Raw genomic sequence first — 57,072 nt, forward strand, 5'->3', positions numbered from 1 at the left:
GCACGAGGTGCGTGCCGACCAACCCGTTCGACGACGCGCCGCAGATCGCGAACCCACCCACTAACAGCCAGAAAGTGCCGCTGCGGACGCCGAGCGCGAGACCGCCGAACGCGGAGCGGGCCGCGCCGCCGCTGGGGCGCTCGGGGCTGGGCTCGTCGCTGCCGAAGCGGGTGAGCCCCACGTCCTCGGGCCGGTCACGCAGGAACAGCACGACGAGCGGCACGACCGCGAGAGCACAGCCGGCGACCGCCAGCGACGCGACCCGCCACCCCTGGGAGTCGGCCAGCGCGGCCACCGGCGGCAGGAAGATCAGCTGACCGGTGGCGCTGCCCGCGGTGAGCACGCCGACCACCAGGCCACGGCGGGCGACGAACCAGCGGTCGGCGACCGACGCGGCGAACACCAGCGCCATCGAGCCGGTGCCGAGCCCGACGAGCACACCCCAGCAGAGCACGAGTTGCCAGCGGGCGGTCATCCCCACGGTGGCCGCCGCACCCAGGGCGACCAGCAACAACGCCGCCGTGGTGACCCAGCGCAGGCCGAGCCGCTGGATGAGCGCGGCCGCGAACGGGGCGGTGAGGCCGAAGAGCACCAGGTTCACCGTGACGGCGAGCGAGATGTCGGCCGTCGACCAGCCGAACTCCTCCTGCAGGGGCAGGATCAGGACGCTCGGCGCGGCCCGGAACGCGGCCGCGCCGACGAGCGCGACGAACGCGACGCCGGCGACGAGCCAGGCGCGATGAAGCCGCCGCTTGGACGGCACAGCAGTGTTGACCACGCCAACCAGCTTCGGTCATGACTCGACCGTGAACCAGTGGCCCGAAGGACACCATGTGCAAGAATCCGGCCATGCCGTTCGCGGATTCGGGTCGTCACCGCGTCGCCGTGCTCGCGCTCGACGACGCGGTGCCGTTCGACGTCGGTATCCCCGGCCAGGTGCTCGGCGCGGCCGAGCGCGACGGCGAGAAGCTCTACAGCGTCCACGTGTGCTCGCCCGGGGCGGCGCCGGTGGAGACGACGGCCGGGTACGCGATCGCACCGAAGTACGGGCTCGCGGAACTCGAGACGGCGGACACCGTGCTGGTGCCCGGCATTCGTGGGCTCACCGCCGGGCACCGCGTGTTCCCCACTGAGGTTCTGGACGCGCTCCGGGCCGCCGCCGCGCGGGGCGCGCGCGTGGCGTCGATCTGCACCGGGGCTTTCGTGGTGGCCGCGACCGGGTTGCTCGACGGCAGGCGGGCCACCACGCACTGGCTCTGGGCCGACTCGTTCCGGGCCCGGTACCCGCGGGTGACGCTCGACCCGGACGTCCTGTTCATCGACGAGGGGCCGATCGCCACGTCGGCCGGCGTGGCCGCCGGGATCGACCTGTGCCTGCACCTGGTCCGGCGGGACTTCGGCAGCGAGGTGGCGAACCGGGCCGCCCGGCGGTGCGTGGCGCCGCCCTGGCGCGACGGCGGCCAGGCGCAGTACGTGGAGCGGCCGATGCCCGCGACGCCCGACGCGTCGACGAGCACGACCCGGGCCTGGGCACTGGAGCACCTGGACGAGCCGCTGGACCTGGCGACGATGGCGGCGCACGCCGGGATGAGCGTGCGGACGTTCACCCGGCGGTTCCGCCAGGAGACCGGCCAGAGCCCGGGGCCGTGGCTCAGCGCGCTGCGGGTCGACCGGGCCCGCCAGCTCCTCGAGGAGACCGATCTCCCGATCGACCGCATCGCCCACCGGGCCGGGTTCGGCACGACCGCCTCACTCCGCCAGCACTTCGCCGGCTCGGTCGGAACCTCGCCCCACGCCTACCGCCGCACGTTCCGCGCCGGGTGAGGAGTCCCCGGCCAAGGCTTCGCGGCGGCCGGCGGCGGCCACGATCGGCCGTCGCCGAGCCGGGCCCCGGGTCTAGACGGACGCGGCGGCCAGCACGGCCTTTCCGATCTCCTCGGTCGGCAGCTCGCTGCCGTTGAGGTAGAACGCGTCGACGACCGCGGAGCCGAACGTGCTGACCCTGGCCCCCCGGACCGACGCGCCCGAGTCCTCGAGCGCCGCGGTCACGTCGTGCAGCAGGCCCCGCCGGTCCTCGGCCCGCAACTCGAGCACGGTCGCGTCGGTCGAGGCGTCCGGCAGCCAGCTGACCTGCGGCGGCGCCGGGTCCCGGCCCTCGCGGGCCTCGGCCTCCCGCTTGGCAAGCGCACCGGACACGTCGTAGTCGCCGGCGACGGCCCGGCGCAGGTCGGCGGTGAGCAGCGCCGGGTCGGGCAGTCGGCCGAACCTCGGCGCGGCCCGCACCACGACGACCGGGTGACCGTCGAACGTGCCCACGTCGGCGGCGTAGACGTCGAGCCGGTGCAGTGCGCAGATGCCGGCCGTGCGGCTGATCAGGTTCCGCACGTCGGCACCGCCGACGACCGCGACCTCGTCCCCGTGGACGCTCACCGTGCACCCGGTCGGGTCCGGCAGCGGCGAGGTGGCCGCGAACACCTCCGCCGGACGCGGACGCGCCACCGGCGCCGCCCCCTGCCCGAGCAGGACGTGCACGCGCTTCACCAGGTCGTTGACCAGTCCGGCCTTCCAGCTGCTCCAGGCGGCCGGACCGGTCGCCGAGGCGTCCGACTCGGTCAGCGCGTGCAGCACGTCGAGCAGGACGCCGTCGTGCCCGACCGCGTCGGCCACCACCTCGAGCGTGGCCGGGTCGTCCAGGTCCCGCCGGGTCGCGGTGTCGGGGAGCAGCAGGTGGTAGCGCACCAGCCGGACCAGCCGGTCGCTGTCCTCCGCCGACAGCCCGAGCCGGACCGCGATGCCGCCGGCGATCCCGGCCCCGACCTCGGAGTGATCGCCCGGCAGCCCCTTGCCGATGTCGTGCAGGAGCGCGCCGATCAGCAGCAGGTCCGGACGCGCGACTCGGCGCGCCAGCGGGGCGGCCGCGACGGCGGCGGCCACCAGGTGCCGGTCGACGGTGTAGCGGTGCAGTGCGTTGCGCTGCGGCAGCGAGCGGACCCGTCCCCACTCGGGCAGCCACTTCTCGACCAGCCCGTGCCGGTCGCACGCCTCCCAGACGTTGATCGCCGGCTCGCCGGCGCCCAGCAACGCGACGAGCGCCTGCAGCGCGGTCTCGGGCCACACGTCGGGCAACGGTGGCGCCGCGGACGCGAGCCGTTCCAGCGCCGACCGGGCCGGCGGGATGTTCGCGACCGCCGACGCCGCCGCGAACCGCAGCGGCAGCACGGCGTCGAGCGCCGGGTCGACGCCTCGGGCCAGCACGACCTCGCCGTTCTGCTCGACCACGCCGTCGGCCAGCGGACGCCGGTTGACCGTGTTGCGACGCCGGATCGGCCACCGCCGCCGCTTGCTCAGCAGCCCGTCGACCTGACGCCAGGCCGTGTCACTGGCGTAGGCGACGGTGCGCGCCGCGTCCGCGACGGCGTGCAGCAGCGCGTCGGCATCGGAGTAGTTCAGGGCCGCGGCGACCGCGTCCTGCTCGGCCAGCAGCAGCCGGTCGAGCGCGCGGTCGGCCGAGCGGTGCAGCGCGTCCCGGGTGTCCAGCAGCAGCCGGTAGGCGTCGCGCACGCTGCCCCGGGGTGCGTCGACGAGCTGGGCGTAGGCCAGCGCACGGAGCGTCACCGCGTCCCGGATGCCGCCGCGGGCTTCCTTCAGATCGGGTTCGAGGAGGAACGCGAGCTCGCCGGCCGTGTGCCAGCGGGCCTCGGTGAGGTCGCGCAGTTCGCCCAGCCAGCCGGCCGGGCTGGCCCGCCAGGCGGCGCGCACCGTGGCCGCGAGCTCGTCGGCCAGCGCACGGTCCCCCGCCACGTACCTGGCATCGAGCAGGCCCAGCGCCGCTTTGACGTCGGTGCGGGCCACCGAGACCGCCTCGTCGACGGTGCGTACGGCGTGGTCGAGACCGACCGGCGAATCCCAGATCGGGTACCAGACCGACTCCGCGATCTCGGCGATCCGCGGGTGTCCGGTGTGGAGAAGGACGAGGTCGACGTCGCTGTGCGCGACGACCTCGCGGCGGCCCAGGCTGCCGACGGCGACCAGGGCCACACCCGCGACCGGCGGCAGCAAGCCGGCCAGCCAGCGGTCGAGCGTATCGGGGAGCTGGGTTCGGGACGGTGGCCCGGCGGGCCCCCACGGAGCCGGACGGCCGGCCGGGTCGTGCGACCCGGCCGGACCGTTCAGATTCCCAGCGTGCCGGTCAGAGGGCATCGAGTCCGCGCTCGCCGGTACGGACCCGGATCACCTCGTCGACCGAGGTGACCCACACTTTGCCGTCACCGATCTTGCCGGTGCGGGCGGCCGCGACCAGCGAGTCGACGACCTTGGCCGCGTCGATGTCGTCGACGAGCACCTCGATGCGAACCTTCGGCACGAAGTCGACCTGGTATTCGGCGCCACGGTAGACCTCGGTGTGGCCCTTCTGCCGCCCGTATCCCTGAACTTCGGAGACCGTGAGGCCGGCGATGCCGAGCGCGGAGAGGGCGCCCTTGACGTCCTCCAGCTTGAACGGCTTGATGACTGCGGTGACCAGCTTGGCCATCGGGCTCTACTCCTTACCGGCCGGGGCCGCTTCGCGGACGCTCTGGTCGTTGATACCAGCCGGAGCCGGACCACCGACGATGCCCGAGCGGATGCTGCTCCCCGAGACGAAGTCGTACGCGGACTCGGCGTGGACGGCCGTGTCGATGCCCGTGATCTCCGCTTCCTCATCCACCCGGAAGCCCATCGTCTTGTTGATGATGAAGCCGATGATGTACGTGAGGATGAAGGAGTAGGCCAGCACCGCGAAGGAGGCGACGAACTGCTTACCCAGCAGTCCGAGGCCGCCGCCGTAGAACAGGCCGTTGGTGTCGGCAACGACCGTGTCGGTGGCGAGCAGACCGATCAGCAGCGAGCCGGCCAGACCGCCGACCAGGTGCACGCCGACGACGTCGAGCGAGTCGTCGAAGCCGAGGCGGTACTTGAGACCGACCGCGAGGGCACAGACCGCACCGGCCAGCAGGCCGACGATCAGCGCGCCGAGCGGGTTGACCGAGCCACAGGCGGGGGTGATCGCGACCAGACCGGCGACCGCGCCCGACGCCGCACCCAGCGTGGTGGCGTGCTTGTCGCGGACCTTCTCGACGATCAGCCAGGACAGCACCGCGGCGGCGGTGGCGACCTGCGTGTTGATGAACGCGATGCCCGCGGTGTTGCTGGCGGCGACGGCCGAACCGGCGTTGAAGCCGAACCAGCCGAACCACAGCAGACCCGCACCGAGCAGCACCAGCGGGAGGTTGTGGGGCTTGAAGCTCTCCCGCGGCCAGCCCTTGCGCTTGCCGAGCACCAGCGCGAGCGCCAGGCCGGCGGCACCGGCGTTGATGTGGACCGCGGTTCCACCGGCGAAGTCCAGCGCGCCGAGCTGGTTGGCGATCCAGCCACCCTTCGTGGTGTCGCTGTCGAACGCGAACACCCAGTGGGCGACCGGGAAGTACACGAGCGTGGCCCACACGCCGGCGAACACCATCCAGGCACCGAACTTGGCCCGGTCAGCGATGGCGCCCGAGATCAGCGCGACCGTGATCACGGCGAACATCAGCTGGAAGGAGGCGAACACGGTCTCCGGCAGGGTGCCGGACACTCCGGTAAGCGTGCCCTTCAGGCCGATCTTGCCCAGGCCGCCGACCAGGCCGCCGAAGGCGTCGTCGTCGAACGCGAGGGAGTACCCGTAGAGCATCCACAGGACCGAGACGAGCCCGAGCGCACCGAAGCTCATCATCATCATGTTGAGCACGCTCTTCGCGCGGGTCATCCCGCCGTAGAAGAGCGCAAGACCCGGCGTCATGAGCAGGACGAGGGCGCTGCTGGCGAGGATCCAGGCGGTATCGCCGGAGTTGATTTCCATGCCCCTCCTTCCGAGGAACAAAGATGTGGGGGGTCGCGGCGCGGCGGGAGGGCCGGGTAACCCTTCGCCGTGCGTCCGGGTCAGCGTGCTGCGATGAAGTTTCGACGGCCGTTCAGACGAGTTTCTGGCTCGTGACGCTGTGTTTCTCCGCAGTTAACTCTTCCCCACACCGATTTCACGCCGCGGCACGCTGACCTGCAGAAATCCGTACCATCCCGGGCATGACGCCCACTGTTCCCAGGTAGAGGTCACCTCCATGAGCCAGTCGGCGTCAGCCCGCTCCCACCCACCGATCGTCCTCGTCGGGTCCGACGCTCTGGCCGCTCGCCTGGTCGAGGAACTGGCCAAGCTGGAGGACGTCGACACCGGGAGCGTGTCCAGGCGCACCCGCCGTCCGCCGGGGAACCCGTCCTCCTGGGTGACGGTCGTCGTCGGAGACCTGGACGGCCCGTTCGTGTCGCACCTGCGGCGCTCCGGCGCCACGATCCGCACCGGCTCCGGGCGCGACAAGACGGTGCTCGAGGCGGCCGGGGTCGCCACCGCGTCCGCGCTCGCGCTGCTCACCGACGACGACGTCGCGAACCTGCACGCCGCGCTGGCCGCCCGTGAGCTGCAGCCCGGGATCCGGCTGGTGATCCGGATGTTCGACGAGAAGCTCGCCGCCCGCGTCGAGGAGCTGTTCGGCCGCGACTGCACGGTGCTCTCCTCGTCGCTGATCGCCGCGCCGTCCTTCGTGGACGCCGCGCTCGGCGACGGCCAGCAGCTGATCGAGATCGGCGGCCGGACGCTCAACGCCGGCCCGCCGTCGACGATCGCCGACCACCCGGTCGTCGTCCTCGCCCGGACCGACGCGCGGACGCCCGACGGCACCGTGCTGCTGCCCGCCCGCGGCGCGCCCGACGCGGAGCTGGTGCTCGGCGAACCGGCGGTGCCGGTCCCCACCCCGGGGCGTCGCCGGCGGCGGATGCGCTGGCCCGGAGGGTTCACCCGGTGGGCCAGCGCGCGCCTGCGCTGGACGCTCGCCGGCCTGTCGGCGCTGGTCGCGGCCGGCTCGATCGTGCTGCGTCAGGACCTCGGGCTGAGCTGGCTGGACTCGTTCTACGGCATGGTGTCGACGCTGACCACCGGTGCGCCGGACGGCATCGAGCGAGCCGGCACCGCGGTGACGCTGTTCGTGGCCGGCTCGATGCTGGCCGGCGTCGTGCTGATCGCGCTGATCACCGCGTTCGCCGTCGACGACCTGCTCGGCAGCCGGCTCTCCGGCGTGCTCGGCCCGTCGGTGGGACGCACGTCGGACCACGTCGTGGTGTGCGGGCTCGGCACGGTCGGCCTGCGCATGGTGGAGCAGCTGCGTGCGGCCGACATCCCCGTCGTCGGCATCGACACCGATCCGGACGCCACGGTGGCCGCGGTCGCCCGCCGGCTGGGCGTCCCCGTGCTGCGCGGCGACGCCAGCGACGAACACACCCTGCGCGCCGCCCGCGCGCACCGGGCCCGCAGCGTCGTGGCCGCGACCGACGACGACGTGGCCAACGTGGAGGTGGGGCTCGCGGTCTGGGCGATGGACCAGAACCTGCGCATCGTCCTGCGACTGTTCGATCAGGACCTGTCCGACCGCATCACCGGCGCGCTGCCGCAGGCGGTCTCGCTGTCGGTCTCGGCGGCGGCCGCGCCGGTGTTCCTCGCCGCGATCCTCGGCCGCGAGGTGAAGGCCGCGATCGGGCACGGCCGCAACGTGCTGCTGGTCGCCGAGGTACCGGTCGGGTCCGGCAGCCCGGCCGAGGAGAAGCCGCTCGGCGAATTGGAGCAGGCCGGCCGGGTGCGGGTGTTCGGGCACGTCCGGGACCGCGCGGGCCGGCGGATCCGCACGTGGAACCCGGACCTGGACGCGGCCGTGCGGGCCGGCGACACGCTCCTGCTCGTCGCGACGCGCTCCGGCCTCGCCGACGTCCTGCTGCGCACCGGCGCCACCAGCGACGTACCCGAGGACCGGCCGGGCGTCTCGGTGGCCCGCGGCGCGCCGGCCCGGCGCCGGTTCGGACCGGTTTCGGCCCGTCTCGCCGGGCGCTGGGAGTCCGGGCGCCGGCGCTTCCCCCGGGATTGACCCGGCACCGTTGTCGTTCCGGCGACACCGAGGGGCGGATTGCCGGTGGGGCCTGCGATTCTCGGTTCAAGACGGACGAGGAGGTGCCCGATGCGCGTTATCGCTGCCCCTGGTGACACTTGGGGCATTCCTGGCCCGACGTTCCTGATCGGATACGTCGTGCTGGCCGGTGTGGTGATCTGGCTGACGATCCTGCTGCGCCGCGGTGTGGCGCGCGGTCCGGCCACCGAGAACCTGCTGCCGCAGTCGGACCCGTTCGCGCTGGCGTTGCTCGCCGGCGGCCCGCTGCTCGTCGTGCAGTCCGCGATCGCCGGGCTGCGGTCGCGGCACCTGGTCACCGCGGCATCCGGCGGCGGGGTCAAGGCCAACGGGGCCACGGCCAAAGGCCTGCACCCGGTGGAGAACGCGGTGTTCCGCACCATCACCGGTCGCAAACGCCACGTGTACCAGATCGCCGCCGACCGCCGGGTGAAGGCCACGATCGTCGACGTGCGCAAAGGCCTCCAGCGCGACGGGCTGATGCTCGACGACGTCCAGCGCACGCTCTACCGCCTGCTGGGGCTGCTCCCGGTCACGGTGATCGCTCTCGGGGCGGCGCGGTGGTGGACCGGCGTCACGAACAACCGGCCGGTCGGGTACCTCACGTTCCTGTTGATCGCGCTCGTCGTCGTCCAGATCGTGTTCGCGGTCCGGAGCGCGCCGAAGCAGTCCGGCGCCGGCAAGCGCGCTCTCCAGCAGGAGATCACGCGCAACGACCACCTCAAGCCCGAGTACAGCCCGTCCTGGGGTGCCTACGGCGCGGGTGGTGCGGCGATGGGCGTCGCGCTGTTCGGGGTGGCGTCGCTCTACGCCGCCGACCCGGCGTTCGCCGCCGAGGCCGAGCTGCGCCGCCAGGCCGCCGCGTCCTCCGGCAGCGGCGGCAGCGACAGCTCGTCGTCGTCGTGCAGCAGTTCGTCCTCGTGCAGCAGTTCGTCCTCGTGCAGCAGCGGGTCGAGCTGCGGCGGCGGTGGCGGGTGCGGCGGATGACGCCGCGCGTCGCCGGGTTGCCCGACCTCGGGGTGGGGGTCGGGTGGCGGCCGGAGATCGCCGGGGTGGTCGCGGAGATTCCGGGGCTGCGGTTCTGCGAGGTCGTCGCCGAAGGCATCCACACCCACGTGCCGCTGTCCGGCCCGCTGGCCACGCTGCGCGAACGCGGGGTGACGCTGGTTCCGCACGGGGTGCGGCTCTCGCTCGGGGGCGCCGAGCCGGTGGAGGCCGCGCGGGTGGCGCACCTCGCCGCGTGCGCCGAGCTGCTCGAGGCGCCGCTGGTCAGCGAGCACATCGCGTTCGTCCGGGCCGGTGACGTGGAGGCCGGGCACCTGTTGCCGGTGCCCCGCACCCGCGCGGCGGTGGACGCGCTGGCCGCGAACTACCGGCGCACGGTCGACGGGCTCGGCGGTGTGCCGCTGGCGCTGGAGCCGATCGCGGCGCTGTTCGACTGGCCCGACGACGAGTACGACGAGGCCGACTTCCTCACCGCCGTACTCGACCGCACCGGCGCGCTGCTGCTGCTCGACGTCGCGAACGTGTACGCGAACGCCCGGAACCGGGGCCAGGACCCGATCGCGCTGCTCGACCGGTTGCCGCTGGAGCGGGTCGCGTACGTGCACGTCGCGGGCGGGCGGGAGCACGAAGGGCTGTACCACGACACCCACACCGACGCGGTGCCGCCGCCGGTGCTCGAGTTGGTGACGGCGCTGGCGGAGCGGGCTCGGCCGGCCGGGTGGCTGTTGGAGCGCGACGGCGAGTATCCACCGGGCGAGGTCCTGCGGCGGGAGTTGGGGTTGATCGGGGCCGCGGTGGAGGCCGGTGTGGGCGCGGCTGGGGTTCGATGACCGAGGGGTGTCCGGCGGGTTCGGGTTCGGCGGGGTCGGGTGAGGTTACGGGCGCCGGGCCTTCGGGGGGCGGGGTTGTGCGCGCCGAAGATGCGGGGGTTGGTGACATGGCGACGGACGAGAGGTCTGGAGGGGTCGCGGAGTTGGCGGCTCGGCAGGCGGCTCTGGTCGCCGCCCTGGTGGCGGGCGGGACGTTGCCGCCCGGGTTCGACGCCGGGCGGGTGGATGCGGCTCGGCGGGCTCTGTTGCGTAAGCGGGCGGGTGAGGTCGCCAAGGCGTGGCCGCTGCTGGCGGGCTCACTGGGCGCGGCGTTCACACCGCGATTCGTGGATTGGGCCACCGGCCGCCCTCCTGCGGGCTCGCGTGCGGACGGCCTCGCCTTTGCCCGGTACCTCCACGGCCGCGGTGAGCTCCCGCCACTCGGGGCCCAGGAGTTGGCCACCCACGAACCACCCGCCAAACGCCGCTGGTTCCAGCGCCGCTGAGTCCGGCAGCGCGAACCACCACCCCGGCGCCGCTTGGCCCGGCCCCCGGTCCAGCGCTGGTTCCGGCGCCAGTGAGCTCGACAAAACCCTCCGCTCAGCGCCACGCGTTCCGGCGCTGGCCGACCCGACCACCCCACCCGCCGAGCGGCCATGCCGCGCATCCCGCCGGGCGCTGCTGACCTCGGCGCACTCGAGCGACTCACGAATCAGCGGATCAACGCCGCCGGTACCAAACCTCGCACCAACCACCGGTCGAGCGCCGCCGGATCCCGCGCCACTGATCCGGCCACCAACCGAGCTGCGCCGGCCCGCGGCCACCGAGACCGCCCGCCACTAACTCCGGCGCGGCCCAGCACCACAAGACCACCCCGTCGAGCGCTACTAGCTCTCACCGCGCTGAGCGCCCTGAGATCACCGGCTCCGTGTCACGAGGTTCGGCGCCGCGAAGCCGACACCGACCACCCGCCGGGCACCCGCTCATCCCAGCGCCACGGAACAGGCACCAAAGGCACCGGACCCACTGAACCACCGGCCGAGCGCCACCAGAGCCCCGCGCGGCACCGCAGAGCGCGGCACCGCAGAGCACGGCACCGCAGAGCGCGAAACCCGAAAAGATCAGCGCAAAGCGTGTTCCAGCAAGTGGCGTTCGTGATCGATCAGACGCAGATCTCGGACCGGACGCTTCAAATGGCCCTTCTGCACTATTCGCACGAACGCCGGTTCGCCGGCCTCGGCCATGCGGCGGATGCCCTCGATGTGATCGACGATTCGGGTGCGGATCGTGCGCACCAGGCGGGCCCGGTCCCGGGGGGTGAGGCCGTACGCGTCGGCGAACAGGCGCAGCCGCCGGGGGCGGTCGGGGTGGCGCCAGCCGAGGGTGCGGGAGTCCCGGTCGGAGAAGAGCGGCACCCACGTCCAGGCGGAGTAGGCCACGTCGTAGATGCGCGCGCCGGGTGAGGACAGGTCGAAGTCGATCATCGCGAGCGTGCCGTCGGGCCGCCAGACGACGTTGTGCGGCGCGGCGTCGTGGTGGCAGATGACCTCGGTGTCGGGCGGTGGCGGGCCGAACGACCGCCAGCGGGTGCCGGGCGGTGGCACGAACCCCGCCTGGGCGTCGTGGAACAGCCGCAGCATCGTTGCCACGGTGACCAGCGCCTCGTCAGTAGTCCAGTGGGGCTTGAGGGGGTATTCGCCGGTTTCGCCGTCGAGGTACGAGAGGACCTCGCGGCCCTTCTCGTCGATCCCGAACGCACGGGGCGCACCAGTGAACCCCACCGCCTCGAGGTGACGCAGCAGCGCGTGCACGGCGGGCGTCCACGGCCCGGCCGTCCGGCGGACGGTGTCACCGACCCGCACGACCGTGCTGACGCTGCCGCCCTCGAGCGGGATCTCCTGTTGGGTCACGCCGCCTCGCCGAGTAGCGCGTCGACGAACGCCGCCGGCTCGAACGGAGCCAGGTCGTCCGGGCCTTCACCGAGGCCGATGAGCTTCACCGGGATACCGAGTTCACGCTGGACGGCGATGACGATGCCACCCTTGGCGGTGCCGTCGAGCTTGGTGAGCACCACCCCGGTGACGTCGACGACCTCGGTGAACACCCGGGCCTGTATCAGACCGTTCTGACCGGTCGTGGCGTCGAGGACGAGCAGGGTCTCGTCGACCGGCCCGTTCTTCTCGATCACCCGCTTGACCTTGCCGAGCTCATCCATGAGACCCACCTTGTTCTGCAACCGGCCAGCGGTGTCTACCAGCACGGTATCGACCTTCGCCGCAATTCCCTGCCGAACGGCATCGAACGCCACCGAAGCGGGGTCGGCTCCTTCCGGCCCCCGCACGGTTTCCGCGCCGACTCGTTCGCCCCAGGTCTGCAGCTGGTCGGCCGCGGCGGCGCGGAACGTGTCGGCCGCGCCGAGCAGCACCGTGCGGCCGTCGGCGACCAGGACGCGAGCGACCTTTCCGCAGGTCGTGGTCTTACCGACGCCGTTGACGCCGACCATCATGACCACCGCGGGGCGGTCCTCGTGCGGCAGCGTGCGCAGCGACCGGTCGGCGTCGGCGCCGATCGCCGTCACCAGCTCCTCGGCGAGCAGTTTCCGCAGCTCGTCCGGGGTGCGCGTGCCCTGCACCCGGGTACGTTCGCGCAGCCGCTCGACGATCTCGGTGGTGGCAGCCACCCCGACGTCGGCGGTGATCAGCGCGTCCTCGATCTCTTCCCAGTCGTCGTCGTCGAGGTGGTCGCGGGAGAGCAACGCGAGCAGACCGCGCCCGAGGGCGTTCGAGCGGGCCAGGCGCCCACGCAGGCGCACCAGCCGGCCGGCGGTCGGCTCGGGCACGTCGAGGGCCGGTGCCTCCGGCGGCGCGACGACCGGTGCGTCCTCGACCGGGGGTGGCGGGGCCAGCGTGTCGGTGTCTCCCCGCGCCTCGTCGGCCACCTCACCGGCGACCTGGCCCGGGGTGACCGGCGGCAGATCGATCCGGCCACGGCGGCGGGGAACGAGCAATCCGACGCCCGCGCCGATGAGCACGACGAGCAGGATCGCTCCGAGGATCAGGTACTCCATGACACGAATCCTGTCAGACCCGTGCTTCCCGCGGCATCGTGGCTCCACAGCTGGGTCGTGTCCGGCCCCGGCGGGCACGGCCTCGGTACGCGTGCGGACGTTCGAGATGATGGACTAGGGGGAAATGCCAGAGCCTGCACGCTGCACCGACGACAGGATTGACGCACATGGCTGAGCTCGTACTGGGCCCCGTCCTCCGGCACGTCACCGAAACGAGCGTGACCGTGTGGGTGGAGACCGACGCGGCCTGCGAGGTGGACGTCCTGGGCCGCACGACCCGGACGTTCAGCGTCCACGGACACCACTACGCCCTCGTGGTGGTCGACGGACTGGAGCCGGGCTCGCAGCAGCAGTACGAGGTCAGACTCGACGACACGCCGGTGTGGCCGGAGGAGGAGTCGGTCTACCCGCCCTCCCTGCTGCGGACGCTGGCGCCCGACCGCCCGCAGCGGCTGATCTTCGGCTCCTGCCGGCACGCGACGCCGAGCGCGCTCGAGCAGCTCGGGTACGAGCCCGACGCGCTCGACACCTACGCGCAGCGGATGGCCACCGAGGAACCGTCCCGCTGGCCCGACGCGGTGCTGCTGCTCGGCGACCAGGTCTACGCGGACCACACGTCCCCCAAGACGCAGGAATTCATCCGCGACCGGCGTCCGATCGACGTTCCCCCGTTCCTCGAGGTGGCCGACTTCGAGGAGTACACGGTGCTCTACCACGAGTCGTGGACCGACCCCGACATCCGCTGGCTGCTGGCCAACGTGCCCAGCGCGATGATCTTCGACGACCACGACGTGCGCGACGACTGGAACACCTCGTACGAGTGGCGGCGCGACATCGAGCAGACGTCGTGGTGGCGTTCACGCATCATCGGCGGGCTCACCAGTTACTGGGTCTACCAGCATTTAGGGAACCTCGCGCCGGACGATCTGGCGACCGACTCGATGTGGCTGGCCGTCCGCGCGGCCGGCGACGCCGGGGTGGACGCGGGGCCGCTGCTGGAACGGCTGGCCGCGACGTCGGACGCCGAGGTCGACGGCGATCAGGACGCCGCGGGCATGCGCTGGAGCTACAAGATCGACTACGGGCGCACCCGGGTGCTCGTCGTCGACACGCGCTGCGGGCGGATCCTCACCGAGACCGAGCGGACGATGATCAGCGACGCCGAGTTCGACTGGCTCGCCGAACAGCTCGACGGTGACTACGACCACCTGCTCATCGCGTCGTCGTTGCCGTGGTTGTTGCCGTGGGCGATCCACCACGTGGAGAACTGGAACGAGGCGTTGTGCGCGGGGTCGCGCGGGCCGCGGCTGGCGAAGTTCGGTGAGCTGGTGCGGCGGGCCGCCGACCTGGAGCACTGGGCGGCGTTCCGCGACTCGTTCGAGCGGCTCGGGAAGCTGCTGGCGTCGGTGTCGCGGGGCGAGCGGGGGCCGAAGCCCGCGAGCATCAGCGTGCTCTCCGGGGACGTGCACCACGCCTACGTCGCGAAGGCGTCGTTCGACCCGCCGGGGTCGGTGCCGGTGTACCAGCTCGTGGTGTCGCCGGTGCACCAGACGGTGCCGGGCGCGATCAAGGTCGGGTTCACCGTGGGGTGGAGCCGGACGGCGGCGGCGATCGCGCGGCCGCTGGCGCGGTGGGCGAAGGTGCCGAAGTCGCCGGTGCGGTGGGAGCGGCTCGCCGGGCCGTTCTACGGCAACGAGCTCGGCACGCTCGTGATCGACGGTCGGGTGGCCCGGTTCAGCCTCGAACGGGCGCTCCGGACGCCGGGCAGCGCACCCCGCCTGGCCACCGTCAACCAGACCCCGCTCTCCTGGCGCGACGACGCCACCGCGGAGCCGGTGGCTCCCTTCCCGGCCCGAGCGCAGCTGAGCTAACACTTCGGGCGTCCGTGACGAGAATGACCCCGCCGCACGGCGGGGTCATTCTGGGTTCACCGACGAACCGAGGAGGAAGTCATGAGCTACGGCACCGAAACCTACGAGGAGTCCGGCTCGGCCGGCACCGACTACTACTGCTACGAGAACGGCTACTACTACCGCGCCTCGCGCTAGGCGATCGCGTTGTCTTTGAGCCGCTGGCTGATCACCTGGGTGATGCCGTCACCACGCATGCTGACGCCGTAGAGCGCGTCCGCGATCTCCATCGTGCGCTTCTGGTGCGTGATGATGATCAGCTGGCTGGACTCCTGCAGTTGCTCCAGCAACGTGATCAGACGGCCGAGGTTGGTGTCGTCGAGCGCGGCCTCGACCTCGTCCATGACGTAGAACGGCGACGGCCGTGCCCGGAAGATCGCGACGAGCAGCGCCACCGCGGTCAGCGAGCGCTCCCCGCCGGAGAGCAGCGACAGCCGCTTGACCTTCTTGCCCGGTGGTCGCGCCTCCACCTCGACGCCGGTCGTCAGCAGGTCGTCGGGGTCGGTGAGGAAGATCCGCCCCTCCCCACCGGGGAACAGCGTGCGGAACACGACCTCGAACTCGCGCTGGGTGTCCTCGAAGGCGCTCTTGAACACCTCGTGGATCCGGTCGTCGACCTCCTTCACCACGGTCAGCAGGTCGCGCCGGGTGTCCTTGAGGTCCTCCAGCTGCGTCGAGAGGAACTTGAACCGCTCCTCCAGCGCCGCGAACTCCTCCAGCGCCAGCGGGTTGACCTTGCCGAGCAGCTGCAGGTCCCGTTCGGCCTTCGCGGCCCGCTTCTCCTGCGTCGGCCGGTGGTAGGGCAGCGCCGCCGGGGGCGGCTCGCCGTTCTTCTCGGCCTCGGCGATCTCGGCCTGCGTCGGCGGCACCGGCATCTGCGGCCCGTACTCCCCGGCCAGCGTCTCGACGTCGATCGCGAAGTCGTCGGCCGCCTTGGTCTCCAGCTGTTCGATCCGCATCCGCTGTTCGGCCCGGGCGACCTCGTCGCGGTGCATGGCGTCGGTGAGCCGGTCCATCTCGCCGGCCAGCTCACGCACCCGGGCCCGGACGCCGGTCAGCTCGGCCTCCCGCGCGACGCGCGCCTCGGCCACCGCGTCGCGCTCGTCGGCCGCGGCCACCAGGGAGGTCTCGATGCGGGTCAGCGCGGTCCGGGCGCCCTGGGAGACGGCGCGTGCCACCGCGGCGCCCCGGGCCCTGGCCACGCGCGCGGCTTTCGCCCTGGCCTGCGCGGCCCGCTCCGACGCGGCCGCCCGTTCCAGCGACTCGGCCCGGCCGGCCAGCGAGCGCACCCGCTCCTCGGCGGTGCGGACCGCGAGCCGCACCTCCATCTCGTTCTGCCGGGCCTGGCTCGCGAGCGCGTTCAGCTCGTCGCGTTCGTCGGTGGACGGCTCGTCGTCGAGCGGGGTCTCCTCCGCGGCGACGAGACGCTCCTCGAGCGCGGCCAGGCCCTCCAGGTCCTTGTCGCGGGCCTCCTCGGCACGCTGGCGGCCCTGGGCGAGCCGATCGGCCTCACCGCGGGCCGAGCGGGCCGCCGCGGACAGCTCGGCGATCCGCCGGGCGGCCTGGTGCCGGGCGCCCTCGGCTTCCTTCTGGGCCGCGGCGACGACACGGACCGTCTCCTTGCGGGTGTCGACCTCGGCGCGGGCGGCCTCGAGCTGCGCGCGGAGCCGTTCGCCGCGGCGCTCGGCCTCGGCGCGGTGGTCGCGGGCGTCGTCGACGGCGGCCTGGATCTCCAGCGTGCTCTGGGCCTTGGCGGCGCCACCGGCGGCCTCGGTGGCCCCGATGACGTCACCGTCGGACGTGATCGCCCGGATGCTCGGTTCGCGGGTCACGAGCGTGCGCGCGGCCTCGACCGACGGCACGAACGCGACGTGGTGCAGCGCGCGCCGCACCGCCGGGCGCAGGTCGTCGCCGACCTTCACCAGGTCGATCGCCCAACGCGCCCCGTCCGGCAGGACCGGCCAGGGGCCGTCGGAGCCGTCCGGGCCGTCGGCGACGAAGAGCGTGGCGCGGCCCGCGTCGGCCGAGCGGAGCCAGCCGATCGCGTCGGCCGCACTGCCCACCGAGGCCACCGCGACCGCGTCGGCGAGCCCGCCGAGCGCCGCGGCCAGCGCCGCCTCGTGACCGGCCTCGACCGAGAGCAGCCCCGCGACGCTGCCGAGCAGCCCCGGCACCTGGTCGCCCGCGGCCAGCAGTGCACCGGCACCGTCCTTACGCGACAGGCCGAGGGCCAGCGCCTCCTGGCGCGCCTTCCACTCCGAAGCCTCACGCTCGGCGACCCGCTCGGACTGCGTCAGCTCGCGCACCCGCGCCTCGGCCGCCTCGAGTTCCTCGCGGGCGGCGGCGTGCCGGGCGAACAGGTCGGTGTCGCCCTCGTCGAGGCCCTCGGCGGCCTCCTGGGCGACGTCGAGCTCGCTCTGCGCCTCGTCGGCACGGCCGCGGGCCTCGCCGAGCGACGCGGACAGGCGGGCGATCTCGTCCTCGGCAGCGGTAGCGCGCGTACGCAGCGCGTTGACCTGGCCGGTGAGCCGGGCCAGGCCCTCGCGGCGGTCGGCGACGGCCTTCATCGCGGCGACGTGGGCGCGCTCGGCGTCGTAGGCGCGGCGCTCGTACTCGGTGCGCGCCTCGGTGGCCTCGGCCAGCCGGTCCTGGTCGGCTTCGAGCGCTTCGGTGAGCGCCTCGTGCTGCTCGCGGACGACGGCGGCCTCACGTTCGAGGGCTTCCGGGTCGCGGCTGGGGCGGCTGTCCTCGGTCTCCGCCGAGAGGTAGCGCAGCCGCTCGTCGGCGAGCTGCGCCAGACCGCGGAGGCGTTCCTGCAGCGCGGACAGGCGGTACCAGGTGTCCTGGGCCCGGGCCAGCACCGGGGCGTCGGCCGCCATCTCGGTGTCGAGCTGGGCCTCGCGGGCCCGGGACGCTTCGAGGTCGGTGTCGACCTGAGCGCGGCGGGTCCGTACCGCGGCCTCGTCGGCGACGTCCTGCTCGAGCGCGGTGCGCAGCGTGACCAGGTCGTCGGCGAGCAGGCGCAGCCGGGAGTCGCGGAGCGCGGACTGCACGCCGGCCGCGCGGCGGGCCACCTCGGCCTGCCGGCCCAGCGGCTTGAGCTGGCGGCGCAGTTCAGCGGTGAGGTCGGTGAGACGCGTGAGGTTCGCTTGCATGGCGTCGAGCTTGCGCAGCGCCTTTTCTTTGCGCTTGCGGTGCTTCAGGACGCCCGCGGCTTCCTCGATGAACCCGCGGCGATCTTCCGGGCGCGACTGCAGGACGCTGTCGAGCTGACCCTGACCGACGATGACGTGCATCTCGCGCCCGATACCGGAGTCCGAGAGGAGTTCCTGGATATCGAGAAGACGGCACGGGTCACCGTTGATCTCGTACTCGGAATCACCGGTACGAAACAACCGCCGAGTGATCGACACCTCGGCGTACTCGATCGGCAACGCACCATCGTGGTTGTCGATCGTCAACGTCACTTCCGCGCGACCGAGCGGCGCACGCCCCGCGGTTCCGGCGAAGATGACGTCTTCCATCTTGCCGCCACGCAGCGCCTTGGCACCCTGCTCCCCGAGCACCCACGAAATGCCGTCGACGACGTTCGACTTACCCGATCCGTTGGGCCCCACCACGCAGGTGATGCCCGGTTCGAACCGCAGTGTTGTCGACGACGCGAAGGACTTGAAGCCCCTCAGCGTGAGGCTCTTCAGATGCACGGGACTCTGCCTGGGTGGGGGAAGGTGTCTTCAGACCATACCTTCCCCACCAGCGGCGATCTGCGCAGACGGGGCCGTGTCGAGGCGGGGCCGGTGCGGCGGACCCAGCCTGCGGACCCGGGTGTCTCAGACGGGCTGGTGCTCCAGCTCAGCCACCCGGCTCAGCTCCGAATCGCGGTCGGAAAGTTCGGCGACGAGCCGGTCGTTCTCGGCGCGGAGTCGAGCGACCTCGAACTCCAGCGTCCGTACCGTCCCGCGCAGCCGTACTACCTCGTCGCGCAGTCGACCGTCAGCAACGTTGCCGACGTGGCCGAAGAGGGCCTTCGCCATTGGTGTCTCCTCGTATGGGCGTTCGAACGCCGTGTTTATGGTGACCCGCAGACGCGCGAAACACCGACCCTCGGCGCGATGCCGACCCCGACCTTCAGGCAGGGCATCGCAGGGCCGGTGCGTGTAGGGCGGCCGTTAACCCCTGGTCACGCAGTCCACTGAAATGGTCCGCATAACAGCTTACGGGGTCAGGCGTCCAAGGTCACGCCAGGCGTAGGGATGGGCTCCGCCACATTCGCCCGTACCCTCGTCAGCGCTCGGAAAAACCCGTCAGTCCACCCTTTGCCGGACCGAATCGCTCGGCGACGTGATCGACCCGTCCGGGCGTGCCGCCTCCACGGAGCAGGTCGAGGAGCGCCTCGCACTCCGCCCTGGCGCCCTCGGCGACCACTTCCACGCGTCCGTCGGCCGTGTTCCGGGCCCAGCCGACCAGGCCGCGCTCCAGCGCCCGGCTCCGCGTCCACCACCGGAATCCGACGCCCTGGACCCGTCCACGAACCCACGCGGTCAGTCGAACCGGATCCGGCGGCGGTGCGTCTAGGGGTTGACGAGTCTCCGAAGGGGTCACTTGACGAGGTACGCCATCCTCGGAGAGTTCACCCTGGTTCACGGCTGCCAACTGTAACCGTGCATTAAACCGACCTTGTGGTTGCGACGTGGGCCTGGTGTGCCGGTCTCACGCATTCCTAATGTTGCGGCCGATGGAGCACCAACGGAGCAGTTACCGACCCCGCCACCGGCAGGCCGACAAAGTCGGCCCGGCCCCGTGGCGATCCGCCGGGGGACGCGGCCGAACGCGTCAACGAGCCGGATTCAGCACCCGCAGCGTTCTGACCCTCGTGGTGCTCGCGTCGGTAGCCGTCGGGGCGTGGCTGCCCTTCTATCTGGGGAGCGCGGGCGCCGACACGCTCGAGACCGCCGGCGGCGCACCGGTGTCCGTCGACACGACGGAGACCGAGCCGGTCGAGGCGGCGAGCACCGAGGCGGACTCGTCGAACGGTCAGGCCGCGAGCCGGTCGAAGCGTCCCGCCGCGGCCGCGCCGAGCGCCGCCTCCAAGGCACCGACGGCGTCACCCGCCGAGTCGGACGCGTCGCCGAGCGGCGAGGCCTCCGACCCGGCCGAGTCCGCGGGCACCGACGAGGAGACCGCGTCGACGCTCTCGGCCCCGAACCAGACCGAAGAGGTCGTCGCGCTCGTCAACACCGCCCGCGCCCAGGCCGGGTGCGACCCCGTGCACGCCGACGGGAAGCTGACCACGGCTGCGCTGCTGCACAGCCAGGACATGATCGCCCGCGGCTACTTCTCCCACAACACGCCGGACGGCGCTTCGCCGTGGGACCGGGCCAAGGAAGCCGGCTACGAGGTTCCGACCGGCGAGAACATCGCGCAGGGCCAGAAGACGGCCGACGCGGTGATGGACGCCTGGATGAACAGCGAAGGCCACCGGGCGAACATCCTGAACTGCTCGTCCAAAGCGATCGGCATCGGCATGGCCGTCGACTCCGGCGGCACCATCTACTGGACTCAGATGTTCGGCGCCGAGTAGTCGGCGAGGCGCGTGACGTTGAGGGCGGCCACCGCGTACGCGGCGCGGCGGTCGGCTCGGCCGGCTCGCCCCAGTTCCTCCAGCGCGGTGCGGCTGACCGGTCCCAACGCGAGCAGCGCCAGCGCGGCGGCGTCGGCAACCACGAGGGTCGGGTCGCCCAGCAGCAGGACCAGCGTCGGCACCGCCTTGGCCGAGCCCAGCTCCCCCAGCGCCGTCGTCGCCACCGCTCGCAGCGCGCTCGGCTGACCCCACCCGGCCGCGGCCACCAGCGGCCCCACCGCGGCCGGATGGCCCAGCAGCCCCAGCGTCCTCGCGGCACGCACCCGCACCTCGACCCGTTGGTCAGCGGCGAGCACGCGGATCAGCCGCCGGATTCCCTCGTCGCGCACCGCGGGTCAGGCCCGGGCCCGGCTGAGCATCGCGGTCACCCGGCTCTGCAACTCGCGTGGGCTGAACGGCTTCACGACGTAGTCGTCGGCGCCGACGTCGAACCCGGCCTCGACATCGGACTCCTGGCCCCGGGCGGTGAGCAGGAGGACCGGGATCGCGCTCGTCACCGGTTCCGCCCGGAGCTCACGGCAGACGTCCAACCCGGACATCCCCGGCATCGCCACGTCGAGCACGACGAGGTCGGGCACCGCGCGCCGCGCCTCGGTGAGCGCCGTCGCGCCGTCGGTCACCGTGATCAGCTCGTGCCCGGCCGCGCTCAGCTTGAAGGCGACCAGGTCGAGGATGTCACGGTCGTCGTCCGCGACCAGGATCGTGCTCATGGGGGCATAGTCGCATACGAAATGTGACTTATGCCTCGATTACCACCGGGCTCGGCGAGGCTTCGGCTGACACGTCGGGCAGCTGTACGACGAGCGGTTCATGAACGCGTCCCGGCGGATCGGCGTGCCGCACCGCGGACACGCCTTGTCCTCCTGCCCGTACGCGGCCAGCGACCGGTCGAAGTATCCGCTCTCGCCGTTCACGTTCACGTACAGCGCGTCGAACGACGTCCCGCCCTGGTCGAGCGCCGCGCGCATGACCTCCTGCACGGCGGTGAGCAGCCGCTGGATCTGCGGCGCGGTCAGCGTCTCGGTCGGCCGCGCGTAGTGCAGCCGCGCCCGCCAGAGCGCCTCGTCGGCGTAGATGTTCCCCACGCCGGAGATCAGCGTCTGATCCAGCAACGCCCGTTTGACGCCGGTGCGCTTGCGTCGCAGCGCGGCGGCGAACGCGGTCGCGTCGAACAGGGGGTCGAGCGGGTCACGGGCGATGTGCCCGATGCTCGGGGGAACGTTCTCCCGATCGCTGCCGGGAGCGGGCAGCGGCTCCACCGACAGACCACCGAACGTCCGCTGGTCGACGAAACGCAGCTCGCGCTCGTGGTCGGTGAAGGTCAGGCGCACCCGCAGATGGGTCTCGTCGGGGGCGTCGGCCGGCTGGACCAGCATCTGCCCGCTCATCCCGAGGTGGCCGACGAGCGCGTCACCACCGTCCGTGGGCAGCCAGAGGTACTTGCCGCGCCGGTGGGCGGCGAGCAGCGTCCGGCCGGTCAGTACCTCGGCGAAGTGCAGCGGGCCCGCGGTGTGACGGCGGATCGCACGGGGGTTGTAGACCTCGACCGCTTCGATCGGCCGGCCGAGCACCCACCGGTCGAGTCCACTCCGAACGACCTCGACCTCGGGAAGTTCCGGCATCGCTCAGCCGGCGGGATCGGCGTCGGGAGCGTTCTTGGTGTCCGCCGCACCCGGGTCGGCGATCTGCGGGTTGATCGCGCTCGCGGGCGGAGCGGCGCCCGGCGTCGCGCTCGACCCGGCATCGATGCGGTTGCGCAACGTGCGCCAGGCCAGCTCGGCCGCCTTCTGCTCGGCTTCCTTCTTGCTGCGCCCCTCGCCGCTGCCCAACTCCTCGCCGCCGACGACCGCAGTCGCGGTGAACGTCTTGGCGTGGTCGGGGCCGGCCTCGGTGACGCGGTACTCCGGCACGCCGAACGCGTTGCTCGCCGTCAGCTCCTGCAGGCTGGTCTTCCAGTCCAGGCCGGCGCCGCGCTGCGCCACGTCGAGCATCAGGTCGTCGAACAGGCGGTGGATCACCTTGGCCGCGGTCTCCAAGCCGTGCTCCAGGTACACCGAGCCCAGCAGCGCCTCGAGCGTGTCGGCCAGGATGCTCGCCTTGTTCCGGCCGCCGGTCGCCTCCTCGCCCTTACCGAGCAGCAGGTGCGCGCCGAGCCCACCGGGCCCCAGGTCCCTGGCCACCCCGGCCAGCGCGCGCATGTTCACGACCGACGCACGCAACTTGGCCAGCTGCCCCTCGGGCAGGTCGGGGTAACTCAGGTACAGCGAGGACGTGATCACCAGACCGAGAACGGCGTCCCCGAGGAACTCGAGCCGCTCGTTCGTCGGCAGACCGCCGTTCTCGTACGCGTACGACCGATGCGTCAGCGCGCGTTCGAGCAGCTCCGCGCCCAGATCGACGCCGATCGCTTCCTCCAGCAGCGCTGCAGGGGGTCGCTCCCTCATCGCCGTGCCTTCTCTCAGGTCGCCGCCGGTGCGGCGGTCACTCGGGCCTGCAAGCGGTTCTCGGACCGGCCGGCGTGGGCCGGTGCGGTCTCGATCGGGGCTCCGTCGCGGGGCTCCACCGCCGGGTCGTCCGCGGCGGTTTCCGACGGAGCCGGGTCGGGGATCGACCCGGAGTTCTCGAGCATCGTGCGGAGCCGGGCCAGGTGATTCTCCCGTGCCGCGAGGGCAGCCACCGCGATGCAGTCGGCGACGTCGGCCGCTGACGCGGCTCCGTGCCCGATGACCACGGTGCCGGCGACACCGAGCAGGGTGGCGGCCCGGGGTGAGGTCGCACCGCGGCCGGTGAGGGCCAGCGCGCCTTCCAACGTCTTGAGCACCACGTTGCCGGTGAACCCGTCGGTGACGACGACGTCGGCCCGGCCGCCGAGCGGCACGTCGTACCCCTCGACCAGCCCGATGTAGTTCAGCCCGCTGCCGGTCAGGCCACGGTCGGCCTTGCGGCGCAGCGGGTCGCCCTTGCCGGGCTCGGTGCCGATCGACAGCAGCCCCACCCGGGGCTGGTCGAGGCCGAGCACGGTCCGCGCGAACGCGGCGCCGAGACGACCGTGCCGGACCAGGTCGGCGTCGGACGCGCCGGCGTGGGCACCGACGTCGACGAGCACCACCGGGTGCGCGACCGCGGGCAACACCGCGGCCAGCGCCGGACGGCGGAACCCGGACAGCTTGCCCAGTTCGGTGACGGCAGCGGCGACCACGGCGCCGGTCGACCCGACGCTGACCACCGCCTCGGCAGCACCGTGCCGGACCGCTTCGACCGCCAGCCGCACCGAGGTGCGGCGGGAGCGGACGGCGCGGACCGGAGCGTCCGCCATCCCGACACTCTCGTCGGTGGGGAGCAGCGTCACCCGATCGGCGACCGCGGCCCAGCGTGGGCGCAACTCGGCCGGCCCCGCGAGAACCAGGTGGAGCTCTGGATCCGTGGAAAGCGCGGCGAGCGCACCGTCGACGACGGCGTCGGGAGCACGATCGCCCCCGAGGAGGTCCAGCGCGACCCGGACCGGGCGCACGGCAGCGACCCGGGCGTACGTCGCCGCGGCGTCCGGGGACGCCGCGGTGGAGACGTGCGCCGGGTCACCGGCCGAGCGTCTCCTCGGGCTCAGACCGCGACGACCTGACGGCCGTTGTAGTAGCCGCAGTTCGAGCACGCCGCGTGCGGCAGCTTCGGCGACCGGCAACGGTCGCACGGCTGCGTGTTGACCACGGTGGTCTTCCACTGGGCGCGGCGCGAGCGGGTGTTGCTGCGCGACATCTTCCGCTTCGGAACGGCCACGGCTCTAGCTCCTGAGTTCTTCGATGGGTGTTACGTGGGCTGGCTGCCGCGGCCCGGGTCTTGCAGCGACTGCAGTGCGGCCCACCGGGGGTCGGCTGCGTCGTGCGAGTGCTCGGGCGGCAGATCGTCCCAGTGGACCCCGCAGTCGGGGCACAGTCCGGGACAGTCGTCGCGGCACAGCGGGTTGCTCGGCAGTGCCAGCACCACCGCGTCCCGCAACGCCGGCTCCAGGTCGAGAAAATCTCCCTGCAGCCGACTGACCTCGTCCTCGTCGGTCGTCTCGTCCGTTTCGCTGTCCGGGTAGGCGTACAGCTCCTGGATGTCCACGTCGACGGTGTCCTGGAACGGTTCGAGGCAGCGACCGCACTCGCCCTCGATCGGGACCGAGACGGTGGAGGAGACGAGTACGCCTTCCAACACCGATTCGAGCCTGAGGTCGAGTTCGAGCGTGGCCCCTACCGGGACCCGGACCAGGTCCAGGCCGAGATCCTCCGGCACGGGGACGGGGCGGCGTAGGCGCTTCATCGACCCTGGCCGGCGACCGACCTCGCGTGTATCGAACACGAGGGGCTTCCGGGGGTCGAGGCGCTCCTGCGTCTTCCTGTTCTCGGGCATGATGATCTTTCGGCGCTGGTGAGGCCGTCGCGGAACTCTACCTGAGTACGACGGCCAGAATCGAATCGGACCCGGTTCGGGCCCGACGTACAAGCGTACTGCGAATGAGCTAGAACGGCAGCGGGCGGTCCTCCGCGGTGGTGTCGAAGCCGCCGATCTCGGAGAGGGCGCGCATCTTGTCGCGCCCGCGTTCCACCGTCGCGAGCGTGCGGTTGAGCATCTGCTCGAAGTTGGCCAGCGTGGTGTCGACGTACTCCTCGACCTCGTCACGCAGGCGCTGGGCCTCCGCGCGGGCCTCCCCCACGATGCGTGCCGCCTCGTGCTCGGCGGAGACCGTGACCTCCGCCACCGAGACCAAGCGCTGGTGTTCGACCTCACCCTCACCGATGATCCGGTCGGCCTCGCGCTGGCCGGCCGCGATCACCTTGTCGCGCTCGTCGAGCAGCGCCTGCGCGCGGCGGATCTCGGTCGGCAGGTCCGCGCGGAGCTCGTCGAGCATCCCGAGAAGCTCGTTGCGGTTGACGATCGCGTTCGACGACATCGGCATCGACCGTGCGGACTCCGCGAACGCGCTGATCTCATCGATTCGGTCGAGTGGGTCCACAGCACGGCTCCGGTTCGGTAGCTCTGAGGTGTCGTCATCCTGCCGCGTCCGGCGTTCTCCGGCGACCTCGGAGGGGTGTGGCGGCCCTTATGACTGAGTATCGAGCCGATCGACCAGACGACGTCGTACCGCCTCCGGTACGTGCGCGGACACGTCGCCACCGTACTTGGCGACCTCTTTGATCAGGCTGGACGACAGGAAAGAGAACAGGGGGTTAGTAGCCATGAACAGCGTTTCCACACCGGCCAGGCCATGGTTCATCTGGGCCTGCTGCAATTCGTAGTCGAAGTCGCTGACCGCACGCAGCCCCTTCACCACCACCGGGATGTCGTTGGCCTTGCAGTAGTCGACGAGCAGGCCGCTGAACGTGTCCACGCGCACGTTCCCGTAGGAGGCCGTCACCTCCTCGAGCAACTCGATGCGCTCATCCACCGTGAACAGACCGGCTTTGCGCGGGTTGATCAGAACCGCCGCCACGACCTCGTCGTAGAGGCGACTCGCCCGTCCGATGATGTCGAGATGACCATTCGTCACCGGGTCGAAAGAGCCAGGACACACAGCGCGTCTCACGAACGGCGACCGTACCAAAGCGTTCCCTCGCCGTAACGGCGCTCACGTACTGCGACCAGTGGCTTCGACCACACCCAGGGCTCGCCGCGGGTGCTGCGCTCGACGATCACCAGGGCGTCTGAACCGAGCCAACCAGAGGAATCGAGATCGGCCAGCACGGCCGTGAGGGCCTCCCCGGGCAGGGCATAGGGCGGATCGGCGAACACCAGGTCGAACCGGTGCGTAGCGGGCGAGGCAGCGAACCGTTCGACCGGGCCGGACCAGACCTCCGCGCCGGGAAGCTTCAACGCCGTGGCGTTGGCGCGCAACGTCCGTACGGCCTTCGGATCGGATTCGACGAGCGTGGCCGTGGCGGCCCCGCGCGAGAGCGCCTCGAACCCCACGGCACCGGACCCGGCGTACAGGTCGAGAACGTGGGCTCCCTCCAGCCGGAGCGCCGCCTGTACCGCGCTGAACATCGCCTCCCGGGCCCGGTCGGACGTCGGGCGCGTGCCCTTGCCCGGCGGGACGTCGATGCGCCTGCCCCCGGCGCTCCCGGCGACGATCCTGGTCACGTCTTCTCCAGGTAGTCGGCCGCGTCCGGGTCGACGAGCGCGTCGACGGCCGCGGCCAGGCCCGGGTAGGCCCGCAGCTCGGGATCGTCGGCGATCAGCGCGGTGGCCTCGGTGCGGGCGTCCCGGATGACGTCCTCGTCACGCATCAGCGACAGCAGCTTGAGGCGCGAGCGACGCCCGGACTGCGCGACGCCGAGCACGTCACCCTCGCGACGCTGTTCGAGGTCGAGCTGGGCCAGCTCGAAACCGTCGGTGGTGCTCGCCACCGCGTCGAGCCGCTCGCGGGCCTTCGTGCCTGCCGGTGCGTCGGTGACCAGCAGGCACAGCCCGGCCGCGCTCCCCCGGCCGACCCGGCCGCGCAGCTGGTGGAGCTGGCTGACGCCGAAGCGGTCGGCGTCCATGATCACCATCGCGGTGGAGTTCGGCACGTCCACGCCGACCTCGATCACGGTCGTGGCCACCAGGACGTCGAGCCGGTGCGCGGCGAAATCGCCCATCACCGCGTCCTTCTCGTCGGGCGGCAGCTTGCCGTGCAGGATGCCGATCCGCAGCTCGGAGAGCGGCCCCTCGGCGAGCTTCGGCGCCACTTCGAGCACGGCTAGCGGCGGCCGCTTCGACGTTCCCTCGTCCTCGGGCGGCGGCTCGAGGTCGGGGTTGTCGGCGCCGTCTTCCTCGTCCTCGTCGTCCCCGGCCAGGGCCTCCCCGATCCGGGGACAGACGATGTAGGCCTGGTGCCCGGCCGCGACCTCCTCGTTGACCCGCTGCCAGGCGCGCGCCAGCCAGCCCGGCTTCTCCGCGACCGGCACCACCGAGGTGGCGATCGGCGACCGGCCGCTGGGCAGCTGGGTGAGCGCCGAGGTCTCCAGGTCGCCGAAGACCGTCATCGCGACCGTGCGCGGGATCGGCGTCGCGGTCATGACCAGCACGTGCGGCGGCGTCTCGCCGCCCTTGGCGCGCAGCGCGTCGCGCTGTTCGACGCCGAACCGGTGTTGCTCGTCGACGACGACCAGGCCGAGGTCGGCGAACTCGACACCCTCGGAGAGCAGCGCGTGCGTGCCGACGACGATGCCGGCCCTGCCCTCGGCGGCCTCGGCGAGCGCGGCCCGGCGGGCGGCGGCGGGCAGCGAGCCGGTGAGCAGCGCCACCCGGGTGGCGGTCCCGGCGGCGTCGAGCTCCCCGGCCCTGGCCATCGGGCCGAGCATCGCGCGGATCGAGCGGGCGTGCTGCGCGGCCAGCACCTCGGTGGGGGCCAGCAGCGCGGCCTGACCGCCGGAGTCGACGATCTGGAGCATCGCCCGGATCGCCACGACCGTCTTGCCCGAGCCGACCTCACCCTGGAGGAGACGGTGCATGGGGTGGTCGGCGGCCAGGTCGTCAGCGATCTCGTCGCCGATGCGGGCCTGGCCGTCGGTGAGCGCGAACGGCAGCGCGGCGTCGAACGCCTCGAGCAGGCCGCCCAGCCGCGGTGGGCGCGCGGTGGCCGGGCGCGCGGCGGCGGCCAGCCGGCGCTGGGCCAGCGTGGCCTGCAGCCCGAACGCCTCGTCCCACTTCAGGCGGTGGCGCGCCCGGTACAGGTCTTCCTTGGAGGCCGGGAGGTGGATCGCGCGGAGCGCGCTGTCCAGATCGGGCAGGTGGCGCCGCCGCCGGATGCCCTCCGGCATCGGGTCGTCGACGTCGGCCAGGATGTCGAGCGAGGCGCGCACCGCCCTGGCGATCGTCCAGGTGGGCACGTTCGCCGCCGCCGGATAGACCGGGATCAGCGCGTTCGCGAACTCGGCCAGCGCGTCGCCGGCCTGGCCCTCGGCCAGCTCGCCGGGCTCGGCGAGCAGCTGGTAATCGGGCTGGTTGAGCTGCAGCTTGTCGCGGAACTGGCCGACCTTGCCGGAGAACAGACCCCAGCGGCCGATCGTCAGCTGCCGCTCGCGCCAGGCCTGGTTGAAGAACGTCAGCTGCAGCTGGCGCCGACCGTCGGTGACCGTGACCTCGAGCATCTTGCTGCGGGGCTTCTGGCGCATCGGGCGCACCGAGATCTTCTCGATCTTGGCCGCCACCGTGACGTGCTCGCCGATCTCCAGCGCCCCCAGGTCGGAGACCTCGCCGCGTTCGGCGTACCGCCGGGGGTAGTGGTGCAACAGATCGCCGACCGTGTGCAGGTCGAGCTTCTCGATCAGCGCCTTCGCGGTCTTCTCTCCGACCGCGTCGCGCAGCGGCGAAGCGAGGGTGGGCTGCACCGAGGGGTCACCTCTCCAGGCTGTCGATGGCTGACCAACTCCTACCATCCGCCACCGACAAGTCGGTCACTCGACGCCGATGAGCAGGGCCGCCCGGGGTTGGCCGCCGGTCAGCACGTGCACTTCGCAGAAGGGCCAGCGGGTGCGCAGGTGGGCCGCCAGCGCGTCGCCGAGCGTGGGCGGCGCCGCGGCCCCGAGCACCAGCGTGACCAGCTCCCCGCCGGCGTTGAGGAGCCGGTCGAGCAGGTCCGCGGCCACGCCGGCCACGTCCGCGCCGATCGCCACGACGTCGCCGTCGACGAGCGCGAGCACGTCACCGACGTCGCACGGGCCGACGATCGTCAGCCCGGCCCGGTCGGCGACGACGACCTCGGCCGAGCGGGTCGCGGCGGCCGCCTCCGCCATCGCGACGACGTCCTCGCGGAACGGCCGGGCGGCGGCGGCGACGGCGAGCGCCGCGATGCCCTGGACCGGGGACCGGGTGTGCAGGACCGAGACCGTCCGCCCGGGACCGGCCGCGGCCGAGGCGGCCTCGGCCACCGCGGCGTGCGCCCCGTCGTTGGGCAGCAGCACGACCTCGGCCGCGCCGGTGCGGCCGAGCACGTCGACGAGCGCGTCGACGGTCAGCCCGGCCCCGTCGACCGGCACCGCACCGGCCGCGGCGAACAACTCGGCCAGACCGGCTCCCGGCACCAGCGCGACCACCGCGCGGTCCGCACCCGGCGCCACGGTCGGCACGGCCGGGCGAGCGCCGGCGATCAGCGGGGTGACGACCACCCCGTGCGGGCGACCGGCGTCCAGACCGGCCTCCAGCGCGGCGCCGATGTCGTCGCCGTGGACGTGCACGGTCCAGACCGACTTCGACCCGTCCCCGGGGTCGGCGCACGCCACCACGACCGAATCGCCCACCGCGGTCAGCCGCGTGCGCAGGCCGGCGATCCGCACGTCGGCGTCGGCGTCCACGTCGAGGAGGTACTGGATCTCCCACCCCGCCTGCTCCCCGGCCACGACGACCGGCCGGGGCGAGGACGGCGCCGACAGGTCGAGCGCCTCGCCCCGCGCCACCGCGTCCAGCACCTCGAGCATCACGACCAGACCGCGCCCACCGGCGTCGACCACGCCGGCCATGGCCAGCGCCGCCAGCTGCGCCGTCGTGTCCTCCAGCGCGAGCTCGGCCGCCCGCAGCGCGGCCGAGGTCACCACCGCCGGTTCGTCGGAGCCGGCGTCCACCGCGCCCCGCGCCGCCGCGGCGGCCACCGAGAGCACCGTGCCCTCGACCGGCTCGACGACTGCCGCGTACCCCGCGACGACCGCGGCCTCCAGCGCCGTGGCCAGCGCACGCCCCCGCACCGACGCGTCGCCCGGCAACGCGTCGGCCGCACCGGCCAGCAGCTGCGACACGATCATCCCCGAGTTGCCCCGCGCGCCCAGCAACGCGCCCCTGGCCATCGCGGTCCACACGTCACGCACGGTCGCGCCGCCCGCGTCGGCGTCGACCGCCGCCTGCAGGGTCAGCACGAGGTTCGTGCCGGTGTCGGAGTCGGCCACCGGGAAGACGTTCAGCGCATCGATCTCGGGCTGTCGGCGCCGCAGCGCGGCCAGCGTGCCGACGAACCACCGCCGCACCGATTCGGCGTCGAGGCGGTCACGCACGGCAGCACCCTCCGGGGGTTCGGGTCCGCCCCGTATGGTGGCTCATCAGAGCGGCCGGACCCCCGGCGACCCGGCCGGTTTGGCGCCGCTCAACGGAGTAGGTAGGCTGTTCGGGTGTCCCGCGCTTTCGTGGGCCGCCTCCCCGTGTGTAACACACGGTGGCTTTTGACCATCTAGTGCAGGAGTGTTTCCGTGGCGAGCGTGTGCGACGTCTGTGGCAAGGGGCCGGGCTTCGGCATGTCGGTCTCGCACTCCCACCGGCGCACTCACCGCCGGTGGAACCCGAACATCCAGACCGTTCGGGTTCCGGCGGGTGGCGGCACGACCGTGCGCAAGCAGGTCTGCACCTCCTGCATCAAGGCCGGCAAGGTCGTCCGGGGCTGACGCCTCGGCCCACCAGCTTCATCACTGAAGGCGTAGCCCAGCGGGCTACGCCTTCAGTGGCGTCGGCGCAGGTCCTTCTCGAGATGGATCGAGCCGTCCTCGTCGGCGTAGAGCCCGAACGGCGTGGTCGGCCGGTAACTCGCCGAGCGGTAGAGCGCGGTCGCTTCGGGCTGCTGATCGCCGGACTCGAGAATCATCCGGGCGTAGCCCGCGGCCGCCGCCGTCTGCTCCAGCTCGGCCAGGATCAGCCGGGCGACGCCCCGGCGCCGGGCGGTGTCGGTCACGAACATCCGCTTGATCTCCGCGGTGCGCCCGGGATCGGCCGCGTCGTCGCGCCAGCCACCGCAGCCGACCGGCACGTCGCCGAGCCACGCGACTAAGAACCGGCCCCTCGGCGGCGCGAACTCGGCCGGGTCGACCGGCGTCTCGTCGTGCCCGCCGTAGCGGACCAGGTACTCCCCCTGGAGCGCGGAGATCAGTGTCGTGGCTTCGGGCGAGTCGTACGCGGTGGATCGCAGCGCGACCCGGGTGGCGGCAGAAGTCACGTCCTCCACCGTGCCACAGTCAGCTGGCGCGGGCCTCCGTGCCGGCGCTCCGGCTCCGCGGCGACCAGAGGCCGGCTCCGCGCCGACGCCGGTGGGCGCCGGTGCTGCGCCGCCGGGAGGCCTCGGCCGCGTCGACCCCCTCCAGCGATCCGGTCTCGACGTCCTCGTCGCCGCCGTCGAGCAGGTCGTCGAGCAGGTCGTCCTCGACCGGCGGCAGCACGTCGTCGACGGGGAGTTCTTCGGAGACCTCGGCCACCACGACCGCGGCCGTGGGCAGGTCGGCCGGGTCCGGCAGCTCCGACTCCGGCCGAGCCGGGGCCGCGGCCGGGGCCATCATGAACGCCGGACGCTCCATCGACGCCGCGATCTGCGGGTCGTGCACCGCCAGCAGCTTGCGGCACTGCAGCGCGGTCGGGCGCTGGCGCGGGTCGAGCGCGGTCATCGCGCGGATCAGACGGCCGAGCGGCGCCGGGGTGTGCTCCGGGACCACCGGCTCGCGGTGCAGCCGGGCCATCGCGGCCTCGAGCTGCCCACCGGGGTACTCGCGCTTGCCGGTGAGGCACTCCAGCAGCACCAGTCCGAGCGCGTAAACGTCACAGGGCGGTCCGACCGGACCGCCCTGTACCTGCTCCGGCGCCAAGTAGGGAGCCGTACCGACCACCACGCCCGAGCAGTCGGTCTCCTCCGCGCCGGTGGGATGGGATATCCCGAAGTCGGCGAGGAACACCGAGCCCTCGTCGGCGCACAGGACGTTCGACGGTTTCACGTCGCGGTGGACGATTCCCCGGGCGTGCACGTGGTGCAGGACGTCGGAGAGCACCGCGCCGACCCGGACGACGTCTCGCGGCGCGAGCGGGCCGGCGGCGATGCGACGCCCCAGCGTGCGCCCCTCCACCTGCTGCATGACCAGGTACTCGTGGTCGTCGTGCCAGCCGACGTCGTAGAGCGCGACCAGGCCGGGGTGGTTGAGCGCGGCCAGCAGGCGGGCCTCGTCACCGCAGCGCCGGTCGGAATGCGCGCCGGCGCGGGTACGGAACATCTTCACCGCGACGTGCCGCCCGAGCCGGAGATCACGGGCCTGGTAGACGTCCGAGGCTCCGCCGCCGCCGAGACGCTCCTCGATTTCGTACCGGCCGTCGAGGACGACGGGTGGGTCGGAAACAAGGGAGGTCTCGGTCGCCTTCACAAATCCGCCCTGCCCCTCGTCACCACGTCGACCCGCTGGAGGAATCGGCTCGCTGAAGGCGGGTTAGCCTCCGAACGGGTGGACGAAACGCCGGTCCCGACGCGCGTCACCCGGTTTGCCGATACGGCTATTTTTCCCAAATCGCCCATCGGCGACGATAGCGGCTCCTTGAGACGAAGCTCACTCCGGGGTCAGCGAAAGTGGTCGAATCCCTGGTCATCGCTGGGTTGTCCGTTGACGTACACGCCGCGCCCCCGCACGACCCGGCCGAGCGTCAACCACGGCTCCGGAAGTTCGATTCCGGCCGGAAAAGAAGCGATCAACGCGTGGTCCTCGCCCCCATCCAGTAGCCAACGCACCGGGTCGACACCGAGCGCAGCGGCCGCGTCACGCATCTGCGGGGTCACCTCGAGCACGTCGGTGGTGATCTCGATCGAGACGCCGCTGGCGACCGCGATCGACCGCAGATCGGCCACCAGGCCGTCCGACACGTCGGTCATCGCGGTGGCCCCCAGGTCGGCCGCGACCGGGCCGGCCGCATAGGGCACCGACGGGACCCGATGGGCGTCGACGAGCGCCCTGGGCGTCCGGAAACCCCGGGAGAGCACCGCGAGCCCGGCCGCCGACCAGCCCACCCGCCCGGCGATCGCGACGACGTCCCCCGGCTTCGCGCCGGCCCGGGTGACCGGTTCGCGCCCGTCCATCGAACCCAGCGCGGTCACCGCGATCGTGATGCCGTGCTCCGAGCGCACCAGGTCACCCCCGACGACCCCGGCGCCGACCGTCTCGCACTCCTCGCGCAGCCCGTCGTAGAACGCCTCCACCCAGCTCAGCTCGGTCTCGCCGGGCAACGCGAGCGCGATCAGCAGCGCGGTGCCGACCCCGCCCATCGCGGCGACGTCCGCGAAGTTCTGCGCCGCGGCCTTGCGCCCGACGTCACGGGGGCTCGACCAGTCCGACCGGAAGTGCCGGCCCTCGACCAGCACGTCCGTGGTGACGACGACCCGCCCACCGCCGACCGCCAGCAGCGCGGCGTCGTCGCCGGGCCCCACCACGGTGGCCCGGCTCTGCGGCAAGCGCGGGAACACCCGCTCCAGCAGGCCGAGTTCCCCGATCTCCGACACGGTCACGCCGCTCACTCCTCCCCTGCCCCCGGTCTGAGCTGCCACGGCCTGCGGTAGCGTGCATCCGTCCTACCATCCGTCGTTCCGGTACGGACGGTGTCGAATGGCCTTACAGGGAGCGTGTCCGTGGTCCAGGCGTACATCCTCATCCAGACCGAGGTCGGCAAGGCCCGGGATGTTGCCGCCACGGTCAGCGACCTGCCCGGCGTCGTCCAGGTCGACGCGGTGACCGGCCCGTACGACGTCATCGTGCTCACCCAGGCCGAGACCGTCGACGAGCTCGGCTCGCTCGTCGTCAGCAAGGTGCAGAGCGTCACCGGTATCACCCGAACGCTGACCTGCTCGGTCGTGCATCTCTGACCGTGACCGACGAAGCCACGACCCTGGCGCCTCGCGCGACCAGGTCCCAACGCATCAGCGCCGCGTTCACCGCGACGCTGATCGCCGTGCCGTTCGCACTGCTGGTGGGCGTCGGCTGGTTCTGGGCGGCCGGCGGGTTCGCCGACGATCCGGAGCCCGCCACCGGCCCGGTCACCGTCGACCTGTCGGTGAACAACCAGCCGTCGGCGATCGACGCGAAGACCGAGACCGTCTGCCGGGCGCTGCTCGCGAACCTGCCGGTCACGGTCGACGAACACGACAGCCGGCCGGTCGAGCCGGCCTCCGCGTCGGAGCGGGCCGCCGCCTGGGGCGACCCGGCGATCGTGCTGCGCTGCGGGGTCGGCCCGGCCGCGACCACCGCGGGCAGCACCGGACAGGTGGTCGACTTCAACGGTCTGTCCTGGCTGGTCACCGAGGGCAACGACGTGACTTTCCTGCGCGCGCTCAACCTGAGCGTGGCCGTGGACCTGCGGCTGCCCGCCCCGTACAACGTCGGACGCTTCGGCTCGCTGCTGCGGCCGCTCTCGAAACCGATAGTCGACTCGGTGCCGCCGGCACGATGACGCCGGCGGCATCCGCCGCTCAACGCAGGCCGGAACCACGGGCGACCGCGGTGCGCACCAGCCGCCCGACCAACTCGTCGAAGGGCAGCCCGGTGGCCGCCCACATCCGGGGGAACATCGAGATCGGGGTGAACCCCGGCATCGTGTTGACCTCGTTGACGACCAGACCGCCGTCCGGCGTCACGAAGAAGTCGACGCGGGCCAGCCCGGCGCAGCCGAGCGCGGTGAACGCACGGCACGCGGCCTCGCGGAGCTTCTCCTCCACGCCCGCGGGAAGCACCGCCGGGATGTCGAACTCGCACGCGTCGTCGAGGTACTTGGCATCGAAGTCGTACCAGTCGTGATCGGGGCTCACCAGCCGGATCTCGGCCGGAAGCGAAGCCTCCGGCGGGCCGCCGTGCTCGCCCTCCAGCACGCCGCACTCCACCTCGCGGCCGACGACCGCGGCCTCGACGAGCACCTTCGGGTCGACCGCGCGCGCCCTCTCGACCGCCTGGTCGAGCTGCGCCCAGTCGGTGACGCGGGTGATGCCGATGCTCGACCCGGCCCGCGCCGGCTTCACGAACACCGGCAGGCCGAGCCGCTCGCGCTGGTCGAACGTGAGCGTCGCGCCGTCGCGCAGCACGACGTAGTCGCCGACCGCGAGCCCTTCGGCCGCGAGCAGCTTCTTCGTGTACTCCTTGTCCATCGCCGCGGCCGAGGCGAACACGCCCGACCCGACGTAGGGCAGGTCGGCCATCTCGAGCAGGCCCTGGATCGTGCCGTCCTCGCCGTAGGGGCCGTGCAGCACCGGGAAGACGACGTCCACGCCCTCCAGCGCGCCGACGCCCTCCGCGGGGGTGGAGACCACCAGACCGCCGCGCGTCGGGTCGCCGGGCAGGACCACCTCGGTGCCGTCCTTGACCGTCGGCAGCTCGCGGCCGACCGCACGCAGCGCGGCCGGGTCGTCGGGCGCGAGCACCCAACGCCCCTCCGCGGTGATGCCGACCGGGATCACGTCGAACGCGTCCCGGTCGAGGCCGGCCAGCACCGCGCCCCCGCTGACACAGGAGATTGCGTGCTCGGTGCTGCGTCCGCCGAAGATCACGGCGACGCGGAGTCTCTTCGACCCGGGGGTTGGATCGCTCGTCACGCGCCAGACCCTACAGTCCGCTGCCTACCCCGCGTTATCCGCCGAGGGCAGCGGTGAGGTCGGCCACCAGGTCGCCGGTGTCCTCGATTCCACAAGAGATCCGGACGAACCCGTCCGGAACGTCGTCGCCGCCCCACTGCGCCCGCCGGTCGATCCCGGTGCGCACGTCACCGAAACTCGTCACTGCCGACGCGAGCCGCGACGCCGAGAGCATCCGCTCGACGGCCGCCGCGTCCGGGAGCACCGCGGCGAGCACCCCGCCGAACCGGCGCATCTGCTTCACCGCCACCGGGTAGGCCGGGTCCTCCGGCCGCCCCGGGTAGCGCACTCCGCTGACCTCCGGGTGCCCCACCAGCAGTTCCGCGACCGCCAGCGCGTTGGTGGCCTGCCGCTCCAGCCGCACGTCGAGCGTCGCCAGCGAACGCAGCGCCAGCCAGGCCTCGAACGGGCCGGGGATCGCACCGGTCCAGGTGCGCCACTGACGCACGGTCGCTGCGAGCTCGTCGTCGAGCGTGCTGACGTGGCCGAGCAGCAGGTCACCGTGGCCGGAGAGCGCCTTGGTGTCGCTGGCCACGACGAAGTCGGCGCCGAGCTCGAGCGGACGCTGGCCGAGCGGCGTCGCGGTGGTGTTGTCGACCGCGACCAGCGCACCCGCCGCGTGCGCCTCGGCGCACACCGCCGCCAGGTCGCAGACGTCCATGCCGGGGTTGCTCGGTGTCTCCAGGAGCACGAGCGAGGCGCCCTCGAACGGGTACGGGCCGAGCGTCGGCGCCGAACGCACCGTGACCCCGAACGCGGCCAGCCGGTCCGCGGCCAACGAGCGGGTGGCGTAGTAACCGTCGGACGGGACGACGACCGTGTCACCGGCCTTCAGCGTTCCGAACAGGACCGCCGAGATCGCCGCCATCCCCGACGCGAACGCGGTGACGGTCGAGCCGCCCTCGAGCTCGCTCAGCGCTCGTTCCAGGTCACGGAACGTCGGGTTGTCGGGGCGGCCGTAGAAGTCGGGCGCGCCCGGCAGGTGGAACACCGAGGAGAGCACGGGGCCCGGCCGGTGCGGCTCACCGGGGACCGCCGGGCGCTCCCCCGCGTGCGCCGCCGTCGTGCCGTCCCCGGTCACGACCGGTGCTCCGGCTTCGGCTCCCGCCGCATCAGGTACTTCATCGCGACGCTCGGCGCGATGCCCTCGTGGCACACCTGCACGACCTGCTCGGTGATCGGCATCTCCACGCCCGCCGCGGCCGCGAGCTCGAGGATCGACAGGCACGACTTCACGCCCTCGGCGGTCTGCCGGGTGTGCGCGATCGCCTGCTCCAGCGTCTCGCCGCGCCCCAGCCGCTCGCCGAACGTCCGGTTGCGCGACAGCGGCGAGGTGCACGTGGCGACCAGGTCACCGATGCCGGCCAGCCCGGCGAACGTCATCGGGTCTGCGCCCAGCGACACCCCCAGGCGCGCGGTCTCGGCCAGCCCGCGCGTCATCAGCGACGCCTTGGTGTTGTCGCCGAAGCCCATACCCTCGGCCATGCCGCAGGCCAGCGCGATCACGTTCTTGACCGCCCCGCCCAGCTCGACGCCGACGACGTCGGTGTTCGTGTAGACCCGCAGGTAGGACGTGGTGGACGCGCGCTGCAGCAGCTCGGCCCTGGCCAGGTCGGTGGCGGCGACGACGGTGGCGGCGGGCTGCTCGGACGCGATCTCCTTGGCCAGGTTGGGCCCGGACACCACCGCCACCCGGTCGGCCGGCACGCCGGTGACCTCGATGATCACCTCGGTCATCCGCTTGTGGGTGCCGAGCTCGACGCCCTTGGCCAGGCTGACGAGCGTCGCGTCGTCGCCGAGCGCGCCGGCCCAGTGCCGCAGGTTGGCCCGCATGGTCTGCGCCGGTACGGCCAGGATCACCAGGTCCGCGCCGGCGAGCGCCTCCTCGTGGTCGGGCGTCGCGGTCAGCCGGTCGGGCAGGCCGACGCCGGGCAGGTAGTCGCCGTTCTCCCGCCGGGCGTTCATCGCGGCGGCCAACTCGGGACGCCGGGCCCAGAGCGCGACCTCGCAGCCCGCGTCGGCCAGGACCTTGGCGTACGCCGTGCCCCAGGAGCCCGCACCCAGCACCGCGGCCCGCACGGTGTCCGAACCACTCACGACGCCAGCCCCCGCGGTTTCTCGTCGAGCACGTAGAGCGGGCCGGTCGGCGCCGGTTCCCCGCGTAGTTCGGCCAGGTCGTCACGCAGGCGCCGCATGATGACGTCGGTGATCTCCCTGAGCACCATCCCGGTCGGCGGTGCCCCGGCGAAGGCCGACAGGTCGACCGGCGGACCCGCCGACACCGTGACCGGCGTCCGCACCCGCAGCCGCACCTTGCCGGTGCGGTAGTCGTGGAGGCCGTGCGCCCCCCACTGCACGATCGGGATCACCGGCGCGCCGGTGTCGAGGAACAGCCGGGCGGCTCCGGTTTTGCCCTGCATCGGCCAGAGATCGGGGTCGCGAGTAACGGTGCCCTCCGGGTAGATGAGCGGGGCTTCCCCCGCACGGATACGGGCCGTGGCGGTACGCAGTGCGTCCCCCGCGTTGCGGGTGGCCCGGTGGACCGGGATCTGGCCGGACGACCGCAGCACCGTGCCGACCAGCGGGACCCTGAACAGGCTCGACTTGACCAGCACCCGCATCTCGCGCGGCCGGTCGTAGAGGAAATGGGCGATGACCAGCGGGTCGACCATCGACGTGTGGTTGGCGACGAAGATCGCGGGTCCGCTGACCGGGATGTTCTCCCATCCGCGCCAGGTGCGCTTCGTGAAGACGGTCAACAGCGGACGCAGGACGAACTCTGCGAACCGAAGCCAGAATCCCCGGCGCACCGCGGTGCCGCCTCCTCGCCGTACGGGGTCCGGCGGGCCCCAACCTGCAGGAAACCTCACCCTACGCCGCCGCGTGGACGAAACGCGCTGGAACAGTGTGAGGATGGAGACGTGACGGGATGGTCGATCGTGACGCCGGTCAAGCGTCTGGGGCAGGCGAAGAGCCGGCTGCGCGCGACGCTGCCCGCGTCCGCCGCGCTGTTCACCTACACCGCCAGCGGGCCGGATCCGCTGGGCGCGCTCGATCCGCCGGGTGAGCCCGACGACTGGCACGCCGACGTGGCGCTGGCGATGGCACTCGACACGGTCGCGGCGGTGCTCGCCACCCCGGCCGTCGACCGGGTCGTCGTCGTGACCGACGACCGGGTAGCGGTCGCGGCGCTGAGCGCGCTCGGCGCGGTGTGCGTTCCCGATACCCCGCGGTCCGGTCTCAACTCCGCGCTGCGCCACGGTGCGGCGATGGCCGCGCTGCTGACCGGTTCGGACGGCCGCGGTGGGCACGGCACGGCCGCCCTCGGAGCCGACCTGCCCGCCCTGCGCGGCGCCCACCTCGACGCCGTGCTGCGCGCCGTCGAGCGGATGGGGGTGCGCGGCTTCGTGCCGGACGTCGCCGGCACCGGGACCACGCTGCTCGCGGCGCCCCGGGGCGTGCCGCTGGAGCCCGCCTACGGGCCGGGTTCGGCGCTGCTGCACGCCCGCGCGGGAGCGGTCGACCTGACGGCGGCGGGCGAGGTGGGCGCCTCGCTGCGCCAGGACGTCGACACCGCGGCCGACCTCGACGCCGCCCGCGTGCTCGGGCTGGGTCCGCGGACGACCGCTCTCTTCGGTCCGGTGCGCTGCGCCTGCTGAGATCCGCAGGCCAAGGCCTAGAGTGAACATCGTGACGAGCGTTCAGGGCACCGTGCGGCAGTTCGCCCCGGCGACCCGTGAGGGCAGCGTCCTGCTCGACGACGGCAGCGACGTTCCGTTCGGCCCGGACGCGTTCGCGGCCGGCGGCCTCCGATTGTTGCGGCCCGGTCAGCGCGTCCGCTTGGAACGAGACGCCTCGGGCGAGGTCACGCTGGTAACGATCGTCACGTTCACCAGCCTCGGCTGACCGGCGTTCGTGCGTTGTGCACGTGACGTCAGATCAGGATTTCTGGACAGGGACTACCCGACGGCGGGAAGGATGGGACCGTGAGCGCCACGACCGACAGCACCGCGACCGGTAGCAGCAGTAATCGGACCCCTCGGACCCGGGACTCCAGCGGCCGCTTCGTCGCCCGTACCCGGGGCACCGTCGCGCCGGAGGACGCCACCGTCGGCGCCCCGGTGATCGCGGCCGAGCGCAACGGCTCGGCCGCCGTCGTCGAGCCGGTCGGGTCGCCGTCCCGCAACGGCGCTCCGCGGGCGCCGGAGACCCCGATCGCGCCGACGGACCCGAAAGTGGCGGACGCCACGGCCGGAGGACCGCCGGAGCCGGCCTCGGCCAACGGCGTCGCCACCGCCGTGACCTCGGCCGACGCGGCAGCGGTCGCCGGCGCCGGGACCACCACGGCGGGCGTGGAGCCGGCCGACGACAGCGACACCGGGGCCGGGCTCGGACCCCTGGTGGCCGACGCGGCCGGCGAGGCGGCCCCGGTCACCACCGAGGAGCTGACCGAGGAGGTCGAGGAGCTCGGCGAGGACGAGACGCCGCTCGAGGACCAGCCGCTGCCGGAGGGCCGCTTCCTCAACCGCGAGCTGTCCTGGCTCGACTTCAACGCCCGGGTGCTCGCGCTGGGCGAGGACACCACGGTCCCGCTGCTCGAACGGGCCAAGTTCCTGGCGATCTTCGCCTCGAACCTCGACGAGTTTTACATGGTGCGAGTCGCCGGCCTCAAGCGGCGGCGCTCCACCGGCCTCTCGGTGCGCTCGGTGGACGGCCTGTCGACGGGAGACCAGCTTTCGCTGATCGCCCAGCGCGCCGCGGAACTGGTCGAACGGCACGCCCGCTGCTTCTCCGACGACGTCCAGCCCGCGCTGGAGGCCACCGGGATCAAGATCCTGCACTGGGCCGAGCTCTCCGACGACGAGCAGCACCGCCTGCACCGGTTCTTCCGCGAGCTGATCTTCCCGGTGCTGACGCCTCTGGCGGTCGACCCGGCGCACCCGTTCCCGTACATCAGCGGCCTGTCGCTCAACCTGGCCGTCGTGGTCCGCGACCCGGAGAGCGGCCAGGGCTCGGAGCGCTTCGCCCGCGTCAAGGTGCCCGACAACGTGCCGCGGTTCGTCGCCGTCGAGGGCGGTTTCCTCCCCGTCGAGGACCTGATCGCGGTCCACCTGAGCCAGCTCTTCCCCGGCATGCAGGTCGTCGAGCACCACCTCTTCCGCGTCACCCGCAACGCCGACCTCGAGGTGGAGGAGGACCGCGACGAGGACCTCCTGCAGGCCCTCGAGCGCGAGCTGGCCCGGCGCCGGTTCGGCCCGGTCGTCCGGCTCGAGGTCGCGTCGAACGTCAGCGAGCACGTGCTGGAGCTGCTGGTCCGTGAGCTCGACGTGGCCGAGCAGGACGTGCTGCGGGTGCCCGGGCTGCTCGACCTGTCGGGCCTGTTCGCGCTGGCCGGCGTCGACCGTCCGGAGCTCAAGTACGAGCCGTTCGTGCCCGCCACCCACCCGCGCTTCTCCGAGGGCGAGACGCCGCGCAGCGTGTTCGCGACGTTGCGCGAGGGCGACGTGCTGGTGCACCACCCGTACCACTCGTTCGCGACGAGCGTGCAGCGCTTCATCGAGCAGGCCGCCGCCGACCCGAACGTGCTGGCGATCAAGCAGACGCTCTACCGCACCTCCGGCGACTCGCCGATCGTCGACGCGCTGATCGACGCGGCCAGCGCGGGCAAGCAGGTCGTCGTCCTGGTCGAGATCAAGGCGCGCTTCGACGAACAGGCCAACATCTCCTGGGCGAAGGCGCTGGAGCGGGCCGGCTGCCACGTCGTCTACGGCCTGGTCGGCCTGAAGACGCACTGCAAGACGTCGCTGGTGGTGCGTAACGAGAACGGCCGCATCCGCCGGTACGCGCACATCGGCACCGGCAACTACAACCCGAAGACCGCGCGGCTCTACGAGGACCTCGGCCTGTTCACCGCCGACCCCGACGTCGGCCGCGACCTGACCGACCTGTTCAACGTGCTCACCGGCTACTCGCGTCAGACCGACTACCGCACGCTGATGGTGGCCCCGTACGGCGTCCGGCGCGGCATCGTGGAGCGCGTCGAGCGCGAGATCGAGCACGTGCGAGCCGGTCAGCCCGGTCTGGTGCAGCTCAAGGCGAACTCGATCGTCGACGAGGGCATCATCGATTCGCTCTACCGGGCCTCGCGGGCGGGTGTCCGCGTCGACCTGGTGATCCGGGGTATCTGCGCGCTGCGGCCGGGTGTCCCCGGCCTCTCCGAGAACATCCGGGTCCGCTCGATCCTGGGCCGGTTCCTGGAGCACTCCCGCGTGATCCGGTTCGGCAACGGCGCTCCCGGCACCGAGGCCGAGGAGTTCTGGATCGGCTCGGCCGACATGATGCACCGCAACCTCGACCGCCGGGTCGAGGCGATGGTGCGGGTCACCGACGACCAGGCGCGCCGGGCCCTGCGGTCGACGCTCGACACCTCGCTGGCCGCCTCCGCCGCCGCGTTCGAGCTCGGCCCGGACGGAGGGTGGACGCGTCGGCAGGGCACACCCGACCGCCCGCTGCGTGACGTCCAGGAGACGCTTTTGACCCGGATCATCGGCTGAGAAGGCGGGACAGGCATTGCGTGAAGAGGAACTGAAGTTCGGTGTCCACGGCAAGTTCGTGCTCCCGGATCTTTCGGGAGTAGCCGGTCGGGTCGAGCCCCAGGGCCGCCAGGTGCTCACCGCGGTGTACTACGACACCGCTGATCTGCGGCTGGCCCGCCTCGGCATCACGCTGCGCCACCGCACCGGCGAGGACGGGCCGCCCTGGCACCTCAAGCTGCCCAAGGGCGCGACCGCGGCCGGGGCGACGGTCCGCGAGGAGATCGCGGTCGACGGCCCGCCCGACGCTCCCCCGCCGGCGCTGACCACGCTCGTCACCGCCTGGGTCCGCACCGCGCCGCTGGTGGCCGTGGCGACGTTGCGCACCGACCGGGACCGGTACCTGATCCGGGCCGGCAAGAAGATCCTGGCCGAACTGGTCGACGACACCGTCGAGGTCTCCGAGGGGCGCGGGCTGCTGGCCGACGGGTCCGGCGTCCGCACGAGTTTCCGGGAGATCGAGGTCGAGCGGAAGGCCGACGGCAAGAAGGCCGACCAGGCGCTGACCACCGCGGCGGCCGTGCTCGTGGACGCGGGTGCGGCGGCCGGCGCGACGACGCCGAAGCTGGTGCGCGCGCTCGGCCGACGCGCCACCGCACCGCCGGACGTGCCGGTCGCGGGCGAGGTCAACGACTCCTCGTCGGCCGCGGACGCGATCGCGTTCGTACTGCGCCGGTCCGCGCGCCGGCTGCTCGACTACGACGTGCGGGTCCGCCGCGGCGAGCCCGACGCGGTGCACCAGGCGCGGGTGTGCTGCCGTCGGCTGCGGAGCGATCTGCGGACGTTCGGTCCGCTCGTCGACGCGGAGTGGGCCGCGCCGATCGACGCCGAGTTGCGGTGGCTCGCGGCCGCGCTCGGCGGCCCCCGGGACGCCGAAGTGCTGCGCGCCCGGCTACGGTCGACCGCTGACACCGACCCACTCGCGCCGTTGGACCCCGCGGTCATCGCCCGGATCGACTCGATCCTCGGAGATCGGCAGCGGCTGGCGCTGAAGAATCTGGACGCCGCTTTGAGCTCCGACCGTTACCCCGCCCTGTTGGACCTGCTGATCGAGACCGTCCGTGCCCCGGAGACCGTCGACCTCGCCGACCAGCGGGCCGTCTGGGTGCTCCCCGCGATGGTCGAGACGGTCTGGGACAAGCTGGCGCGGAAGGCGGGCAAGCTGACGCTCGAGGATCCCGACGACACCTGGCACGCGTCGCGGATCCGGGCCAAGCGCGCCCGGTACGCGTCCGAGGCGGTGGCTCCGGTGCTCGGGGCGCCGGCCACCCGGCTGGCCAAGGCCTGCGCGCAGGTGCAGGAGGTGCTGGGCGAGCACCAGGACGCCGCGATCGCCGCTGACGAGTGGCGTGACATCGCGCTGGCCCACTCCGACGACACCGAGTTGGTGATCACCTGCGGGCGGCTGTACGAGCGCGAGCGCGCCGCGGTGCACGCGTCCCGGAACCGGTTCGCGCCGGTGTGGGAGAGCGCCGATCGGCCCAAGCTGACGCGTTGGCTGCGGGGATGAGCGCCGCCGACGAGGTCGTCCGCGCGGCGGGCGGCGTCGTCTGGCGTACCGGGGCGGACGGCGTGGAGATCGCCGTCGTCCACCGGCCGCGCTACGACGACTGGTCGCTGCCGAAGGGCAAGCTCGATCCCGACGAACACGTGCTGGCCGCGGCCTGCCGCGAGGTGATCGAGGAGACCGGGCTGCAGCCGGTGGTGGGCCCGCGCCTGCCCTCGACGTCCTACCAGGTCGAACCGCACGGACGGCACCGCACCACCGGCGGACCCGGGCTGGTGCCCAAGGTCGTCGACTACTGGGCGATGCGTGCGGCCGAGGGCGAGTTCACGCGCAACGAAGAGGTCGACGGGCTGGCCTGGCTCACGCCGGAGCAGGCGGCGACGCGGGTCACCCACGCGCACGACGCGGGCGTGATCCGCAGGTTCGGCGCGCTGCCCGAGATCACCGCGACCGTGTTGCTCGTCCGGCACGCGAAGGCCGGTGACAAGAACACCTGGACCGGCCCCGACGCGGACCGCCCGCTCGAGCCCAGCGGACAGGCGCAGGCGGTCTGGCTGGCCGAGCTGCTGCCGTGGTTCCGGCCGGAGCGCGTGCTCTCGGCCACCAAACTGCGCTGCCTGCAGACGATCGAGCCGCTGGCGTCGGCGCTCGGGCAGAAGGTCGTCTCCGACAGCGTCTTCGACGAGGAGTCGTTCGACGATCCCGACGCCGTCGTCGCGCGGTTCCGTGCGCTGGCTACCGAGGGCGGGGTGTCGGTGGTGTGCAGCCAGGGTGGTCTGATCCCCGGCGTCGTCACCGAGTTGGCCGAGGCCGACGACTCGATCGTCGACATCACTCCGGCGGCCCACCGGCGGGGTGCGCTGCGCAGCCGCAAGGGCAGCGTGTGGGTGCTCCATTTCGCCGGTGAGCGCCTGGTGCAGGCCGACTACCTGGCCACGATCCGTCCGGAGAGCAACCCCTAACGACGGGACGGCCGCGGGACCTGGGAGAACGTCGCTTCCCCGCGACGTCTCGTTGGTCCCGCGGCCGGCACCCGGTCGAACGGACCTACTTACTTCTTCTTCTTGCCGGCCGGCTTGACCTTCTTGCCCGCCGACTTGGGCGCGGTGGCCGCCTTCGCCGGAGCCGCCTTCGCGGTCGCGGTCTTGGCCGGCGCGGTCTTCGCGGCCGCGGTCTTCGCCGGGGCCTTCGTCGCGGTCTTGGCCGGTGCGCTCTTCGCCGCCGCGGTCTTGGCCGGCGCCGACTTGACCGCCTTGACCGGAGACGCCTTGGCGGTGGCCTTGGCCGGAGCGGTCTTCGCAGCGACCTTCGTGGCCGTGTTCTTGGCCGCCGTCGCCTTGGTGGCCGCCGTGCGCGTGGTCGCCTTGGTGGTGGCGGCCTTCGTCGCGGCGGTCCGCGTCGCGGTGGTGGCCTTGGCCGCGGTGGTCTTCGCCGCGGTGGTCTTGGTCGCGGTCGCCTTGGCCGCGGTCTTGGCCGGAGCCTTGGCCGCCGCGGTGGTCTTGGTCGCGGTCGCCTTCGCCGCGGTCTTCGCCGGAGCCTTGGCCGCGGTGGCGCGCGACGGGGTGCTCTTGGCCGCGGTCGCCTTGGCCGCGGTCTTCGCCGGAGCCTTCGTCGCGGTGGCGCGCGCCGCCGTGGTCTTGGTGGCGGTCGCGGTGCTCTTGGTCGCACGCGTCGGCGTGCCGTTGACCGAGCGGGTGGACGCGGTACGCGCCGACGCCGGACGAGCGGCACCGTTGCGCGACGCCGTCGTCGCGCGGGCCGTCGTGCCGGTGGTGCGGGTCGCGGCCGCGACCGGAGCGGACGTACTGCCCGACACCGCCGCGATCGACGCCACCGGAGCCTTCGCCAGCTTCTTGGTGCCGGTGACGACATCCTTGAAGCCCTGCCCCGCCTTGAACGCCGGGGTGAACGACTTCTTCACCTTGACGGTCTCACCGGTACGCGGATTGCGCGCGGTCCGTGCGTTGCGGATGCGCTTCTCAAACGTGCCGAAGCCGGTGATGCCGACGCGCTCGCCGCGAGCGACGGCCCGCTGGATCTCCTCGAGCACTCCGTCGAGAGCCTCGGTAGCGGCGCGTTTGTCACCGAGCCGCTGCACGAGTGCCTCGATCAGTTCGGTCTTGTTCACTAGTTCCCCCTCAAAGTGCGCATCCAGGTACGAATGCGCGCAGGCCGGACGCCTCGGCGCGAACGTTAGGCCCGCTTTCGAGAATGCACAATGACCAAAGGAGGACGAATTTCGTTGTGTCGTAACGGTTTCGGGTGTTCTGAGCCCGATTTACGCGTGTAGCGGCCTCTCCGACGGTGAAAAACGAAGCGGCCGGAATCCGTTGACGCGCAACGAATTCCGGCCGCTCGGACCGGCGGAAGCCTTACTGCACGGTCGACAGCGTGCGCGGCAACCAGCCCGGACGCTTCTTCTCGAACTCGTCGACGGCATCTGCGTGGCGCAGCGTCAGGCCGATGTCGTCGAGGCCTTCCAGCAGGCGCCAACGGCTGTAGTCGTCGAACTCGAATTCCTCGACCTGGTCGCCGAAACGCACCTGGCGAGCGCGTAGATCGACCGTGACCTCGGCGGCCGGATCGGCCTCGATCACCTTCCAGAGCGACTCGACGGTCTCTTCCGGCAGAACAACCGTGAGTAGACCGGCCTTGAGCGAGTTACCCCGGAAGATATCGGCGAAGCGCGGCGAGATGACGACCTTGAAGCCGTAGTCCATCAACGCCCAGACCGCGTGTTCCCGCGAGGAACCGGTACCGAACTCGGGCCCCGCGACCAGGATCGTGCCGTTCGTGTATTCGGGCTGATTGAGCACGAACTCGGGATCGCCGCGCCAGGCCGAGAACAGTCCGTCCTCGAAACCAGTACGCGTGACCCGCTTCAGGTACACGGCCGGGATGATCTGATCCGTGTCGACGTTGGACCGGCGCAGCGGAACGGCCCGGCCGGTGTGCGTGGTGAATTGCTCCATGACTTTTCAGCTCCCCACAGCGGCGGTCTCGACCGGCGGCAGATCGGCCGGCGCGGACAGGTGGCCGGTGATCGCGGTGGCCGCGGCCACCAGCGGCGACACCAGGTGCGTCCGGCCGCCCTTGCCCTGCCTGCCCTCGAAGTTGCGGTTCGAGGTGGAGGCCGAGCGCTCCCCCGGCGAGAGCGTGTCGGGGTTCATGCCCAGGCACATCGAGCAACCCGCCTGACGCCACTCGGCCCCGGCCGCGCTGAAGACCTGGTCCAGGCCCTCGGCCTCGGCCTGCTGCTTGACCTGCATCGAACCGGGCACCACGAGCATGCGGACGCCGTTGGCGACCCGCCGCCCGCCGAGCACCGCCGCGGCGGCACGCAGGTCCTCGATCCGGCCGTTGGTGCAGGAACCGAGGAAGACCGTGTCGACCGTGATGTCACGCAGCGGCGTACCGGCGGTGAGGCCCATGTACTCCAGCGCGCGCTCGGCGGCCGTGCGGGCGCCCGGGTCGGTGAACGACGCCGGGTCGGGCACGTTCTCGCCCAGCGGGAGGCCCTGGCCCGGGTTCGTGCCCCAGGTGACGAACGGCGTCAGCGCGCTCGCGTCGATGTCGACCTCGACGTCGAAGGTCGCGCCCTCGTCGGTGGGCAGCGTCTTCCAGTACTCGACCGCGGTGTCCCAGTCCTGGCCCTCCGGTGCGTGGTCACGCCCCTTCAGGTACTCGAACGTGGTCTCGTCGGGCGCGATCATGCCGGCGCGGGCACCGGCCTCGATCGACATGTTGCAGACCGTCATCCGGCCCTCCATGGAGAGCGCCCGGATCGCCTCGCCCCGGTACTCCAGGACGTACCCCTGGCCGCCGCCGGTACCGATCTTGGCGATCACCGCCAGGATGATGTCCTTCGGCGTGACGCCGTCCGTGAGCGCGCCGTTGACGTTGATCGCCATCGTCTTGAACGGCTTGAGCGGCAGCGTCTGGGTGGCGAGCACGTGCTCGACCTCGCTGGTGCCGATGCCGAACGCGAGCGCGCCGAACGCGCCGTGCGTCGACGTGTGGCTGTCGCCGCAGACCACGGTCATGCCCGGCTGGGTGAGCCCCAGCTGCGGGCCGATGACGTGCACGATGCCCTGGCTGGCGTCGCCCATCGGGTGCAGGCGGATGCCGAACTCGGCGCAGTTCTTGCGCAGCGTCTCGACCTGCGTGCGGCTGACCGGGTCGGCGATCGGCTTGTCGATGTCGACGGTGGGGACGTTGTGGTCCTCGGTCGCGATCGTCAGATCGGGACGGCGGACCGGCCGGCCGGCGATTCGAAGACCCTCGAACGCCTGCGGGCTGGTGACCTCGTGCACGAGGTGCAGATCGATGTAGAGCAGATCCGGTTCACCCGGCTGCGAACGCACGACGTGTGCGTCCCAGACTTTCTCCGCGAGCGTTCGGCCCATGTCAGGCTCCCAACTTCATGACTTCCTGCGATGTGGGATGGTAGTTTCGTCTTGTGGGACAGACTATCAGCGGTGTCGGGGTGCTCGACAAGGCCGTGGCGATCCTCGAGGCCACGGTCGACGGCGCCAGCCTGGCCGAGCTCGTCGAACGTTCCGGCTTGCCCAGGGCCACCGCGCACCGGCTCGCGCAGGCACTCGAGGCGCACCGGTTGCTCGTCCGGGACGAGGCCGGGCGCTGGCGGCCCGGCCCGCGGCTGGCCGAACTCGCGAACGCCGCCCCCGACGCACTGCTCACCGCCTCCGCGCCGGTGCTCGCCCAGCTGCGTGACGCGACGGGCGAGAGCGCCCAGCTCTACCTGCGCCGGGCGGACGAGCGGATCTGCGTGGCGGCCGCCGAGCGGTCCAGCGGGCTGCGTGACACCGTGCCGGTGGGCACCGGGCTGCCGATCACGGCCGGGTCCGGTGCGCAGGTGCTGCTGGCCTGGGAGCCGCCGGAGTCGGTGCTGCCGCTGCTGCCCCGGTGCCGGTTCAGCGGGCGGACGCTCGCCGAGGTGCGGCGGCGCGGGTGGGCCTCCAGCGTCGCGGAGCGCGAGCCCGGTGTCGCGTCGGTGTCGGCTCCGGTGCGCGACCGGCAGGGGCGGGTCATCGCGGCGATCTCGATCTCCGGCCCGATAGAGCGTCTGGGCCGCCGCCCCGGCGAACGTCATGCCGTGCAGGTGATCCGAGCCGGGCAGCGCCTCTCCGGGTTGTGAAGCACCACTGGTGAACGACGAAGCCCCGGGCCTGGACAGGCCCGGGGCTTCGTCGTTGGTGCGTCAGCTACGGCGACGGCGGCGGGCCGCCACCAGCAGCGCGGCTCCGGCGGCCAGGATGCCGGCTCCGACGCCGGCGATCTTCGGACCGTCGTCGCGGCCGGTGACCGGGAGCTCCGGCTGGTTCTGGCCGGTCTCCGGCTGCTGCGGCTGGCCCGGAGGCGTCGACTCGGCCGGCTGCTGCGGCTGACCGGGCGGCGTGGACTCGGCGGGCTGCTGCGGCTGCCCCGGAGGCGTCGTCTCCTCGCCCGGGGGCGTGGTCTCGGGCACCTCGGGCGGCGTGGAGGCCTGCGGCTGCACGGGCTGGTTCTCCGGCACCTCGGGGCCGGTGGACGCGCCCGGCTGCACCGCGCCGCCCTCGTTCTCCTCCGCCGGCGGGCTGGCCACGTTGGGGGTCTCGGCCAACCGGACGCCCGATCGCGCCTCGATCGCCGCGCCCGCCTGCGCCTCCGACACGCACTCGACGGCGAGCGGCTGGGTCACCGCGTTCGCGCACTGCTCCGCGTTCGCGGAGGGTCCTCCCGCGAGGACGAACGCCGTCACCGCTGCCCCCACGGTCGCTGCTCCCGCGTACGCGAGGCGGCGGAACCTGGGCTTCATATCAACACCTACCTGTCCACAATCGGGTCGACCCGGTTGGATCCCTCAAACCTGTACATAGCTCTGTCACGGGCCATTTAACAGGATGAATGGGACGCAGATGATGTCTGCGGGCTGGGTGGGGCTTGAAACCATGCTTGTGGCGAAGTCGGATCAATCTTCGCGGCGTGTCACGAATCGACACGCCAACCACCGTCGGGCGGGCGCTCCGGCGCAGCATCCCGGGCCTCCGACGATTTCCCGGCCTACCGGGGGCCGCGTACGGCCGAAGGACTGGTCGAGACGGGGTCGCCAGCCGGGCTGCTCCCCAGGCCGGCAGCGACGGCCCTGCAGGGCTCGGAACGGAGACGGGGTAGCGAACATGACGAAGGCCAGGTCAGAAAGCCGGTTTCCCGGATCTGACCTGGCCTTTCGTACTGCGTAGCCCCGACCGGATTCGAACCGGCGCTACCGCCTTGAGAGGGCGGCGTCCTAGGCCGCTAGACGACGGGGCCCTAGGACAACGTCCGGGACGAACCGAACGCTGTTGAGCTGGGGTACCAGGACTCGAACCTAGACTAACGGAACCAGAAACCGTCGGGCTGCCAATTACCCCATACCCCAATAAAGCTGTGTACTTCCAAGAACTTCGTTGCTGACGTCTGCTTGGCGGTCATCCGCTCGCAACGTCGGTAACTCTAGCCGAGAGTGCGGGCCGGTCCCAAATCGGCCCCCGGCCCGCCTCTCGTCCGGCTCAGGCCGGTACCAGCTCGCGGGCAGCACGCAGCCGCGTCAGCGACCGGTCGCGCCCCAGCAGCTCCATCGACTCGTACAGCGGCGGGGACACCGTCCGGCCGGTGATCGCCGCCCGGACCGGCGCAAACGCCTTGCGGGGCTTGAGGCCGAGCCCGTCGACGAGCGCGGATTTCAGCGCGCCTTCGACGTCGGCCGCGGTCCACGAGGACAGCCCGGACAGGGCGGAGATCGTCGCGTCGAGCACCGGGGCCGCGTCCGCGCCGAGCACCTTCGCCTGCACGTCGGCCTCGACAGTGATGTCTTTCACGAACAGGAACCCGAGCATGCCGGGAGCCTGACCGAGAACCGGCATGCGCTCCTGGATCAGCGGCGCCGCGGCAGCGAGAAGTTCCTGCTCGGAAGGCGTCGGCTCGGGGGCGATCAGCCCGGCTCCGGCCAAGTAGGGCACCAGCCGGGACGCGAAGTCGTCGGGGGCGAGCAGGCGCAGGTGCGCGCCGTTGATCGCCTCGCACTTCCGCCCGTCGAAACGCGCTGGGTTCGGGCTCACGCGCGTGACGTCGAACGCGTCGGCCATCTCGCGCAGCGTGAAGATGTCGCGGTCCTCGGCGATCGACCAGCCGAGCAGCGCCAGGTAGTTGAGCAGCCCCTCGGGCAGGTAGCCCTGCTCGCGGTAGTGCAGCAGGTTGGCCTGCGGGTCGCGCTTGGAGAGCTTCTTGTTGCCCTCCCCCATGACGTACGGCAGGTGACCGAACTCGGGCACCCGCTCGGCCACCCCGACGTCGATGAGCGCGCGGTACAGCGCGATCTGGCGCGGCGTGCTCGGCAGCAGGTCCTCGCCGCGGAGCACGTGGGTGATCCGCATCAGCGCGTCGTCGACCGGGTTCACCAGCGGGTACAGCGGGTCGCCGTTGCCGCGCACGACGACGTAGTCCGGCACCGTGCCCGGGGCGAACGCCACGTCGCCGCGCACCAGGTCGGTCCAGCCGATCGAGTCGTCGGGCATCCGGAACCGCAACACGGGCACGCGGCCGGCCGCCCGCAACTCGTCTTTGGCGGCGTCGGTCAGGTTCCGGTCGTAGTTGTCGTAGCCCAGCTTCGGGTCGCGGCCGGCGGCGCGGTGCCTGGCCTCGATCTCCTCGCCGGACGAGAACGACTCGTAGAGGTACCCCGCGTCCCGGAGTTTGGCGACGACGTCCAGGTAGATCGAGCGGCGCTCCGACTGCCGGTACGGGCCGTGGTCGCCGCCGACCTCGGGGCCTTCGTCCCAGTCCAGGCCGAGCCAGCGCAGCGAGTCCAGCAACTGCTGGTAGGACTCCTCGGAGTCGCGGGAGGCGTCGGTGTCCTCGATCCGGAACACGAACGTCCCGCCGTGGTGCCGGGCGAAGGCCCAGTTGAACAGGCAGGTGCGGACGAGGCCGACGTGCGGGTTACCGGTGGGCGACGGACAGAACCGCACCCGGACCGACGGATCGCGGGACACGCGGGTTCCTTTCATGCGCGGTTGGCGACAGGGTTGGTGAGAGTGCCCAGGCCTTCGATGCGGACGCTCACCGAGTCACCGGCGACGATCGGGCCGACGCCGGCCGGGGTGCCGGTGAGGATCACGTCGCCGGGCAGCAGCGTCATCACGTGCGAGACGTACGACACCAGGGTCGGGACGTCGAAGATCATGTCCTTGGTGCGGCCGTCCTGCTTGACGTCCTGGTTGACCAGCGCCTGGACGCCGACGTCGGCCCAGTTCAGGTCGGTCTCGATCCACGGGCCGAGCGGGCAGAACGAGTCGTAGCCCTTGGCCCGGGTGAACTGGACGTCGTTGCGCTGCTGGTCGCGGGCGGTGACGTCGTTGGCGCAGGTGTAGCCGAAGACCGACTTCAGCGCGTCCTCGCGGGAGACCTGCCGGGCGCCCCGGCCGCCGATCACGATCGCGAGCTCGGCCTCGTGCTCGACCTGCTTGGAGTCGATCGGGAGCCGGATCGGGGCACCGGGGCCGATGATGCTCGTCGGCGGCTTGAGGAACAGCAGCGGCGCGGACGGCACCTCGTTGCCGAGCTCGCTGGCGTGGGCGGCGTAGTTGCGGCCGACGCCGACCACCTTGCTGGGCAGGATCGGCGGGAGGAGTTCCACGTCGGCGAGCGTCCAGCGCTCCCCGGTGTAGCGGATGCCGCTGAACGGCACTCCTTCGAGCTCGGCGATCGTCAGCGCTTCCGGATCGTCGGTTCCGGCCGGCCCTTCCACAGCGCCGAAAGCTCGGCCGCCGGGGTGAGCGAAGAGCGCGATGCGCACGGTTGAACTCCTGGGTGCGAGTGCGGTCGATTGATGCTCGCAACCCTAACCCTGGGGCACACCGGCCCCGACCCACCGCCAAGGGGTCGGGACCGGTGCCCGGTGCGGTCGGGCACCGACCGCACCGTGACCGTCGCCGACGCTTCACGGATCACCCGCCCCCATAGCGGGGCGACCCGTGCAGCCGTGCGTCGGCGCGGCCGTTCGCGGCCGGTCCGGGGGCGGGGCGCACCCCGGACCGGCGCGGGCTCAGAGGGCCCGGTACTCGGCGTAGGCGAAGTCGGCCGGGCGCCGTCCACCGGTCAGGTCCTGGGCCCACAGGCCGAAGAACGCGCCGGTGAACCCCTGCGTGTGCTCGTTCTCGTCGAGGAGCTCCAGTGCGTACTCGTCGGAGAGCACGCTCGCGTCGTGCGTCTCCGGCCACCACTGCAGTTCGCCACCCGGGAGCCCGTGCGCGAACCGCAGCGCCGAACCTTCCAGCTCGACACGCAGCACCACGCCGGCGGCGGGGTCGGCCACCGGAACCGGTACGCCGGTGTTGAGCAGCCGGCCCCGGTTCGAGGCGAGCACGTCGACGCTCGGGCCGTGCGCATCGTGCCAGGTGAGCCGCGCGTACACCCAGTTGAGCGTGTTGTAGTACGCCACGACGCCGGCCATCTGCCGGAACGAGGTCGGTTCGAAGCTCACCTGCGCCTCGAACGTGCTCGACGCGTGCTGCACACGGCGGCCCACCAGGCTCGGGTTACGCAGCGACGACGGCGATTCCCCGCCGTAGAGCCGCAGGTGGCCCGGCCGGTCGGACAGGCTGAGCCACTCCGGCGACGGCGGCCGGCGCAGCGTGCTCCACGGCGTGCCCAGCGCGGGGGCGTCGAAGTCGTCCCGCTCGGGCTCGTCGGGCCACGGGTGCGGCGTCAACGCCGGGGCGGCCACCTGGTCGGCCGGGCGCGCACCCGCGACCCGCGGCCAGCCGTCGGCGCTCCACTCGACCCGCTGGATCGCGGTCTCCCGGCCCAGGACGCAGCGCCCGCGCTCGGTGAGCGGACGCCCGACGAGGTGCGCGAGGAACCACTCGTCGTCGGGCGTCGCGACGAGCGAGCCGTGGCCGGCCTTCTGCAGGGTCAGCGACGGGTCGGGCCAGGACGTCAGCGTCGGCCCGGCCGGGTCGACCTCGTAGGGGCCCTGGATGTCCCGCGATCGGGCCACCGTCACCTGGTGCTTCCAGAACGTGCCGCCCTCGGCGGTGACCAGGTAGTACCAGCCGTCGCGCCGGTAGAGGTGCGGCGCCTCGGTCAGCCCGGCCGACGTCCCGGTGAAGACGACGACCGGCTCGCCGCGCAGCTGCCGCGCCGACCGGTCGTACTCCTGCAGGACGATGCCCGCGAACGTCTCCCGGCCCGGCCGGTAGTCGGCGGACATGCTCAGCATCCAGCTGCGGCCGTCGTCGTCGTGGAACATCGACGCGTCGAAGCCCAGCCCGTGCAGCGTCACCGGTTCCGACCACGGCCCGGTGATGTCCGGCGCGGTCACCAGGTAGTTCGGGGTGTCCCAGAACCCGCCGCCGTACGTCCCGACGTTGGAGTAGACGAGGTGGAACAACCCGTCGGTGTACGAGAGGCACGGTGCCCACACCCCGCCCGAGTCGCGCACACCGCGCATCTGCAGGAACTCCTCGCCGGTGAGCGCGCCACCGAGCGGACGCCAGTTCACCAGGTCACGGGAGTGGTGCAGGGAGACGCCGGGGAACCATTCGAACGTGGAGGTCGCCAGGTAGTAGTCGTCGCCGACGCGGAGGATCGACGGATCCGGGTGGAACCCGGTGAGCACCGGGTTCTGGATCACGGTGGGCGGTGCTTCGACTTCGATGGCCATCGACAAATCCTTTATTTACCGAAACCGGCCGAGAGGCCGCTGAGCAGTTGGCGTCGCCCGAAGAGGTAGAGCGCGAGCACCGGGAGCGCGGAGAGCACCACCGCGGCCAGCAGGCCGGGGACGTCGGTGCCGTACTGGCTCTGGAAGTTCCACAGCCCGAGCGGGAGAACCCGCTGTTCGGAGCTCTGGGTCAGGACGAGGGGGAACAGGATGCCGTTCCACGCGTTGAGGCCCGCGAAGATGCCGATGCTGGCCAGCGCCGGCCGCGACAGCGGCACGACGAGCCGGCGGAAGATCAACGCCTGGCCGGCGCCGTCGACGGTCATCGCCTCGTAGAGCTCGTTCGGCACGTCACGCAGCGCGCTGGTCAGCACGAGCACGGCCATCGGCATCGTGAACGCCGCCGTCGGCAGGACGATCGCGGTGAGGCTGTCGTAGAGGTGCAGGCGCGTGATCAGCAGGAAGATCGGGATGATCACGGCCTGGGCCGGAATCGCCAGCCCGGTCAGGAACAGCGTGAACGCGTAGCGCACCCACCGGCTGCGGCCACGCACGATCGCGTACGCGGTGGGCAGTGCGAGCACCAGCACCAGCACCACGGTCCCGGCCGCCACGATCAGGCTGTTGAGCAGGAACGTGCCGAACCCGAGGTCGATGACGTTCTGGTAATTCTTCAGCGTCGGCGACGTGGGCAGGTCCAGCGGCCCGTCGGAGACGTAGGCCTCCTGGGTGCGGAGGCTCGTGACGACGATGAAGTAGATCGGTACCGCGACGATCAGGAACCAGACCAGCGCGGCGACGCTCGCGGGGATGTTCGCGTTGCGCCTCTTCCGCGGCCGCTTCGGGGGCGCGGTACGGGTCTGCGTCTCCGGCCGGGTGAGAACTTCGGCGCTCACAGGCCCTCCCGATCACTCGTCATCCGGTGGTAGCCGGTCGACCGCACGACGACGACCGAGAGCACGGTGCCGACGATCACCAGCAGCACGGCGAGAACGCTCGCGTAACCCATGTCGAAGGCGATGAAGCCCTCCTGGTACATGTGCAGCGGCAGGACCTTCGTCGCGCCGCCGGGCCCGCCGTTGGTCAGCAGCAGGACCGACTCGAAGACCGTCACGGAGCCGACCAGCATCATCACCGACGACGCGACGATCGTGTTCCGCAGCTGCGGCAGGGTGATCGCGAAGAACTGGCGTACCCGGTCGGCGCCGTCGAGCTCCGCGGCTTCGTAGAGCATCGCCGGGATCTGCCGGGTCGCGGCCTGGTAGAGCAGCGTGTGGAACGGCACGAACTGCCAGGCCACGACGAAGACGATCGTCGGCAGCGCCCGGGTGGAGTCACCGAGGAAGTTGCCGTCGGGGGTGGCGAGGTACTTGCCCCACAACGCCGCCAGCCCGAAGTTCGGGTCGAGCAGCGAGACGAAGACCAGTGCGATCGCGGCGGTGGAGAGCAGCAGCGGCAGGAAGAACACCGTCGACAGAATGGCCCGGAACCGCTGCTGGCCAGCCGACCAGACGCCGATCAGCAGCGCGAGCGGGGTCTGCACGAGCCAGGAGCCGACCGTGAGGAAGAACGTCGTTTTGACCGCCGGCGGGAAATCGTGGTCTTTCAGCAGCGCGGACCAGTTGTCGGCCCCGGTCCACTGCGGCGTGCCCAGCCCGTTCCACGTCGTGAAGCTCAGGTACACCACCACGGCGATCGGGACGATGCCGAACAGTGCGAAGAACACCGCCGCAGGGGCGGCCCAGACGAATCCGGGCCGCTCCCGCTGTGAAACGGTGGTCACTGCGCCGAAGCCATGTCGTCGACGAAGGCCTGGGGGGTCATCTTCTGCAGGAACAGCTTCTGCAGGTTGGCCAGCAGCCGCTTCGCGAGGTCCGGAGCGATCGCCTGGTCCCAGGACTGCGCGAACGACGGCGCGGTCGACACCATCTTGAAGATGTCGGTGTTGAACTCCGCGTTCGGCTTCCCGGCGAGCTTGGCTTCCGCGTTCTTGGTCGCGGGCACCGCGCCGCTCTTGATCAGGTCGTCGATGTAGGCGTCGGACGCCACCGTCGAGGTGAGGTAGTCGATCGCCGCGTCCTTGTTCTTCGACCCCGCGGTCACCGAGAAGTAGTTGCTCGGGTTACCGACCAGGTTGCCGGGCTGACCCTTGCCACCGGCGATGGACGGGAACTGGAACCAGCCGAGGTCCTTCTTGGCGAAGGCCGGGTTGTTGGTCAGCTGGGTCGGGTACTCCCACGTGCCCATCAGGAACATCGCCGACTTACCGGTCGCGAGCAGCTTTCCGGCGCCGGCGTTGTCGTAGTTGATCGACGCGAAGTTCGTGCCGAAGGCGCCCTTCTTGGCCAGGTCCTGGCACATCTGCAGCGCCTCGACGACCGCGGGGTCCTTCCACGCCGCGCCGCCGTTCTTCGCGATCGCGTCCCACTTCTCCGGGCCGCCGATGCGGTCGAGGAAGTACT

At 72.1% G+C, this 57,072-nt stretch carries 54 protein-coding genes and 2 tRNA genes (2 of these 56 cut by a window edge); 16 read left to right on the forward strand and 40 right to left on the reverse strand.

Annotation, left to right across the window (positions count from 1 at the left end; all coding sequences use genetic code 11):
* Window positions 1–787, reverse strand: the 5' portion of a protein-coding gene (locus tag CRYAR_RS33070) for an MFS transporter (RefSeq protein ID WP_051571265.1). It extends 536 nt beyond the left edge of the window; 787 of the gene's 1,323 nt are visible here — the first part of the coding sequence; it begins with the start codon at window positions 785–787; the stop codon falls past the left edge of the window.
* A 62-nt stretch (window positions 788–849) separates the two neighbouring features.
* On the opposite strand from CRYAR_RS33070, the gene CRYAR_RS33075 reads away from it, so the two are divergent.
* Complete coding sequence (locus tag CRYAR_RS33075; protein ID WP_211247760.1) at window positions 850–1,824, forward strand: GlxA family transcriptional regulator; 975 nt, start codon at window positions 850–852, stop codon at window positions 1,822–1,824.
* 72 nt (window positions 1,825–1,896) lie between these two features.
* On the opposite strand, the gene CRYAR_RS33080 is transcribed toward CRYAR_RS33075, so the two are convergent.
* Genes CRYAR_RS33080 through CRYAR_RS33090 form a run of 3 tightly spaced genes read right to left on the reverse strand, consistent with a single transcriptional unit; the run spans window position 1,897 to window position 5,875 of the window.
* On the reverse strand, window positions 1,897–4,200 hold the full coding sequence (locus CRYAR_RS33080) for a [protein-PII] uridylyltransferase (RefSeq protein WP_051571266.1): 2,304 nt from the start codon (window positions 4,198–4,200) through the stop codon (window positions 1,897–1,899).
* Window positions 4,190–4,531: a P-II family nitrogen regulator gene (locus tag CRYAR_RS33085; RefSeq protein ID WP_035857129.1), complete on the reverse strand. Its 342-nt coding sequence runs from the start codon at window positions 4,529–4,531 to the stop codon at window positions 4,190–4,192. The genes CRYAR_RS33080 and CRYAR_RS33085 overlap by 11 nt, the downstream gene beginning before the upstream one ends.
* Window positions 4,532–4,537: 6 nt before the next feature.
* The gene (locus CRYAR_RS33090) at window positions 4,538–5,875 is read right to left on the reverse strand and encodes an ammonium transporter (protein ID WP_035857130.1); all 1,338 of its coding nucleotides are present in this window, start codon (window positions 5,873–5,875) and stop codon (window positions 4,538–4,540) included.
* A gap of 256 nt (window positions 5,876–6,131) precedes the next feature.
* Here CRYAR_RS33090 and CRYAR_RS33095 point away from each other — a divergent pair, with 256 nt between their 5' ends.
* The 4 genes from CRYAR_RS33095 to CRYAR_RS33110 all read left to right on the forward strand — a co-directional run bounded on the left by CRYAR_RS33095 (window position 6,132) and on the right by CRYAR_RS33110 (window position 10,338).
* Complete coding sequence (locus tag CRYAR_RS33095; protein ID WP_051571267.1) at window positions 6,132–7,979, forward strand: NAD-binding protein; 1,848 nt, start codon at window positions 6,132–6,134, stop codon at window positions 7,977–7,979.
* A 90-nt stretch (window positions 7,980–8,069) separates the two neighbouring features.
* Window positions 8,070–9,005, forward strand: a complete 936-nt coding sequence (locus CRYAR_RS33100; RefSeq protein WP_035857131.1) for a TIGR04222 domain-containing membrane protein — start codon at window positions 8,070–8,072, stop codon at window positions 9,003–9,005.
* Entirely contained in the window at window positions 9,002–9,853 is an 852-nt protein-coding gene (locus tag CRYAR_RS33105) for a multinuclear nonheme iron-dependent oxidase (RefSeq protein ID WP_035868682.1), read from the forward strand. Before CRYAR_RS33100 ends, CRYAR_RS33105 begins: the two co-directional genes overlap by 4 nt.
* Window positions 9,854–9,960: 107 nt before the next feature.
* On the forward strand, window positions 9,961–10,338 hold the full coding sequence (locus CRYAR_RS33110; protein WP_051571269.1) for an SCO6045 C-terminal-like domain-containing protein: 378 nt from the start codon (window positions 9,961–9,963) through the stop codon (window positions 10,336–10,338).
* Between the two features lie 615 nt (window positions 10,339–10,953).
* On the opposite strand, the gene CRYAR_RS33115 is transcribed toward CRYAR_RS33110, so the two are convergent.
* Window positions 10,954–11,742, reverse strand: a complete 789-nt coding sequence (locus CRYAR_RS33115) for a phosphotransferase (RefSeq protein WP_035857132.1) — start codon at window positions 11,740–11,742, stop codon at window positions 10,954–10,956.
* Entirely contained in the window at window positions 11,739–12,899 is a 1,161-nt protein-coding gene (gene ftsY / locus CRYAR_RS33120) for a signal recognition particle-docking protein FtsY (RefSeq protein WP_035857133.1), read from the reverse strand. The genes CRYAR_RS33115 and ftsY overlap by 4 nt, the downstream gene beginning before the upstream one ends.
* Window positions 12,900–13,066: 167 nt before the next feature.
* On the opposite strand from ftsY, the gene CRYAR_RS33125 reads away from it, so the two are divergent.
* Window positions 13,067–14,770, forward strand: a complete 1,704-nt coding sequence (locus CRYAR_RS33125) for an alkaline phosphatase D family protein (RefSeq protein WP_063725802.1) — start codon at window positions 13,067–13,069, stop codon at window positions 14,768–14,770.
* Between the two features lie 173 nt (window positions 14,771–14,943).
* Here CRYAR_RS33125 and smc read toward each other — a convergent pair whose 3' ends face one another.
* The 3 genes from smc to CRYAR_RS51020 form a co-directional block, all read right to left on the reverse strand.
* Entirely contained in the window at window positions 14,944–18,513 is a 3,570-nt protein-coding gene (smc, locus tag CRYAR_RS33130) for a chromosome segregation protein SMC (protein ID WP_035857134.1), read from the reverse strand.
* A 126-nt stretch (window positions 18,514–18,639) separates the two neighbouring features.
* A complete protein-coding gene (locus CRYAR_RS33135; RefSeq protein WP_035857136.1) occupies window positions 18,640–18,843 on the reverse strand; it encodes a hypothetical protein in 204 nt (67 codons plus the stop codon).
* 250 nt (window positions 18,844–19,093) lie between these two features.
* Window positions 19,094–19,411 carry an acylphosphatase gene (locus tag CRYAR_RS51020; RefSeq protein ID WP_084701270.1) on the reverse strand — a complete coding sequence of 106 codons (318 nt, stop codon included), beginning with the start codon at window positions 19,409–19,411 and terminating at the stop codon, window positions 19,094–19,096.
* A 274-nt stretch (window positions 19,412–19,685) separates the two neighbouring features.
* Here CRYAR_RS51020 and CRYAR_RS33145 point away from each other — a divergent pair, with 274 nt between their 5' ends.
* Window positions 19,686–20,390 (forward strand): CAP domain-containing protein, encoded by a 705-nt coding sequence (locus CRYAR_RS33145; RefSeq protein ID WP_169745116.1) that lies wholly within the window; start codon window positions 19,686–19,688, stop codon window positions 20,388–20,390.
* Here the strand turns inward: CRYAR_RS33145 and CRYAR_RS33150 are convergent.
* The 12 genes from CRYAR_RS33150 to CRYAR_RS33205 form a co-directional block, all read right to left on the reverse strand.
* Window positions 20,369–20,779, reverse strand: coding sequence for a HEAT repeat domain-containing protein (locus tag CRYAR_RS33150; RefSeq protein ID WP_035857139.1), 411 nt, complete (start codon window positions 20,777–20,779; stop codon window positions 20,369–20,371). The genes CRYAR_RS33145 and CRYAR_RS33150 overlap by 22 nt on opposite strands.
* A 6-nt stretch (window positions 20,780–20,785) precedes the next feature.
* A complete protein-coding gene (locus tag CRYAR_RS33155; protein WP_035857140.1) occupies window positions 20,786–21,160 on the reverse strand; it encodes a response regulator transcription factor in 375 nt (124 codons plus the stop codon).
* A gap of 39 nt (window positions 21,161–21,199) precedes the next feature.
* Window positions 21,200–22,072, reverse strand: a complete 873-nt coding sequence (mutM, locus tag CRYAR_RS33160; protein ID WP_035857141.1) for a bifunctional DNA-formamidopyrimidine glycosylase/DNA-(apurinic or apyrimidinic site) lyase — start codon at window positions 22,070–22,072, stop codon at window positions 21,200–21,202.
* 3 nt (window positions 22,073–22,075) lie between these two features.
* Complete coding sequence (rnc, locus tag CRYAR_RS33165) at window positions 22,076–22,894, reverse strand: ribonuclease III (protein ID WP_051571271.1); 819 nt, start codon at window positions 22,892–22,894, stop codon at window positions 22,076–22,078.
* A gap of 14 nt (window positions 22,895–22,908) precedes the next feature.
* Complete coding sequence (locus CRYAR_RS33170; protein ID WP_063725803.1) at window positions 22,909–23,961, reverse strand: hypothetical protein; 1,053 nt, start codon at window positions 23,959–23,961, stop codon at window positions 22,909–22,911.
* A gap of 89 nt (window positions 23,962–24,050) precedes the next feature.
* A complete protein-coding gene (gene rpmF, locus CRYAR_RS33175; protein ID WP_035857142.1) occupies window positions 24,051–24,224 on the reverse strand; it encodes a 50S ribosomal protein L32 in 174 nt (57 codons plus the stop codon).
* A 30-nt stretch (window positions 24,225–24,254) separates the two neighbouring features.
* Complete coding sequence (locus CRYAR_RS33180; protein WP_051571272.1) at window positions 24,255–24,839, reverse strand: YceD family protein; 585 nt, start codon at window positions 24,837–24,839, stop codon at window positions 24,255–24,257.
* Between the two features lie 109 nt (window positions 24,840–24,948).
* Window positions 24,949–25,443: an ATP synthase subunit B family protein gene (locus CRYAR_RS33185; RefSeq protein ID WP_035857143.1), complete on the reverse strand. Its 495-nt coding sequence runs from the start codon at window positions 25,441–25,443 to the stop codon at window positions 24,949–24,951.
* 87 nt (window positions 25,444–25,530) lie between these two features.
* A complete protein-coding gene (gene coaD, locus CRYAR_RS33190) occupies window positions 25,531–26,013 on the reverse strand; it encodes a pantetheine-phosphate adenylyltransferase (protein WP_035857146.1) in 483 nt (160 codons plus the stop codon).
* Window positions 26,010–26,567 carry a 16S rRNA (guanine(966)-N(2))-methyltransferase RsmD gene (rsmD, locus tag CRYAR_RS33195; protein ID WP_035857147.1) on the reverse strand — a complete coding sequence of 186 codons (558 nt, stop codon included), beginning with the start codon at window positions 26,565–26,567 and terminating at the stop codon, window positions 26,010–26,012. Before rsmD ends, coaD begins: the two co-directional genes overlap by 4 nt.
* Complete coding sequence (gene recG / locus CRYAR_RS33200; protein ID WP_051571273.1) at window positions 26,564–28,846, reverse strand: ATP-dependent DNA helicase RecG; 2,283 nt, start codon at window positions 28,844–28,846, stop codon at window positions 26,564–26,566. Before recG ends, rsmD begins: the two co-directional genes overlap by 4 nt.
* An 18-nt stretch (window positions 28,847–28,864) precedes the next feature.
* Window positions 28,865–30,451, reverse strand: coding sequence for a DAK2 domain-containing protein (locus CRYAR_RS33205; protein ID WP_035857149.1), 1,587 nt, complete (start codon window positions 30,449–30,451; stop codon window positions 28,865–28,867).
* A 192-nt stretch (window positions 30,452–30,643) separates the two neighbouring features.
* Between CRYAR_RS33205 and rpmB the strand changes: the two genes are divergently transcribed.
* Window positions 30,644–30,835, forward strand: a complete 192-nt coding sequence (gene rpmB, locus CRYAR_RS33210; RefSeq protein WP_035857150.1) for a 50S ribosomal protein L28 — start codon at window positions 30,644–30,646, stop codon at window positions 30,833–30,835.
* 53 nt (window positions 30,836–30,888) lie between these two features.
* On the opposite strand, the gene CRYAR_RS33215 is transcribed toward rpmB, so the two are convergent.
* The 3 genes from CRYAR_RS33215 to CRYAR_RS33225 all read right to left on the reverse strand — a co-directional run bounded on the left by CRYAR_RS33215 (window position 30,889) and on the right by CRYAR_RS33225 (window position 33,696).
* Window positions 30,889–31,380, reverse strand: coding sequence for a GNAT family N-acetyltransferase (locus CRYAR_RS33215; RefSeq protein ID WP_051572308.1), 492 nt, complete (start codon window positions 31,378–31,380; stop codon window positions 30,889–30,891).
* Window positions 31,381–31,399: 19 nt separating this feature from the next.
* Window positions 31,400–32,566, reverse strand: a complete 1,167-nt coding sequence (locus CRYAR_RS43980; protein WP_051571274.1) for a serine/threonine-protein kinase — start codon at window positions 32,564–32,566, stop codon at window positions 31,400–31,402.
* Window positions 32,567–32,757: 191 nt separating this feature from the next.
* Entirely contained in the window at window positions 32,758–33,696 is a 939-nt protein-coding gene (locus tag CRYAR_RS33225) for a thiamine-phosphate kinase (RefSeq protein WP_084702017.1), read from the reverse strand.
* A 120-nt stretch (window positions 33,697–33,816) separates the two neighbouring features.
* Here CRYAR_RS33225 and CRYAR_RS33230 point away from each other — a divergent pair, with 120 nt between their 5' ends.
* Both CRYAR_RS33230 and CRYAR_RS43985 read left to right on the forward strand, forming a co-directional pair.
* Entirely contained in the window at window positions 33,817–34,050 is a 234-nt protein-coding gene (locus tag CRYAR_RS33230; protein ID WP_035868703.1) for an Lrp/AsnC family transcriptional regulator, read from the forward strand.
* 2 nt (window positions 34,051–34,052) lie between these two features.
* Entirely contained in the window at window positions 34,053–34,634 is a 582-nt protein-coding gene (locus CRYAR_RS43985; protein ID WP_051571275.1) for a DUF3515 family protein, read from the forward strand.
* Window positions 34,635–34,653: 19 nt separating this feature from the next.
* Here CRYAR_RS43985 and CRYAR_RS33240 read toward each other — a convergent pair whose 3' ends face one another.
* The 4 genes from CRYAR_RS33240 to CRYAR_RS33255 are packed head-to-tail and all read right to left on the reverse strand — an operon-like array spanning window position 34,654 to window position 38,615.
* Window positions 34,654–35,766 (reverse strand): D-alanine--D-alanine ligase family protein, encoded by a 1,113-nt coding sequence (locus CRYAR_RS33240; RefSeq protein WP_035857153.1) that lies wholly within the window; start codon window positions 35,764–35,766, stop codon window positions 34,654–34,656.
* Window positions 35,767–35,800: 34 nt separating this feature from the next.
* Window positions 35,801–36,886 carry a cystathionine gamma-lyase gene (locus CRYAR_RS33245; protein ID WP_035857154.1) on the reverse strand — a complete coding sequence of 362 codons (1,086 nt, stop codon included), beginning with the start codon at window positions 36,884–36,886 and terminating at the stop codon, window positions 35,801–35,803.
* Entirely contained in the window at window positions 36,883–37,884 is a 1,002-nt protein-coding gene (locus tag CRYAR_RS33250; RefSeq protein ID WP_035868711.1) for an NAD(P)H-dependent glycerol-3-phosphate dehydrogenase, read from the reverse strand. The genes CRYAR_RS33245 and CRYAR_RS33250 overlap by 4 nt, the downstream gene beginning before the upstream one ends.
* Window positions 37,885–37,898: 14 nt before the next feature.
* Window positions 37,899–38,615, reverse strand: coding sequence for a lysophospholipid acyltransferase family protein (locus CRYAR_RS33255; RefSeq protein ID WP_035857155.1), 717 nt, complete (start codon window positions 38,613–38,615; stop codon window positions 37,899–37,901).
* Between the two features lie 111 nt (window positions 38,616–38,726).
* On the opposite strand from CRYAR_RS33255, the gene cofC reads away from it, so the two are divergent.
* The 5 genes from cofC to CRYAR_RS33280 all read left to right on the forward strand — a co-directional run bounded on the left by cofC (window position 38,727) and on the right by CRYAR_RS33280 (window position 44,867).
* Entirely contained in the window at window positions 38,727–39,464 is a 738-nt protein-coding gene (cofC, locus tag CRYAR_RS33260; RefSeq protein WP_084701276.1) for a 2-phospho-L-lactate guanylyltransferase, read from the forward strand.
* A 31-nt stretch (window positions 39,465–39,495) separates the two neighbouring features.
* Complete coding sequence (locus CRYAR_RS33265; protein ID WP_035868718.1) at window positions 39,496–39,711, forward strand: hypothetical protein; 216 nt, start codon at window positions 39,496–39,498, stop codon at window positions 39,709–39,711.
* Window positions 39,712–40,019: 308 nt separating this feature from the next.
* Window positions 40,020–42,359, forward strand: coding sequence for an RNA degradosome polyphosphate kinase (locus CRYAR_RS33270; protein WP_035868721.1), 2,340 nt, complete (start codon window positions 40,020–40,022; stop codon window positions 42,357–42,359).
* Window positions 42,360–42,375: 16 nt separating this feature from the next.
* On the forward strand, window positions 42,376–43,908 hold the full coding sequence (locus tag CRYAR_RS33275; RefSeq protein WP_035857156.1) for a CYTH and CHAD domain-containing protein: 1,533 nt from the start codon (window positions 42,376–42,378) through the stop codon (window positions 43,906–43,908).
* Window positions 43,905–44,867, forward strand: a complete 963-nt coding sequence (locus CRYAR_RS33280; protein ID WP_035857157.1) for an NUDIX hydrolase — start codon at window positions 43,905–43,907, stop codon at window positions 44,865–44,867. Before CRYAR_RS33275 ends, CRYAR_RS33280 begins: the two co-directional genes overlap by 4 nt.
* Before the next feature lie 89 nt (window positions 44,868–44,956).
* Here CRYAR_RS33280 and CRYAR_RS51025 read toward each other — a convergent pair whose 3' ends face one another.
* The 3 genes from CRYAR_RS51025 to leuC all read right to left on the reverse strand — a co-directional run bounded on the left by CRYAR_RS51025 (window position 44,957) and on the right by leuC (window position 48,311).
* A complete protein-coding gene (locus tag CRYAR_RS51025; RefSeq protein WP_035857158.1) occupies window positions 44,957–46,033 on the reverse strand; it encodes an HU family DNA-binding protein in 1,077 nt (358 codons plus the stop codon).
* Between the two features lie 244 nt (window positions 46,034–46,277).
* Window positions 46,278–46,877, reverse strand: a complete 600-nt coding sequence (gene leuD, locus CRYAR_RS33290; RefSeq protein WP_035857159.1) for a 3-isopropylmalate dehydratase small subunit — start codon at window positions 46,875–46,877, stop codon at window positions 46,278–46,280.
* A 6-nt stretch (window positions 46,878–46,883) separates the two neighbouring features.
* Complete coding sequence (leuC, locus tag CRYAR_RS33295; RefSeq protein WP_035857160.1) at window positions 46,884–48,311, reverse strand: 3-isopropylmalate dehydratase large subunit; 1,428 nt, start codon at window positions 48,309–48,311, stop codon at window positions 46,884–46,886.
* Between the two features lie 65 nt (window positions 48,312–48,376).
* On the opposite strand from leuC, the gene CRYAR_RS33300 reads away from it, so the two are divergent.
* Window positions 48,377–49,063, forward strand: coding sequence for an IclR family transcriptional regulator domain-containing protein (locus tag CRYAR_RS33300; RefSeq protein WP_035868722.1), 687 nt, complete (start codon window positions 48,377–48,379; stop codon window positions 49,061–49,063).
* 63 nt (window positions 49,064–49,126) lie between these two features.
* Here the strand turns inward: CRYAR_RS33300 and CRYAR_RS43990 are convergent, their stop codons facing one another.
* The 9 genes from CRYAR_RS43990 to CRYAR_RS33345 form a co-directional block, all read right to left on the reverse strand.
* Window positions 49,127–49,723: an LPXTG cell wall anchor domain-containing protein gene (locus CRYAR_RS43990; protein WP_051571276.1), complete on the reverse strand. Its 597-nt coding sequence runs from the start codon at window positions 49,721–49,723 to the stop codon at window positions 49,127–49,129.
* A gap of 421 nt (window positions 49,724–50,144) precedes the next feature.
* A tRNA-Glu gene (locus CRYAR_RS33310) sits at window positions 50,145–50,217 on the reverse strand.
* A 37-nt stretch (window positions 50,218–50,254) separates the two neighbouring features.
* A tRNA-Gln gene (locus CRYAR_RS33315) sits at window positions 50,255–50,326 on the reverse strand.
* 130 nt (window positions 50,327–50,456) lie between these two features.
* Entirely contained in the window at window positions 50,457–51,953 is a 1,497-nt protein-coding gene (gene gltX, locus CRYAR_RS33320; RefSeq protein ID WP_035857161.1) for a glutamate--tRNA ligase, read from the reverse strand.
* Window positions 51,950–52,741: a fumarylacetoacetate hydrolase family protein gene (locus CRYAR_RS33325; RefSeq protein WP_035857162.1), complete on the reverse strand. Its 792-nt coding sequence runs from the start codon at window positions 52,739–52,741 to the stop codon at window positions 51,950–51,952. The genes gltX and CRYAR_RS33325 overlap by 4 nt, the downstream gene beginning before the upstream one ends.
* 249 nt (window positions 52,742–52,990) lie before the next feature.
* Entirely contained in the window at window positions 52,991–54,610 is a 1,620-nt protein-coding gene (locus CRYAR_RS33330; protein ID WP_035857163.1) for a glycoside hydrolase family 43 protein, read from the reverse strand.
* 11 nt (window positions 54,611–54,621) lie between these two features.
* Complete coding sequence (locus CRYAR_RS33335; RefSeq protein WP_035857164.1) at window positions 54,622–55,506, reverse strand: carbohydrate ABC transporter permease; 885 nt, start codon at window positions 55,504–55,506, stop codon at window positions 54,622–54,624.
* A complete protein-coding gene (locus CRYAR_RS33340) occupies window positions 55,503–56,393 on the reverse strand; it encodes a carbohydrate ABC transporter permease (RefSeq protein WP_035857166.1) in 891 nt (296 codons plus the stop codon). Before CRYAR_RS33340 ends, CRYAR_RS33335 begins: the two co-directional genes overlap by 4 nt.
* Window positions 56,390–57,072: the 3' portion of an extracellular solute-binding protein gene (locus CRYAR_RS33345; RefSeq protein ID WP_211247764.1), read on the reverse strand. It continues 505 nt past the right edge of the window; the window shows 683 of its 1,188 coding nt (coding positions 506–1,188); its start codon lies beyond the right edge, outside the window; it ends in the stop codon at window positions 56,390–56,392. The genes CRYAR_RS33340 and CRYAR_RS33345 overlap by 4 nt, the downstream gene beginning before the upstream one ends.

Origin of the sequence: Cryptosporangium arvum DSM 44712, assembly GCF_000585375.1 — a bacterium.
Lineage (GTDB): Bacteria > Actinomycetota > Actinomycetes > Mycobacteriales > Cryptosporangiaceae > Cryptosporangium > Cryptosporangium arvum.

What these genes read in the sequence shown, in the direction of transcription:
- CRYAR_RS33075 (WP_211247760.1), top strand. Translation starts at nt 850, where the DNA reads ATGCCGTTCGCGGATTCGGGTCGTCACCGCGTCGCCGTGCTCGCGCTC.
- CRYAR_RS33080 (WP_051571266.1), bottom strand. Translation starts at nt 4,200, where the DNA reads ATGCCCTCTGACCGGCACGCTGGGAATCTGAACGGTCCGGCCGGGTCG.
- CRYAR_RS33085 (WP_035857129.1), bottom strand. Translation starts at nt 4,531, where the DNA reads ATGGCCAAGCTGGTCACCGCAGTCATCAAGCCGTTCAAGCTGGAGGAC.
- CRYAR_RS33090 (WP_035857130.1), bottom strand. Translation starts at nt 5,875, where the DNA reads ATGGAAATCAACTCCGGCGATACCGCCTGGATCCTCGCCAGCAGCGCC.
- CRYAR_RS33095 (WP_051571267.1), top strand. Translation starts at nt 6,132, where the DNA reads ATGAGCCAGTCGGCGTCAGCCCGCTCCCACCCACCGATCGTCCTCGTC.
- CRYAR_RS33100 (WP_035857131.1), top strand. Translation starts at nt 8,070, where the DNA reads ATGCGCGTTATCGCTGCCCCTGGTGACACTTGGGGCATTCCTGGCCCG.
- CRYAR_RS33105 (WP_035868682.1), top strand. Translation starts at nt 9,002, where the DNA reads ATGACGCCGCGCGTCGCCGGGTTGCCCGACCTCGGGGTGGGGGTCGGG.
- CRYAR_RS33110 (WP_051571269.1), top strand. Translation starts at nt 9,961, where the DNA reads ATGGCGACGGACGAGAGGTCTGGAGGGGTCGCGGAGTTGGCGGCTCGG.
- ftsY (WP_035857133.1), bottom strand. Translation starts at nt 12,899, where the DNA reads ATGGAGTACCTGATCCTCGGAGCGATCCTGCTCGTCGTGCTCATCGGC.
- CRYAR_RS33125 (WP_063725802.1), top strand. Translation starts at nt 13,067, where the DNA reads ATGGCTGAGCTCGTACTGGGCCCCGTCCTCCGGCACGTCACCGAAACG.
- CRYAR_RS33135 (WP_035857136.1), bottom strand. Translation starts at nt 18,843, where the DNA reads ATGGCGAAGGCCCTCTTCGGCCACGTCGGCAACGTTGCTGACGGTCGA.
- CRYAR_RS33155 (WP_035857140.1), bottom strand. Translation starts at nt 21,160, where the DNA reads ATGAGCACGATCCTGGTCGCGGACGACGACCGTGACATCCTCGACCTG.
- mutM (WP_035857141.1), bottom strand. Translation starts at nt 22,072, where the DNA reads ATGCCGGAACTTCCCGAGGTCGAGGTCGTTCGGAGTGGACTCGACCGG.
- rnc (WP_051571271.1), bottom strand. Translation starts at nt 22,894, where the DNA reads ATGAGGGAGCGACCCCCTGCAGCGCTGCTGGAGGAAGCGATCGGCGTC.
- CRYAR_RS33180 (WP_051571272.1), bottom strand. Translation starts at nt 24,839, where the DNA reads ATGCCCGAGAACAGGAAGACGCAGGAGCGCCTCGACCCCCGGAAGCCC.
- recG (WP_051571273.1), bottom strand. Translation starts at nt 28,846, where the DNA reads ATGGTAGGAGTTGGTCAGCCATCGACAGCCTGGAGAGGTGACCCCTCG.
- CRYAR_RS33280 (WP_035857157.1), top strand. Translation starts at nt 43,905, where the DNA reads ATGAGCGCCGCCGACGAGGTCGTCCGCGCGGCGGGCGGCGTCGTCTGG.
- leuD (WP_035857159.1), bottom strand. Translation starts at nt 46,877, where the DNA reads ATGGAGCAATTCACCACGCACACCGGCCGGGCCGTTCCGCTGCGCCGG.
- leuC (WP_035857160.1), bottom strand. Translation starts at nt 48,311, where the DNA reads ATGGGCCGAACGCTCGCGGAGAAAGTCTGGGACGCACACGTCGTGCGT.
- CRYAR_RS43990 (WP_051571276.1), bottom strand. Translation starts at nt 49,723, where the DNA reads ATGAAGCCCAGGTTCCGCCGCCTCGCGTACGCGGGAGCAGCGACCGTG.
- gltX (WP_035857161.1), bottom strand. Translation starts at nt 51,953, where the DNA reads ATGAAAGGAACCCGCGTGTCCCGCGATCCGTCGGTCCGGGTGCGGTTC.
- CRYAR_RS33330 (WP_035857163.1), bottom strand. Translation starts at nt 54,610, where the DNA reads ATGGCCATCGAAGTCGAAGCACCGCCCACCGTGATCCAGAACCCGGTG.